Annotated in this window: 47 protein-coding genes and 1 pseudogene; 17 read left to right on the top strand and 31 right to left on the bottom strand. The window is 62.8% G+C overall.

Going from position 1 to position 56,692, the window contains the following annotated elements:
• The first annotated feature begins 153 nt into the window (after positions 1-153).
• From IEW02_RS24555 to IEW02_RS24545, 3 genes are all read left to right on the top strand, one after another.
• A complete protein-coding gene (locus tag IEW02_RS24555) occupies positions 154-504 on the top strand; it encodes a hemophore-related protein (protein WP_188548011.1) in 351 nt (116 codons plus the stop codon).
• A 38-nt stretch (positions 505-542) separates the two neighbouring features.
• Positions 543-1,667, top strand: coding sequence for a GGDEF domain-containing protein (locus IEW02_RS24550; RefSeq protein WP_188548009.1), 1,125 nt, complete (start codon positions 543-545; stop codon positions 1,665-1,667).
• Between the two features lie 489 nt (positions 1,668-2,156).
• Complete coding sequence (locus IEW02_RS24545; protein ID WP_188548007.1) at positions 2,157-3,095, top strand: hypothetical protein; 939 nt, start codon at positions 2,157-2,159, stop codon at positions 3,093-3,095.
• Positions 3,096-3,103: 8 nt separating this feature from the next.
• Here the strand turns inward: IEW02_RS24545 and IEW02_RS24540 are convergent, their stop codons facing one another.
• Complete coding sequence (locus IEW02_RS24540; protein WP_188548006.1) at positions 3,104-4,174, bottom strand: cellulase family glycosylhydrolase; 1,071 nt, start codon at positions 4,172-4,174, stop codon at positions 3,104-3,106.
• A gap of 152 nt (positions 4,175-4,326) precedes the next feature.
• Here IEW02_RS24540 and IEW02_RS24535 point away from each other — a divergent pair, with 152 nt between their 5' ends.
• The 3 genes from IEW02_RS24535 (at position 4,327) to IEW02_RS24525 (ending at position 6,621) form a co-directional block, all read left to right on the top strand.
• Positions 4,327-5,280 carry a hypothetical protein gene (locus IEW02_RS24535; RefSeq protein ID WP_188548004.1) on the top strand — a complete coding sequence of 318 codons (954 nt, stop codon included), beginning with the start codon at positions 4,327-4,329 and terminating at the stop codon, positions 5,278-5,280.
• Positions 5,281-5,284: 4 nt separating this feature from the next.
• Positions 5,285-5,896, top strand: a complete 612-nt coding sequence (locus IEW02_RS24530) for a hypothetical protein (protein ID WP_188548002.1) — start codon at positions 5,285-5,287, stop codon at positions 5,894-5,896.
• A gap of 167 nt (positions 5,897-6,063) precedes the next feature.
• Positions 6,064-6,621: a DUF732 domain-containing protein gene (locus IEW02_RS24525; RefSeq protein ID WP_188548000.1), complete on the top strand. Its 558-nt coding sequence runs from the start codon at positions 6,064-6,066 to the stop codon at positions 6,619-6,621.
• A gap of 10 nt (positions 6,622-6,631) precedes the next feature.
• On the opposite strand, the gene IEW02_RS24520 is transcribed toward IEW02_RS24525, so the two are convergent.
• Complete coding sequence (locus IEW02_RS24520) at positions 6,632-6,907, bottom strand: hypothetical protein (RefSeq protein ID WP_188547998.1); 276 nt, start codon at positions 6,905-6,907, stop codon at positions 6,632-6,634.
• A 178-nt stretch (positions 6,908-7,085) separates the two neighbouring features.
• On the opposite strand from IEW02_RS24520, the gene IEW02_RS25390 reads away from it, so the two are divergent.
• Positions 7,086-7,220: a hypothetical protein gene (locus IEW02_RS25390; protein WP_268236785.1), complete on the top strand. Its 135-nt coding sequence runs from the start codon at positions 7,086-7,088 to the stop codon at positions 7,218-7,220.
• Here the strand turns inward: IEW02_RS25390 and IEW02_RS24515 are convergent.
• The 3 genes from IEW02_RS24515 to IEW02_RS24505 are packed head-to-tail and all read right to left on the bottom strand — an operon-like array spanning position 7,195 to position 11,089.
• Entirely contained in the window at positions 7,195-7,959 is a 765-nt protein-coding gene (locus IEW02_RS24515) for a polyprenol monophosphomannose synthase (RefSeq protein WP_188547996.1), read from the bottom strand. The genes IEW02_RS25390 and IEW02_RS24515 overlap by 26 nt on opposite strands.
• On the bottom strand, positions 7,956-9,467 hold the full coding sequence (locus IEW02_RS24510; protein WP_188547994.1) for an ArnT family glycosyltransferase: 1,512 nt from the start codon (positions 9,465-9,467) through the stop codon (positions 7,956-7,958). Before IEW02_RS24510 ends, IEW02_RS24515 begins: the two co-directional genes overlap by 4 nt.
• Positions 9,464-11,089: a glycosyltransferase family 2 protein gene (locus IEW02_RS24505; protein ID WP_188547992.1), complete on the bottom strand. Its 1,626-nt coding sequence runs from the start codon at positions 11,087-11,089 to the stop codon at positions 9,464-9,466. The genes IEW02_RS24510 and IEW02_RS24505 overlap by 4 nt, the downstream gene beginning before the upstream one ends.
• Before the next feature lie 230 nt (positions 11,090-11,319).
• On the opposite strand from IEW02_RS24505, the gene IEW02_RS24500 reads away from it, so the two are divergent.
• Positions 11,320-12,270 (top strand): glycoside hydrolase family 26 protein, encoded by a 951-nt coding sequence (locus IEW02_RS24500; RefSeq protein ID WP_188547990.1) that lies wholly within the window; start codon positions 11,320-11,322, stop codon positions 12,268-12,270.
• A gap of 17 nt (positions 12,271-12,287) precedes the next feature.
• Here IEW02_RS24500 and IEW02_RS24495 read toward each other — a convergent pair whose 3' ends face one another.
• The 12 genes from IEW02_RS24495 to IEW02_RS24440 all read right to left on the bottom strand — a co-directional run bounded on the left by IEW02_RS24495 (position 12,288) and on the right by IEW02_RS24440 (position 23,908).
• Complete coding sequence (locus tag IEW02_RS24495) at positions 12,288-14,528, bottom strand: hypothetical protein (RefSeq protein ID WP_188547988.1); 2,241 nt, start codon at positions 14,526-14,528, stop codon at positions 12,288-12,290.
• 94 nt (positions 14,529-14,622) lie between these two features.
• Positions 14,623-14,892, bottom strand: coding sequence for a DUF7218 family protein (locus IEW02_RS24490; RefSeq protein WP_188547986.1), 270 nt, complete (start codon positions 14,890-14,892; stop codon positions 14,623-14,625).
• Positions 14,893-15,019: 127 nt separating this feature from the next.
• Entirely contained in the window at positions 15,020-15,601 is a 582-nt protein-coding gene (locus IEW02_RS24485) for a TIGR03086 family metal-binding protein (RefSeq protein ID WP_188547985.1), read from the bottom strand.
• 13 nt (positions 15,602-15,614) lie between these two features.
• The gene (locus IEW02_RS24480; RefSeq protein ID WP_188547983.1) at positions 15,615-16,088 is read right to left on the bottom strand and encodes an SRPBCC family protein; all 474 of its coding nucleotides are present in this window, start codon (positions 16,086-16,088) and stop codon (positions 15,615-15,617) included.
• Complete coding sequence (locus IEW02_RS24475) at positions 16,085-16,429, bottom strand: ArsR/SmtB family transcription factor (protein WP_188547982.1); 345 nt, start codon at positions 16,427-16,429, stop codon at positions 16,085-16,087. Before IEW02_RS24475 ends, IEW02_RS24480 begins: the two co-directional genes overlap by 4 nt.
• 79 nt (positions 16,430-16,508) lie before the next feature.
• Positions 16,509-17,309 (bottom strand): polysaccharide pyruvyl transferase family protein, encoded by an 801-nt coding sequence (locus IEW02_RS24470; RefSeq protein WP_188547981.1) that lies wholly within the window; start codon positions 17,307-17,309, stop codon positions 16,509-16,511.
• Complete coding sequence (locus IEW02_RS24465) at positions 17,302-18,186, bottom strand: glycosyltransferase family 2 protein (protein WP_188547980.1); 885 nt, start codon at positions 18,184-18,186, stop codon at positions 17,302-17,304. Before IEW02_RS24465 ends, IEW02_RS24470 begins: the two co-directional genes overlap by 8 nt.
• The gene (locus tag IEW02_RS24460; RefSeq protein WP_188547979.1) at positions 18,183-18,953 is read right to left on the bottom strand and encodes a WecB/TagA/CpsF family glycosyltransferase; all 771 of its coding nucleotides are present in this window, start codon (positions 18,951-18,953) and stop codon (positions 18,183-18,185) included. The genes IEW02_RS24465 and IEW02_RS24460 overlap by 4 nt, the downstream gene beginning before the upstream one ends.
• Positions 18,950-20,293 (bottom strand): O-antigen ligase family protein, encoded by a 1,344-nt coding sequence (locus tag IEW02_RS24455; RefSeq protein ID WP_188547978.1) that lies wholly within the window; start codon positions 20,291-20,293, stop codon positions 18,950-18,952. The genes IEW02_RS24460 and IEW02_RS24455 overlap by 4 nt, the downstream gene beginning before the upstream one ends.
• Complete coding sequence (locus IEW02_RS24450) at positions 20,290-21,375, bottom strand: hypothetical protein (protein ID WP_188547976.1); 1,086 nt, start codon at positions 21,373-21,375, stop codon at positions 20,290-20,292. Before IEW02_RS24450 ends, IEW02_RS24455 begins: the two co-directional genes overlap by 4 nt.
• Positions 21,372-22,853: a lipopolysaccharide biosynthesis protein gene (locus IEW02_RS24445; RefSeq protein WP_188547975.1), complete on the bottom strand. Its 1,482-nt coding sequence runs from the start codon at positions 22,851-22,853 to the stop codon at positions 21,372-21,374. The genes IEW02_RS24450 and IEW02_RS24445 overlap by 4 nt, the downstream gene beginning before the upstream one ends.
• Positions 22,850-23,908, bottom strand: coding sequence for a glycosyltransferase family protein (locus IEW02_RS24440; RefSeq protein ID WP_188547973.1), 1,059 nt, complete (start codon positions 23,906-23,908; stop codon positions 22,850-22,852). Before IEW02_RS24440 ends, IEW02_RS24445 begins: the two co-directional genes overlap by 4 nt.
• A 1,820-nt stretch (positions 23,909-25,728) precedes the next feature.
• On the opposite strand from IEW02_RS24440, the gene IEW02_RS24435 reads away from it, so the two are divergent.
• Positions 25,729-26,772, top strand: coding sequence for a hypothetical protein (locus tag IEW02_RS24435; protein WP_188547971.1), 1,044 nt, complete (start codon positions 25,729-25,731; stop codon positions 26,770-26,772).
• 142 nt (positions 26,773-26,914) lie between these two features.
• On the opposite strand, the gene IEW02_RS24430 is transcribed toward IEW02_RS24435, so the two are convergent.
• The 7 genes from IEW02_RS24430 to IEW02_RS24400 all read right to left on the bottom strand — a co-directional run bounded on the left by IEW02_RS24430 (position 26,915) and on the right by IEW02_RS24400 (position 38,504).
• Positions 26,915-28,951 carry a hypothetical protein gene (locus IEW02_RS24430; protein WP_188547969.1) on the bottom strand — a complete coding sequence of 679 codons (2,037 nt, stop codon included), beginning with the start codon at positions 28,949-28,951 and terminating at the stop codon, positions 26,915-26,917.
• A 246-nt stretch (positions 28,952-29,197) separates the two neighbouring features.
• Positions 29,198-31,354 carry a beta strand repeat-containing protein gene (locus tag IEW02_RS24425; protein WP_188547967.1) on the bottom strand — a complete coding sequence of 719 codons (2,157 nt, stop codon included), beginning with the start codon at positions 31,352-31,354 and terminating at the stop codon, positions 29,198-29,200.
• A 233-nt stretch (positions 31,355-31,587) separates the two neighbouring features.
• Positions 31,588-33,927, bottom strand: a complete 2,340-nt coding sequence (locus tag IEW02_RS24420; protein ID WP_188547965.1) for a zinc metalloprotease — start codon at positions 33,925-33,927, stop codon at positions 31,588-31,590.
• A gap of 148 nt (positions 33,928-34,075) precedes the next feature.
• Complete coding sequence (locus IEW02_RS24415; RefSeq protein ID WP_188547963.1) at positions 34,076-34,783, bottom strand: SGNH/GDSL hydrolase family protein; 708 nt, start codon at positions 34,781-34,783, stop codon at positions 34,076-34,078.
• 47 nt (positions 34,784-34,830) lie between these two features.
• On the bottom strand, positions 34,831-35,886 hold the full coding sequence (locus IEW02_RS24410) for an acyltransferase family protein (protein ID WP_268236784.1): 1,056 nt from the start codon (positions 35,884-35,886) through the stop codon (positions 34,831-34,833).
• Between the two features lie 177 nt (positions 35,887-36,063).
• Positions 36,064-36,819, bottom strand: coding sequence for an SGNH/GDSL hydrolase family protein (locus tag IEW02_RS24405; protein ID WP_188547959.1), 756 nt, complete (start codon positions 36,817-36,819; stop codon positions 36,064-36,066).
• Between the two features lie 197 nt (positions 36,820-37,016).
• Positions 37,017-38,504: a sugar transferase gene (locus tag IEW02_RS24400; protein ID WP_188547957.1), complete on the bottom strand. Its 1,488-nt coding sequence runs from the start codon at positions 38,502-38,504 to the stop codon at positions 37,017-37,019.
• 318 nt (positions 38,505-38,822) lie between these two features.
• Between IEW02_RS24400 and gmd the strand changes: the two genes are divergently transcribed.
• Both gmd and IEW02_RS24390 read left to right on the top strand, forming a co-directional pair.
• Positions 38,823-39,845 (top strand): GDP-mannose 4,6-dehydratase, encoded by a 1,023-nt coding sequence (gmd, locus tag IEW02_RS24395; RefSeq protein ID WP_188547955.1) that lies wholly within the window; start codon positions 38,823-38,825, stop codon positions 39,843-39,845.
• Positions 39,842-40,810: a GDP-L-fucose synthase family protein gene (locus tag IEW02_RS24390; RefSeq protein ID WP_188547954.1), complete on the top strand. Its 969-nt coding sequence runs from the start codon at positions 39,842-39,844 to the stop codon at positions 40,808-40,810. Before gmd ends, IEW02_RS24390 begins: the two co-directional genes overlap by 4 nt.
• Before the next feature lie 236 nt (positions 40,811-41,046).
• Here the strand turns inward: IEW02_RS24390 and IEW02_RS24385 are convergent, their stop codons facing one another.
• Positions 41,047-42,990, bottom strand: a complete 1,944-nt coding sequence (locus IEW02_RS24385; RefSeq protein ID WP_188547952.1) for a ribonuclease E domain-containing protein — start codon at positions 42,988-42,990, stop codon at positions 41,047-41,049.
• A 383-nt stretch (positions 42,991-43,373) separates the two neighbouring features.
• On the opposite strand from IEW02_RS24385, the gene IEW02_RS24380 reads away from it, so the two are divergent.
• Positions 43,374-43,934 carry an acyltransferase gene (locus IEW02_RS24380; RefSeq protein ID WP_229746303.1) on the top strand — a complete coding sequence of 187 codons (561 nt, stop codon included), beginning with the start codon at positions 43,374-43,376 and terminating at the stop codon, positions 43,932-43,934.
• Here the strand turns inward: IEW02_RS24380 and IEW02_RS24375 are convergent.
• From IEW02_RS24375 to IEW02_RS24360, 4 genes are read right to left on the bottom strand one after another with little or no spacing between them, the layout of a single operon-like run.
• Positions 43,928-45,067 carry a glycosyltransferase family 4 protein gene (locus IEW02_RS24375; RefSeq protein WP_188547950.1) on the bottom strand — a complete coding sequence of 380 codons (1,140 nt, stop codon included), beginning with the start codon at positions 45,065-45,067 and terminating at the stop codon, positions 43,928-43,930. The two genes, IEW02_RS24380 and IEW02_RS24375, sit on opposite strands and share 7 nt — an antisense overlap.
• Entirely contained in the window at positions 45,064-45,771 is a 708-nt protein-coding gene (locus tag IEW02_RS24370; protein WP_188547948.1) for an acyltransferase, read from the bottom strand. Before IEW02_RS24370 ends, IEW02_RS24375 begins: the two co-directional genes overlap by 4 nt.
• Positions 45,768-46,670, bottom strand: a complete 903-nt coding sequence (locus IEW02_RS24365; protein WP_188547946.1) for a glycosyltransferase family 2 protein — start codon at positions 46,668-46,670, stop codon at positions 45,768-45,770. The genes IEW02_RS24370 and IEW02_RS24365 overlap by 4 nt, the downstream gene beginning before the upstream one ends.
• Positions 46,667-48,010: a hypothetical protein gene (locus IEW02_RS24360; protein ID WP_188547944.1), complete on the bottom strand. Its 1,344-nt coding sequence runs from the start codon at positions 48,008-48,010 to the stop codon at positions 46,667-46,669. The genes IEW02_RS24365 and IEW02_RS24360 overlap by 4 nt, the downstream gene beginning before the upstream one ends.
• A 300-nt stretch (positions 48,011-48,310) precedes the next feature.
• Here IEW02_RS24360 and IEW02_RS24355 point away from each other — a divergent pair, with 300 nt between their 5' ends.
• Positions 48,311-49,408 (top strand): glycosyltransferase, encoded by a 1,098-nt coding sequence (locus IEW02_RS24355; RefSeq protein ID WP_188547942.1) that lies wholly within the window; start codon positions 48,311-48,313, stop codon positions 49,406-49,408.
• A 216-nt stretch (positions 49,409-49,624) separates the two neighbouring features.
• Positions 49,625-50,782, top strand: a complete 1,158-nt coding sequence (locus IEW02_RS24350) for a glycosyltransferase (RefSeq protein WP_188547940.1) — start codon at positions 49,625-49,627, stop codon at positions 50,780-50,782.
• 6 nt (positions 50,783-50,788) lie between these two features.
• Here IEW02_RS24350 and IEW02_RS24345 read toward each other — a convergent pair whose 3' ends face one another.
• Positions 50,789-52,966, bottom strand: coding sequence for an acyltransferase family protein (locus IEW02_RS24345; protein ID WP_188547938.1), 2,178 nt, complete (start codon positions 52,964-52,966; stop codon positions 50,789-50,791).
• A 913-nt stretch (positions 52,967-53,879) separates the two neighbouring features.
• On the opposite strand from IEW02_RS24345, the gene IEW02_RS24340 reads away from it, so the two are divergent.
• The 3 genes from IEW02_RS24340 to IEW02_RS24330 are packed head-to-tail and all read left to right on the top strand — an operon-like array spanning position 53,880 to position 56,352.
• A complete protein-coding gene (locus tag IEW02_RS24340) occupies positions 53,880-54,662 on the top strand; it encodes a WecB/TagA/CpsF family glycosyltransferase (RefSeq protein ID WP_188547936.1) in 783 nt (260 codons plus the stop codon).
• Between the two features lie 23 nt (positions 54,663-54,685).
• Positions 54,686-55,222, top strand: a complete 537-nt coding sequence (locus tag IEW02_RS24335) for an acyltransferase (RefSeq protein ID WP_188547935.1) — start codon at positions 54,686-54,688, stop codon at positions 55,220-55,222.
• Positions 55,223-55,239: 17 nt separating this feature from the next.
• Entirely contained in the window at positions 55,240-56,352 is a 1,113-nt protein-coding gene (locus tag IEW02_RS24330; protein ID WP_188547933.1) for a glycosyltransferase, read from the top strand.
• 190 nt (positions 56,353-56,542) lie between these two features.
• On the opposite strand, the pseudogene IEW02_RS25545 reads toward IEW02_RS24330, so the two are convergent.
• Positions 56,543-56,692 (bottom strand): annotated as a pseudogene (locus IEW02_RS25545) (glucose-1-phosphate thymidylyltransferase); the annotation flags it as partial.

The raw sequence follows: 56,692 nt of genomic DNA, 5'->3' as shown, positions 1-56,692 counted from the left end.
ACGTCCCCAACGTGATCGGATGCAACCGCGTCCCCGAACCACCGGCCAAAACGATTCCTCGCATGCGCCGAGGGTAGCCCGCTCGCCTCCTTCTTCGCCCGCCGCGAATTTCGGCCGTCGGCGGGACACGGCTTCGTGAATTAGGATCACCGCATGGGAATTCGACTCACCGCACGCATGTCCATCGTCGGAGCCTGTGCTGCTGCGGCTGTCGTCGCCGGTTCCGGTAGCGCGTCTGCGCTGCCTCTCGACACACTCGTCAACTCGACGTGCTCCTTCAATCAGGTCGTGGCCGCCACGTACGAGGTGTCCCCGGAAGAGGGGGTCGCCCTGGCGAATTCGCCCATCGCCGGGCAATTCGCGTCGTTCCTGGCGTCTCCGCCGTTCCAGCGTCAACTCCTCTTCACCACGCAGCCGTGGATCGCCGACTCCATCGCCTCGTTCATCAACGGTCCCGGCGCCGGCCTGGCGGCAAACGCGTTCGCAACCTGCAATCAGTTCTGACGTCACGCCCCTGTCTCAATTGGTAGCGTGCGGTCACTGTGGCCACGCGTAAGTACCGTTCCGGAGACGCCGACAAAAGGCGTGCCCCGGTCGACCCGTACGTCTCGTCGGTCACCACTCCCATGCAGACGCGAGTACGTCTGAGTATTGCCGTCCTCGTCCCCATGTTCGGGCTGGCCGGGTTGTTCTCGCTGTTGTCCGAGGACGGTCCCGCATCCGGCGCTCCGACGGTCATCGCCGTTCTCGTCATCCTGTCGACCATTCCGGTCGCGTTCGCAGTCTCGTTGTCCAACAAGGGCTTTTCCTGGTGGGACCGACCCGCGGGACAGGAACGCGTCGTCGGGTGGTTCACCGTCTACGCGGACGCCGGCGTCACCATCGTCCTGTGCACGTTCTCCAGCCGCAGCGCCGCTCTGACCGGAGCGGTCCTGTTCGCTCTGGTCAGTACGTACGTGGCGCACTTCGCGGACCGCCGCATCCTGGTGGGCCACGTCGCCTTCACCACGTCGATCATCGTGCTGTTCGCCGTGCTGAGTGTGCAGCAGGGCGAGCACGACGTGGTCAGTGCCATTCCACGAGCCATTGTCATCTTCCTCGCGGTCAACGGCACGGTTGCCCTGACGAACGGATCGTCGCAGGCTCTCGACAAATCGCTGCGCAATCAGATCGTCAAAGCGCACACCGATCCACTGACCGGGGTGCAGAACATTCGCGGACTGCAGTACGAAGCTGCTCACCTCATCGACAAATCCGCATCCCCTATCGGCTTCATGCTCGTGGACCTGGACCATTTCAAGAAGGTCAACGACGAGCACGGTCACCGCACCGGGGACCGCGTTCTGATCCGGACCGCCCGGCGACTCGGTGCGTTCTTCGACGAGCCGGCGGTGGTGGCGCGTCGCGGCGGCGAAGAGTTCGTCGTCGTTCTGCCCGTCGACCCCGGCAAGTTTCACGCCATGGCCGACACGGTGCGCATGATGCTGTGCGACGAAGGGGACGACGTGCCCGTCACCGCCAGCATCGGCATCGCGGTGTTGACCGACATCGACCGCCGCACCCTCACGAGCTACGACTTGGTGACGGTGGGAATGCACACGGCAGACATCGCGATGTACCGGGCGAAGAGCAACGGTAGGAACCGCGTGGAGGAGTTCACGTCGTAGGTGCGGGCACGGTGCGGGCGTTGCCGCGCGCCCGTTCGCCTGACCGCGCACACCATTGCGCGCGCGAACAGGCCAAACCGCGCGCGGTCACGAGGCTGGGGTAGCCAACGAGAGCCCGGCGACCAACCGCGCGCCCGTCCGCCCAACCGCGCACACCATTGCGCGCGCGAACAGACAAAACCGAGCGCGGTCACGAGGTTCGGGTAGCCAGCAAGAGCCCGGCGACCAACCGCGCGCCCGTTCGCCCAACCGCGGACACCATTGCGCGCGCGAACAGACAAAACCGCGCGCGGTCACGAGGCAGAGGCCCGCCAGCGGTGAGCCCGGCGACCAACCGCGCGCCAGTTCGCCCAACCGCGCACACCATTGCGCGCGCGAACAGACAAAACCGCGCGCGGTCACGAGGCTGGGTAGGCAAAACCGCCCCTATCCACACCCCTGTGGATAACGGTCAGCGGGGAAACCTCGAACCCCTGCACGATCATCGGCATGACTCACGACGATCCGCTACTTCGCCGACCGGAACTGCTCGCACGCGGTGTCGGCGACGCCGAGATCAGGCGAGCGAGGCGAAATCGCAGCATCGTGACGGTGCAGCCCGGCCTGTATGTTCCGCCGAGCGTGTACGACGGGTTGGACACGACAGCACGGCATTTGCTCGCCGTTCGAGCTGCGGCGGACAAGACTACGTCGGCTGCGGTGGTCAGCCATCAGTCCGCTGCGGTCGTTCACGGTTTCGATATGTGGAAGCCAAATTTGGAGCGAGTTCACTTCAGCACGAACAATCGATCCGGCGGACGGCGCACCGCGCGTCGCCACCTGCACCCGTCCGTTCTCACGGATGCAGACGTCACAATCGTCGACGGTATAGCCGTCACCACCGCGGCGAGGACCGTCGCCGACCTCGCGAGAGCAGAATCGTTCGAGTTCGCGGTCTGCGTGGGCGATTCCGCACTGCGACTCGGTGCAACGGATCGCGACAGTATCTACGACTCGTTGCGCGGTCGCGGATCCGTACGCGCGTCACGCGCCATAGCTTTCATCGACGCCCGCAGCGAAACGGTCGGCGAATCGCGGAGTCGAGTTTATCTACAGCGCAACGGTTTCCCCGCGCCAAGCCTTCAACTGACACTGTTCGACGAGTTCGGCCTCTTCTTGGCGAGGACCGACTTCGCGTACGAAGAAGAGGGAGTCATCGGCGAATTCGACGGGTTGGTGAAGTACATGGCCGCGGACAACGGAACGAGAACGCCCTCGGACGTGGTGATCGACGAGAAGGCGCGCGAGGATCGTCTGCGCGAACACGGTTGGGTTGTGGTGCGCTGGAACTGGAACGACCTCGAGGCGGACCGTCTGGCCGGTCGCCTGCGCGCCGGATTCGCGACGGCACGTTCGCTCCCCCGTCCCAGGACTACGTCGGCAGAATGACCGCAATATCAAGTGTTCAGTGACCGAGCAACCGCGTACACGGGCTTTTGCGAATAGTCCGAACGCAACAACCCGAAGTTTTCGTCCCTGACGCCGTTTCCGGTTGCCGTGTCGCGGAAATCGAACAAGAACATGGGCCCGGAATACGGCAGGCTGCGCAAGTAGACGATCGCATCCCTCGTCCAGTTTGCTTGATCCGTTTCGGTGAAACTGTACGAGCCGCTCTTGAACGACGGCAGGCCGAATTCTGTGGACCACAACCGCTTTGCGGTATCGCCGTTGGCCACCATGGAGCTGCGAATGTTCTGTATGTGAATCTTGGAGTCGTAGGGTTGCGTGCCCTGCGAGAGATAGCCCTGAGCGTTGTAGGGGTGAAAAGCGGTTGCGTCGAAGAAACCCTTACCTCCGGCAGAGTAGATGCCCTTCATGAAGTCGCCGGGACTGTACTGCCCGCCCCCCGTCAGGGTGGGGCTGGTCCCCGCGGTGATCACGAAGTTCGAGGCACTGACACTCTTCAGTGCGCTGTGGGAAGCCTTCAGAAGTGCAGTGTATGCAGACACGGAGGGAGTCGGGGCCCAGGAAGCGATGATGTTGGGCTCGTTCCATATCTCCCAGAACTTGACGCTGGGCAAGGTCCTCGTCGCCTCGGTGCAGAACGACGCCCAGTCGCCGAGTCGCGCGGCGGCCGGAGCACCCTGCCCTTTCGTGACGCCGGGATTCTGCGCCCAGTACGGCACGTAGGTGAGACAGCCGAGGACGGTGAGCCCTCTGGCATTGGCGGCGTTGACCAGGTTCTTGGGAATGGCCCAATTGCGTGACCCCCGGTAGGGCTCGACGCTGGTCCACTGGATGGGTATGCGCACGTACCTGATCCCCGAGGCCGCAATGGCGGCGAAGTCCCTGTCGATCGTGGCCTGAGTGGGTGGACTGGTATTGACCGTCACGGCCGTGACGCCGAGCGGGTTGGTGTAATTGGGTGCGGCGTGGGCGATTGTCGGTTCCAGTGCTGCTCCGCCTGCGACAACTCCCGCTATGGCGGAATATCTGATGAAGGCTCGGCGATCGAAGTTCTGTTTCATGGGCAGATCGTGCGGTCCGATTGCGGCCGGTTCGGGGAGGCACACAAGTCTTTGGTGTTCGTCACGGAAATACCGCCGCAAAGACCGGCGTCAGCACAAGAAATTCGACGTAGGACATCGCCTTTGTTGCCGACATCAGGCACCCTGTACCTGTGACTGTGGAGAAGTGGACATTGGTCGTTGCGGCAATCGCAGCCGTAGCCGCGGTGTGGGCCGCGTTCACGTTGCTGTCCGCAGTGCGTAACCGCAACGATCGCCCACCGACCTCCCGCGTCGGCCAATTCACGCGCAATGGCGACCGCACCGCCCCGGACCCGACGTGGGCGCGCGACCACGTCACCGAGCGGTACCAGGAATTGCTGGTGACCCTTCATCAGTTCCATCAGACCTATACCGAATACGTCGAACCGAACCTGGGCAGTTCCGCGCCGGAGATCGGCGGTGCGTGGACGCGCATTTCCGCGGCGCAGGTGAACCTCGTCAATACCGCGCTGAAAACGCAATTGGTGGCACGCCACCGAACTCGACCCGTGATCGCCGCGCTGTTCTCCGTCGACCCGTCGGTGATGGTTCCTCGTGCCGGGCGGGCCGAAATTCCCATCATCGCCGTCGAACGGGCCCGCCGCGAGCGCCAGTTCTCCCTCGACCTGCTGGAAATGCTGAAGCGTTCCACACGAGCCGATCTCGGTCTTCTCGACCCGGCCGAAGAGGGTCTGCTCATCATGGAGATGAAGCGCACCGGCGTCTTCGCCGAGCCCGGTATCGACCGGTCGCTCGCGGCGGGCAAGGACACCGACGAGTTGCGCGACGTTCTGGCCTCCTACGACGTGCATCCCATCGCCGGCGCGGACACCGAGTTCTACATGGAGCCGGGCGCCATGCGTCCCTTCCAGGCGCACCATCCCGGACTGTCGGGTGATCTGCACGCCTTGCTGATTCATGACCGCACCTGGGTGGGTCTCGCACTTCGCGCCGATCTGGCCGACGACGCCGTTCGGTCGGTCCTCGGACGCGTCGTCCGCAACCTCGAGAGCGGTCTGCGCCGGGATCCGTACTGGGACCTCGCAGACGGAGCCAACGCCTTCGCGTATCGCGTCGAGGAGTGAGCTTGTGCCGCTGCGTAATCGGGTGACACCGTTCGGCGATATCGTCGAATCCGATTGTCGCGGAACGATCATGGGCAACCGCGGTGTGCTGCATGATTCGGACCGAAACATTGTGCGCTACAGCCGAAACCAAGCGTGGATCACCTGTTCGCTCGAGTTCAAAGAGCGGCGGCGGCCGATCATGGCGCCGAACCGCTGGACCGAACTCTTCTTTCTCGACGAAGCCACGGCGCTCGCCGCAGGCCATCGTCCCTGTGCCGAGTGTCGCCGTCCCGCGTTCCGCACGTTCCAACGCCTCTTCGACCGAATTTCTGAGACGCAAGCCCCCCGTGCCCCGGTTATGGACGCAAAGCTGGCCACCGAACGTCGAATCCGCGACTCCCTGCCACCACTCACCTTCCGTGCCGCGGCGGCAAATCTCCCGTCGGGCACGTTCGTCGTCGTCGACGGTCTCGCCCATCTCGTTCTGGGCGAGGAATTGCTGGAATGGTCGCCGGCCGGGTACACGGCACGTTGCGCCCGTCCCGCGGGAACGGTCGATGTGCTGACGCCGAAGTCCACTGTTCGGGTGCTCGAGCGCGGTTACCGCGCCGCGGTCCATCCGAGCGCCACGTAACGGCGCATTGGCGTTCGGCTATATAGAAACCATTCACACCTTGTGAGTGTTCTTCGTACCATCGGGGGTACATTTTCGCGCACAGGGGCGCAGCCCGCACCGAAACGAGAACCCACATGTCGTACCCCCGCGCCAACCGAATCGGTAGAAGACGGCACTCCAAAACAATGGTCCTGCGAGTTGTGGGGTCGGTGGTGGTCCTCGTGCTCGTGGGCGTCGGAACCTATCTGTTCGTGGAACGCCGCCAGGACATTGCGGCCACTCAGGCGTCCTACCGCTATTCCGCTCCTGCGGAGCCGTCGAGTTCGTCGGCTCGGGCCACCACGACGCGCCCGGTCGAGGCGCCCGCCGCGGCCCCAGTTGCAGCACCTGCCGTGACGCCCACCGAGGCTCCGGCACCGGAACCCACACCGGCGCCTGCTCCTGCACCTGCTCCTGCTCCTGCACCGTCCGCCGAGCCCGCCGCAGCGAGCGGTGCGGACCAGACGTATCTCGACCTGCTGACTGCGTCCGGCTACCCCGTGGACACCGACAACTCTCCGGTCTACATCGAGCAGGCGACCGCCGCGTGCCAGGAATTGCGGGACGGTCGCGCCGGGCAGGACGTGGTGAACACGATCTCTGCCGCCGCACAGGGCGCCGGTTTGACGGCCGACCAAGGTGAGGGTGTCGTCTACATCGGGGTGGCGGCGTACTGCGACGAAGTATCCGACCAACTCCCCTGAGCCGGACCGGCTACGGCGAGCGGTACGGCTTGAGCACCGCACTCTGCACCCAGTGCGTCACCGATTCGCTGCGCTCTTTCGACGCCAGGTCGTAGCGCACGCACCCGAGCCAGACGCCGTCCGTCGTCATGCTCCATTCCAGCAGGTCACCAAGGACGACCGTTCCCACCTCGAAGCCACCGGCCGTGAACACGTCGACGTGATGCGGCGGGTCGGGGAACAGTGCCGAGAGGTCGATCCACACCTTGACCGGTGGGCGCAGCAGACGGAAGGGCGCTGGATCCACCGTTCGATCATACGTTCGAACACGTGGTGGATCCAGACGTCCTCCAGATGAACGGCACAAACCAAACTTGCGCCCTGGTTTGTGACCATTCATACTTGCGCGTAACTTGTTTTCACGGACACCCAGGATAAGATCAGACTGGTTGTTGCACAACGTCTTTCACCTGGGAGGGTACTGAATGGCTCGGCAGCGCTCCAACTACAAGGTTCGGCATCCCAACAGTCCGACCGGCCTGCAATGGGCGATTCTTACCATTGGTCTGATTGCCCTCGTGGTGCTGCTTGCCATCACCGTGCTGGACGGTCGGCTCTGACCTCGGCCGCCGCCGGCGCGCTCACCCGCCCGGTCCGGTAGTCCACGCCCCACTTCGTCGTGCGCCACAGTGCCTCGCGCACCACGGACGAACTCATCTTGCTCGCTCCGGCCACGCGCTCACGGAACGTGATGGGCACCTCGGCGATCTCCCAGCCGGCACGGTGGATGCGCCAGGCCATCTCGATCTGGAACGAGTACCCGCGTGAGGCCACCGTGTCGAGGTCGATCGAGCGCAGCGCCTCGGCGGTGAACACCCGGTACCCGGCGGTCGCGTCGCGCACCTTCAGTCCCAGCGCCATCCGCACGTACGTGTTGCCGCACCACGACAGCACCTTGCGGCGCAGCGGCCATCCCTCCGTGCGGCCACCGGGGACGTAACGCGACCCGATCACCAATCCCACGTTGTCGACGCTCGCCGCCACCATCGACGGCAGATCCTCGGGCGCGTGCGAGCCGTCGGCGTCCATCTCGACCATCCGCTCGTAGCCGGTATCGAGACCGATGCGGAACGCCTCGAGGTATGCCGTCGCCAAGCCGGACTTCGCAGGCCGATGCATCACGGTGACCCGCGGATCGGCCTGTGCCAGCCGGTCGGCGATCTCACCGGTGCCGTCCGGGCTCTCGTCGTCGATGATCATGATCGACGCGTCCGGAACGGCGCTGCGTACCCGCTCCACCATCGAGCCGATGTTCAGCGCTTCGTTGTAGGTCGGGATGCAGACCAGAAGTTCACTCATCGTGTTTCCAACACCTTCGGGGTCCATACCAGGTAGTAGCCCGCGAACTCGTCGTAACGAGTGAACGGCACCTTGGCCGAGAGCCGATACGGCGTCTCGTTGTCGGTCAGATACTGGTTGATCAACTTGCCGTTCGACGTGTTCGTCGTCAGATAGATTGTGCCGAAATGCGATTGGTCGATCGCCGTCTGGTACGCCGGAATGCCCGATTCGCCTCCGTAGAGGAAGCCGAAGGTGTCGGACCACAGAATCGGGTCGATTTCACCGCGCAGCGCGTACCGCTGCGCCGACGGTTCCTCGCCCAGAACGGCTTTGCCGGGTGAGCGATCGATCTCGGTTCTCAACTGCTCGACGATCGCGCGGTCGTCCACCCAGGTGGTGAGGAACCGCTGCGAATGCGAGAGCCCCGATACCAAAAGTGCCGACCCCACCACCGCGACGAACGGCACGGCGATCCAGGCCGACTTGGAGAACAGCCACGCACCGAGTGCGCCGATCAGCGGAGCGGCGAAGATGATGCCGAACCCGACGTGCTTCGCCAGCGACGTCGACTCCCCGATTCTGATCTGCTGCAGCGGCACAATGATGCTGAGCAGCAACAGAACTGCGACGAGCGGCCACCGCCTGAGCATGGTCAGACCGCCGAGCACGGCCAGCAGCAGCCAGGGGCCCACCCACGCAACCGAGTTCGACACCAGATCCGAGGCGGACGCCGGCGAGATGGGCGTGCGATCGGTCGTCGTCACTTCGATGCCGCCCATGAGGTCGCCGGCCCAGAAGGTGATGACGAAGAACGCGGTGGCCGCCGCCGTGATGCAGAGCATGATGCCGCGTCGCACACTGCCCCATCGCAACATGTTCCACGACAACACGATTCCGACGAGCGCGAGACCCGGCACGTACACCGCGGTGCCGTACTTGGTGAAGAACGCCACCGCCATGATCACGCCGACGATCGGGGCGAAGAGGAACTTCGAATGCTGCGCGCTGTAGACGGTGACCCAGAAGCCCAACGCGATCAGCGCCATGGCCATCGCGTCGAAGGTGGCGAGGTGCGAGACGAAGATGACCGACCCGCAGACGGACAGTGCGCCGGCGCCGAGAAGGCCTGCGGTGCGGCCGAACAGCTGCGATCCGGCCCCGTAGGTACCGATGACGGCCACCATCATGAACACCAGCGACAGGATGCGTGCGGCTTCGAGTCCGCCGATCGAGTCGGCCAGGGCGCCGAGCACCGGGTACAGGCCGGGAGCGCCGGAAAAGTAGCCACCGGGATATTCCGAGACGTGCACACCGTCGACGACATGGTCGATCATGCGGTGTCCCATGAAGAGGTACAGACCCTCGTCCTGGAACGCGTTCGTGTTGGACCCCGGCCGCAGCGAGGTCACCGCCAGGCCGGCGCAGATCGCGGCCAGCCAGGCGACGGTGGACCACCGTCGGGGACGACGCTCTTCTACTGCGGGGACGACGGGTTCTGCCGACGGGCGTAGCTCGAGAACGGTCATGAGAGCAGTCCCTTCAGCACGCGGCGCGGGGTCATGGGATCGAACAGCGCGGGAAAGGTGGTGCGCCACGCAATCATCGGGTACGCCACGATCAGGTTGAGAAGCGCGAACGCCATCATGGGTGCGAAGTCGAGCCACCCGTGCTCGGGTGCGCGGAACAGCGCGCTCCCCAACATCAGCGTCTGCACGACGACGAGCCAGTAGAACATCACGGTGTTGACCCGGCGTGCGGTCGGCGAACGGCCTTTGACGCCGGTGGCCTGCCATGCATCGGTACGTCCGCGGAGTACGTCGAACAGGGCGAGCGAATGCGCGAACGAGTACGTCGACTGGATCCGCGTCAGACCGGGCATCGATTCGGTTCCCATGGTGATGACGGGAACGATCGACAAGCGCACGATCAGCGCCAGGAAGACGAACAGATAGTTGTTCAGCGACACCGCGTCCGGTGCGAGCAGCGCCATCAGGATCGGCGGGATCGAGATCAGGTAGATCGAGAGCGCCGTGTCGATGTAGTACATGAACCCGGACCAGAAGCACAGGCGCTGACGGCGGGTGAACGGCGCGGTGTGGAAGGTCTTGGAGAACAGCAGGCTCATCGACCCGGTGCACCAGCGGTACTGCTGATTGGCGAACTGCTCCAACGTGTCCGGGCACAGGCCCTTGGAGACGACCGTGGGGACGTAGCGCACCCGGTAGCCGACCTTCATCAGGTTGACGCCGGTGTGCACGTCTTCGCTGTGCCCGATCTGCGCGAAGCCGCCGCTCTCCTCGAGGGCCGAACGGCGGTAGATGGCGCACGTGCCCACGCAGATGGCGGCGTCGTTGACGTCGCGGGCCGGTTGAATCCACCGGTAGAACAGGATCTGCGTCGCACCGGCTGCGTGCTGCACCCAGTTCATTCGAGAGTCGACGTCGAAGGCCTGCGGGCTCTGCACGATCGCCACGTCGTCTTCGTCGGTGTACGGCATGAGCTCGCGCAGGTAGTCCGGCCGCGGCACGAAGTCGGCGTCGAAGATGGCGATGAAATCACCGTCGGACTCCTCGTAGCCGAAGCGAAGGTTGCCGGCTTTCTTGAGGTAGCCGCGATTCGGGCGGGTGCGGTACTCGAAACCGAACTGCGCCGCGATGTCCGCGACCTCGGGGCGTGCGGAATCGTCGAGCACGTAGACCCGGATCTCACCGTCCCAGTCCAGCCGACTGACGTGGAAGAACGTGTTTTCGATGACCGAAAGATCCTCTCCCGCACTGGGAAGGAACACATCCACCGACGGAACATCCTGTGGTGAGTACGATGCCACCCTATGGCGATGGCTCACCAGGGTGTCGCGCCGTTTCTGAGTGGACGTCAGAAGGGAGAGAACCATACCGATCGTGGACACCGCCAGCGGGATCAGCAGGGGTATGGCCCACGCCTGGCTGCGGACGAGGAACAGCAAACTCAGTGTGGTGAGGAATCCACCGAATGCCGATGCAAAAGGAACCCATCGGTGCGCGCTCTGGAGGTAGGTGTCACGTTCGAGATCTCCCGGCGGAGACGGCAACGTGATGTCGATCGAATCTTGGTGGGTCTCGAAGGGAAGTGCGACACGCTGTGCGGGCGCAGCGGAGACAGCAGTCATGGCGAAATCCTTGTGGGTTCGCGGACAAAACTGTCTGCGCACGCGGCTGCTGCACGCGCTACGACAGTGGAGTCTCGGGGTCTAGCGGAGGCAATGACTCCGTTGTCGGATGCCGCGAAAAGTGAAGCTGTCGAACAGTCCCCGACGACTGGTTCGAAACAACTTCCTAAACATACCCGCCGATCGGTTGAAGCGTGTACCTCCATCCAGGGATCCGGGAAATTGGCCCTGTGAGACGAGTCTCCTTGTTCTTGCTGGCACTGTCTCTGATCGTGACGTCGTGCGCCGCCAACGCAGAATCCCCCGAACTCCCGATGACCGACGGACGCACGTGGGGCATGTCGTCACAAGGCCCTGAGCAGGGAGTTGCGGCGGCCGTCGACACATCGAAGACGTTGGGGCGCAAGCTCGATGTCGTCAACTTCTTCGAAGCGTGGGTCTGGGATCGTGACCTGCCGACGGACACCTTGACGCGCATTCGCGACGCCGGGGCCATGCCCGCCATCACCTGGGAGCCGTGGGACCCCCGTAAGGACAAGACGCAGACCGACTTCCTGCCGTCCAAGATCGCTGCGGGCGACTACGACGACTACATCGGCCGGTGGGCCGTGGACGCCGACACGTTCGATCAGCCGATGCAATTACGCTTCGGGCACGAAATGAACGGAACTTGGTATCCGTGGGGAATCGGTGTAAACGGCAACACCGCACAGGATTACATCGACGCCTATCGACACATTCATCAGATATTCATGTCGGCGGGCGCAACCAAGGTGCAGTTCGTGTGGTCCTACGACACCTCCAGCAACCGACCCGCCGGCCTCCCCAATGCAGCCGACGCGTACCCCGGTGATCCGTACGTCGACGTGATCGGAATCGACGGTTACAACGGCGGGGCCGACGGGTCGTACTGGCAGACACCGGAGGAGCTCTTCGCACCCGCCATCGACGCGGCCGGCTCGATTGCTCCGGGAAAGACACTGTGGATCTACGAGACCGGCTCCGGTGACACGCTCGGCGACAAGGCGCACTGGATCTCCAGCCTGTTCGCGTACCTGAAGACCACCCGAGTATCCGGCGTGCTGTGGTTCGACTACGCGAAACCGGGCGAGGCGGACTGGACGCTCGACAGTTCCGAGTCGGTCACGTCGGCGACGCGGCAGGCGCTGTCGCAGTGGTGAAGGGCCGGTCCGCTCGGTCAGAGCCGCGACGCCCGCAACCGCACATCCTTGGGCCGCGTCACCGAGAACAGGTGCAGCGCCGAACCCGACTGCGCCACTGCGAAATTGCCGTCGACGATCATGCCCACCGTCGGACCACCCCACTCCCCGGTGACACCCTGGTCGGACACGACGAGAGTGCGGCCGTCCCGAGTAGTCACCAGCGCGACACTGTCGTCGATCCCCGGAAGGAACTGCGCACCCATCGCGTCCCGCACACCGGCAGCTTCGGCCATCCGTAGTGCCGCGGGTACGTCGATCGGCGGGAGAGGCTGCGGATTCAGCTCGACTCGCTCGTCACCGACACGCTCGAACGCCACCTCGCCCAACGGATCGAATGCCTCCGTCAGCTTCTCTCCGTTGGTGATTCGATTCAGGTAGGCCGAGCCGTCCACGTCGCGCACGGCCGCCATCTCGGCCGGTCCAACCTCCGCGAGCCAGGTGAACTCCACCGTCCGCACCCGTACCGTTCCTTCGAACGCCCGCCTGCCTGCGCGCTCGACGACCACCTCGCGCATCGTCTCGGCGGACGCCACGACGGCGGGTACCACGGCAAACCCGTTGTCGTTCGCCTCCACCTCGACTCGAAAGCCGTGGCCGCGCACCGTGATCAGCTCGCGCGGGTCCAGCCGGTCGATCGATGCCAGGTGACTGGCGAGGCCCCGACCGGCGCCGAGAGCGGGGATCCACCCGTCGACTTCGAGTGGCACCGGTTCGAAGTCCTCCTTCGTCAGCGTCTCGCCGATCGCCAGTTTGAGGTGCACGCCCGACAGGTACAGGCAGTTGTCCACGTAGTACACCGCAACGTCGACGCCGCCGTCCGCTGCACGTCGAATGACGGGCCGCCCCAGATCGACCAGCCGTACCCCGCGCGCGGTTCGTACGATCACGCGCACGTCGGAGGTGATGGCGCCGGCTTGTCCGATGGTGAGATCGAAGCCGACCCCGTCGGTGGTGATGCTCTTGATCGGCAACCCGGCGTTGGGGGCGAGTACTTCTGCGCCGCAGATCGCTCCGGCGTCGATGAGGGTGACCCCACCCCGGACCCTGACCTTGGGGTCCGACGCGTCGAAGTGCGTCGGCGCCGAGCCGTTTCCGGACTCCGCACGGGCGCGGCAGTTGAACCAGGCGGATGGCTTACCGAACGCGCTCACCCTCGCGTCGAGGACGTCTCGCGGCGCCTCGGCGCCCGGCTGCACCGGACCTCCGAGTGTCATCCCGGCAGGGCTCGAGGTGATGTTGGCCCACCGCGGGCGGGCGTCCAGGAACATGGGTATGGCGGGGAGTTCGAAGTCGTAGGAGAACGACTTGTCGCCGGTGTGGTCGACGTTCGGCAACATACGCCGCACGAGTCCGCGCACGATTCCTTCTGCGGTGTCCTCCAGGAAGTCGACCAGCCCGGTCAGATCGACGTCCCACTCCGCAGACATGCGTAGCGTCCGTGGGAGTACCAATTCGATTCCAGCAGTGATGTTCACGTCGATACCAGCAACGTCGACGCCGAGGACCTCGAAGTCGTACGACGTGTCCGCCTCGATCGCCGGGGTGGCGCCGTTCGGCTTCCAGTGCGCGTTGACCTTCGTCGGAAATTCGGAAGGAACCTGCCGAAGCAACAGCCCGACGGCGTCGTCCGCGTCGAGGAAGATTCCCCACTCCTGGCCGGCGCCGAGCTGGGACACCGTGCCGCCGGCGGTCCCGAACCGCAGCGCCACTAGCCCGTCGCCCAATCCCAGGGTGGGGTCCGCGGGCAGGAACGCCTCGAGGGCGGAGGCGATGGGTGCGCAGTCGAACAGCACCGTGCCCGCGATCGGGCTGATCGTGGCGCCGACTCGCGTCTGGATGAGCCCGGTGACCAACGGCGGAAGGCCCGGCGCCACAACGCTGTTCGACGGCGACCCGACGGTCAGCTTGGCACCGTCGATTGCCAGCGGGACGGTCACGTGCACCTCGCCCGTGGGCACCTTCGCGCCGTCGGGCACCGAATTCGAGTGCGAAAGCACATCGGCCGCATTCACTGTGTAGATGGCGGCCGTGAGCCGTATGTCGATCCCGCCCACCGCCGACGGCAGGATCACGACCGAGCCCGGCACCACGTCAAGGTGGTCCACTGTGATTGCCGGCGTGCCCGTCGGAACGCACATGGTGAAAAGCTGCTTCTGCACCCATTCGCTGACGGTGTGCGTCAGAACGGACTCGCGTACCTGTAGCTCGATTGCCATGTTCTCTCCCGAGGATTGTCAGTGGTGCGGCAATCGTGGGCTCGGAAGAGCTGCAGGTAACGAGTAGCGGACTACCCGTTCTTCGCGGGACGTGTCAGTGGTTGCGCAAGGCGTCGATCAGCTCGTCCTTCTTCATCTTCGAATAACCGGTGACGCCGAGTTCCTTCGCGCGGTCCGTGAGCTCGTCGACGGTCCACTCCTCGTACGACGGCGACTTCCCGCCCTTCTCCCCGATCTTCTCGCGGCCCTGCTTCGCCGCGGCGTTGGAGATACGGGCGGCCTTCTCCTTCGAGTTGCCCTCGTCGCGCAACTTCTCGTAGAGGTCCTGGTCCTTGAGCTGGGGCTGATCGTCGTTCTTCGGCATGGTTCAGCCGTACCCTGCGCGCATCGGCTCGAACCTCCGACGAGTACTTTTCTGCGCCCTCTGGGGTTAGCTTTACCACTTGGCATAGCTAACCCCAGAGGGGCGGCAAACATGGTGTGCCGGGTGGTCAAGACCCAGTTCGACCGGTCCACTTCGGATCCCGACCGATGAACCCGACGAGCCGCGTGACCGGATCCGAGTCTGCGGGCACCGATACGGCCGGACCGTACTGACCGGACGACCGGAGGATCTCCTCGATGCCGCTCATGCCGTCGACGACGTGGGCAGCGAAGTCGGGGTCCAGTCCACTGTCGGCACCGCGGGCGGTCGCGAGATCCCAGGTGTGCATGAAGATGTCCGTCGTATAGAAGCGGTCGATGGCGTCGCCGAGGCGGTGCGTCCCGGCGTACGGGTGCGTGAATTCGTCGTCCGCGCCGGGCCCGTCGAGCAGCCCCTGGATCTCCGCGCGGTGAGCGGCCCATGCGGCCACCGGGTCGGTTCGGATGGACGGGTCGTCCGCCAACTCCAGGTCGCCGGCGCGGAGGAACGCGCGCGACCATTCGACCAGGTGAGTCACGATGTCGCGGGCAACCCAGCCGTCCACCGGCGTGGGTGCGTCCCAATTCGTGACTGCGCCAACGTGTTCACCGAAACCGGTTGCGATCAGGCGATGACGCTCGGCGGGTGCGAGCTCGGCGATGGTCTGCATGGTGTCCATCGTGTCAGAGCTCGCCGAGCAGATCGTCGAGTTGGGAGTACCCGTCGTTCACACCCGACTCCATGCCCGACGCCAACCATCCGTCGCGACTCTCGAAACTGTCGACGAGGGACTGCGCGTGCAACCGGGTGCGGCCGTCGCCGAGGTCCTCGAACCGCAACGTCTCCAGCGCAACGTGGTCGGGTTGTCCTTCCCACGTGAAGGTCTGGACGATGACCTCGTCGGCCACCGTGTGGAAGCAGCCACGGAAGCCGTACTCGTTACCGTCTCGCCGCGCGACGTATGCCCACGAGCCACCGCTGCGGGCGTCCCATTCCAGTATTTCGGTGTCCATTCCGCGCGGGCCCACCCAGCGGGCGAACAGATCCGGATCGGTGTGGGCACGCATCAATTGTGCTGGTGTGACGGTGAACTCGCGCCTGATGTGGATGATGGGAACGTCTGCGTCGGCCTCGATGACGGCGTCGGAAACAGTCATGATGCGGTGTCCTTTCGGTTCGGAGTGTCCATCTCGGCCAACACTGCGTCGAGTCGCCGGTAGCGCTCTTCTGCTTGTCGGCGGTATCGCTCGATCCACTTCGTCATCAGGTCGAATACCTCGGCCTCGAGGTGGACCGGCCGGGTCTGCGCGACGCGGCCGCGGGTCACCAGGCCGGAGCCCTCGAGCACCTTGAGGTGTTTCGAGATGGCCTGCATGCTCACGTCGTACTGCTCGGCGAGCTCGCTCACCGTTGCGTCGGCGTCGGACAGCCGTGCCACCATGTCGCGCCGGATGGGATCGCTCAGTGCAGCAAAGACTTTGGACAGGGAGTCGGTCATGTTCAACCTTTCGGTTGAATACGAGTGTGACCGCACGCCCCCTCGTTGTCAACCTATTGGTTGAACAAACGCCACCCTGTCACCTGACGGTAGGAAAACTGCTCCACAACTCCGACGGGAACGCGTCCGTCAGGGCCTGCGCATCCCACTCCGGCAGCTTCTCTCCGCCCAGTCGTAGCGCCTGACACACGCTGTCCGCGACCCTGAACGTCGACCGGCCAGATCCGAGGTAGTAGTCCTCATACTTGAACGGCGGTTCGGTCTCGGATCGCAGCAACCGCGCCGGAATGCCGTACGACTCCGCGATCACGATTGCGTGTAGTGACGACCCGATCACAAGGTCGCTGGCCAGGATTCGCGAACGGATGTCCGTGAACGACCGTCGGGGTGACATCGTGTTCGGGTGATCTCGATACATCGCGAGGTCGTGAATGTTCGGGATGATCGTGTAGTCCCGCGTGACGATCCGCCGTGACGTTTCGGGCCACAGCGTCGACGCAAGCAATCCGGGGTCCCCGTACACGTCGGGAACGTCGGCTCCTCGATCTCGAAGCCACCGAGCAGTCAGTGGTCCGCGCACGGCCCGGACGTCCACACCGGCGTAGTCCCCCTCGGTACCTACCGATTTGCCGTTGATGCCGGCGCCCCACACCACATCACCCGATCGAGCGAGCTTCACGATGGACCCGACAGCGAGCAGCCTCGTCGATCGAGCGGTGCGACTGGTGTCGATCCCGAGCTGCAAGGCGAGTGCTCGCACGATCTTGGGGCCGAGGAGGTCGCCGAAGTTGTCGACGTGACCGCACACCGGCGCGAGGACCTTCCCCACTTTTCCCGGGATTCTGCTCGGATTCCAGTGCAGCACTTCGACCTCAGACATTGCGACCACGGTTTCGGAGATAGTCGGCGGTGCCGGACAGCCCGACCACCATACTGGCCGCGCTCGGCCGCGTGTGCCGCGTCAGCCGCGCAGCTTCGGTGATACCGCGCCTGTCCATCGTGGCGAGCGCCGACCGCAGCACCTGCGAGCACACGAAGTCGCCGTACGCGTGTGGGTCCAACTTCGACCCGTGTTGGTCGAGCCACTGTTTGCTCGCTCGCCAGTTGCGAGTTCTCGACACCGATGCGGCCGAATCCTTCTGTACGTGCACCAATGGAGCGCCGCAGAACTGCACGTCGACTCCGTCCAGCAACCGTACGACGAAATCCCAATCCTGATGCTTGGCCATTGACGGGTCCCACCGCACCCGCTCCGCATGGTCACGGTCGACGAGAATCGTGCTCGACTGCAGGTAGCCGTGTCCGTGCCGCAGGCCCGGTCGCCGAACGAGATACGACGCCAAGCTTTCTCGATCGGGGTCGAAAGCCTCCTTCGGCAGGATCGTCGTCTGCTCACCGTCGTGAAACTTGACGGCCGTGAAGCACACCGATCCGCCGGTGACGTCGAGCAGTTCGAACTGTTGCTGGAGCTTCTCCGGCTCCCACCAGTCGTCGTCGTCCAGAAATGCCACGTAGTCGGTTGCGGCAGAGTCGATTCCGAGGTTACGGGCCACCGCCCCACCCTGCGCGCCGTCCGTCACGACGAGCCGGTCTCGGCCGTCGAGCATGGATTCGACGGCCTTCTGCTCGTCCGGGCGGTCCAACACGACGACGATCGAGATGCCCAGCACCGTCTGCGCCCGCACGCTGTCGAGCGCACGACGCAGGTCCGGTCTTCCGATGGTCGGGATCACCACGGTGACGGTCGGGGTGGTCATGAGTGGTGCACCTTGTGTCGTAACCGGGAGCCGAGGCAGCGGCCCAGCAAGAACGGCTCGACCAGGTAGCGATGCGACAGCCTGCGGGGATCCGACGCCAATCGGTAGAGCCATTCCATCCCGCACCGGCCGAGGTAGCGAGGCGCCATGGCCTGCGTCCCGGACAGTTGGTCCAAGGCTCCGCCCACCGTCGCGATCACTGCTTCGGGAAGCAGGTCCCAGTCGTCGCGAATCAATCTTTCCTGCAACGGCATTCCGAGTCCGAGCAGGATCAGGTCGGGCCGGAAGTCGTGGAGCCCGCGGTACCCGTTGCGGCGCAACGCCTCCAACTCGCCGAACCCATCCCACATCTCGACGACGAACCGAGGATCCAGCGCCGCGATCCGGCGAGCGGCGCGGCGGTTCGAGTCGACGTCGGTGCCGATGACGGCAACCCGGCGAACGAACTTCGACTGCGTGAGGTGGTCGATCCAGTCGCAGGATCCGGTGCGGTAACGCCCGCCGAGCGGTGCCGCCAGATGTGCCACCCGGGAGACGTTCACGCCCACCAGAATGGGGAACCCGTCGACCAGCGACAGATCGGCCAGCTCGTAGGTCTGTCGGAACTCTGGTTCGGTGTTGAACAGGTACGCACTGTGCAGGTTGTGGTTCAGCATGAGCGTGCGTTGTCCGACCCGCGAGTCGATCCATTCGATGACCTCCGACGGGTGCATCGGGCTCACCGAGACATCCAGGCCCGGCACCTTGTATTCGGTTGCGACGGTCATTGTTTTCTCCTTGTCGGAGTCGAGCGAGTGGGAGTCGAGCGAGTGGGAGTGGAGATGATCTGGACGCCGGTCACGACGACCCAGAACGACAGCAGGAAGCCGCGATCGGCGAGATGGGAATGGATGCACATCGCGGCCACCATGGCCACGAGCATCACGGCGAGCGGGATCGCGTACGAACCCGGAACGCTGCGGGCGGCTCGCCACAGCAGACGGACCGCGGCGAGGACGACAGCCACTTCGAGCAGCAGAACGACGACACCGGACGACACGGCGGTCCTCAGCCATTCCGATTCGGGTGACTGCCACTGCAGCACGTATGGCACGCGACCGGTTCCGACGTACTTGTAGACACCGAGGCCGTGGCCGAGCAGCGGGCTGTCGGAGATGGCCGGAAGTGTCTCGTGCGTCCAGATATTCAACCGGAAGGCGACGCTTTCGGGCAGCAACGTGGACGCGGTGCCCGGGTCGGATGCGAGTTGCTTCGCGATGCGTTCGTCGATCGCCGACGAGAACGCCCACCAGAGCACTCCACCGACCGCCAGTGGGGCGATGATCTGACCGGGCCGCGGCTTGACCACCACCGCCACGCTGAGGAGTGTCACCGCGGTGACGGCAATGGTCGCGAAGGTGAAGGTTGTGACCTGACCGGCCACGAGCACGGCGAGCGCAACACCCAACAGGCGCAGTGGTTCTCGACGTCGATGTGCGCGCAGCAGCAGTGCGCAGCAAATGGCGATGCAGACGCAGAGATACCCGCCCAGCGCGGTCCAGTGACCGATGGTCGCCGTACCGCGGATGTCCCACCCGTTCTCGATGCGCGCCTCCAACGCGGAGCCGGACGTGATGGATGCCAGGCGACGGTTGACGCCGAACAGGCCCAGCACCTGCAGGAGAGCGAGTACCGCGACACCCACGGCGGGGATCAGGAAGCAGCGCGCGAACCGGACGACGCGATCGGCGGTGCCGAACCGTCGTTTGAGTATCACCACCACCATGGCCGCCAGCACCAGGTCCAGCAGCGGTCCCAGCTCGAGGGGTACTTGGAGGTGGCCGGCGTTGTAGTACTCGACGACGACCTTCGCAACCAGCCAGGCCCCGAGCAACGCGTCGATGGTCGAGAAGCGGGAACCGGGAGATCCGGGAGTGCGGCGCAACACCATCGTCCAGGCAAAGGCCACCGCGATCATGATCACCGACGGCGGCAGTCCGGCGACTGCGGGGCGGTTGACGCCGACGACCGCGACCGCCGACCCTACGAGCAGTGCGATGGACCTGTCCGAGAAGTCCAAGGTGTCACGGTGAGCGAGATCGACCGGGGGTGTCACGGTGCTCGTCATCGCGGACTCCGCTCTGCGAGTGCTGTGATGTCTGCTTCGATCTGCGCATCGAGCCCCTGAATGCGTTGCTGCGCAACCGCTACCGAAAGGCTGATCTCGGGGCCGCGGCGCAGGGTCGCGGTCAGGAACTCGTCGATGTCGGCTTCACGACCGTCCACCTCGTCGAGCACGATCGCATCGATACCGGCCGCGGAGAAGTGCCGCTGCACCTTTCGGTCCGGAGTGGCGCTCAGCGCGGCCGGTACGGCGCCTTCCGTGCATCCGATGATCAGAGCATGGATGCGGTCGCTGACAACCATGGCCGCTCGGGCGAATTCGGCTCGGATCACACGCTCCTGATCGATGTGGCTCCGGCTGTCCGGCCAGTCGACGTGCTCGCACCCGATCTGCTGGGCGAGCCGGCTCATGGCGTCGTTGTCCCGCCGAACCTGCACCACGGTGCGGACGGTGAGAGCGTGGGAGTCTGCGAATCGGGAGATCTCGTGCAGACCCTTGTCCGACAGGGCAGGCCGATCGCTGCGGAAGGTCAACACGAGCGTGTCACGAACAGAACTGGTCGCGCTGGAGACTGATTCGTCGAACGCCCAGTCCGGGACGATCGGGCCGGAGCCGAACGTGCGGCCCGACTCGGTGTCGCGCCAGATAGTCGTGGTCGTCGTCCGGCCGACGAGGGACACCAGCGCACCTGCGATGCGCGCGGTGATGCCAGAGCGGTCCTGGACCGCACAGCCGGCTCGAACAACGAGGCCACCCCTCATCCGAACGAGCAACTGTGGAAGCAGAAGTGCCAGCTGTGACTGCACGGTCTTGCTGTCGAGTTGGATCTCACCCGCGTTGTGCACCAGAACGGTGGATCCGCGAACGGCACTGCGGCACAACGCCTGAAGCCACCGCACGCGGCTTCGCTGCACTGTCACCGCTGCCGAGCCGACGAGCGCGTCGACGAAACCGCCGCTCCCCTTGCCGACGTAGACCACCACGCGCGCACCGGGTGCGGACAACGCGTGAAGCAGGCGACGTCGCAACACGATGTCTCCGATGTTGTCGTCCTGGCCTGTGCACCAGAGGAAGACTGTCGTCATGCAGATGCTCCGACCGGAGTCCGATTGCGTCGCTTGAGGTCGGGAATGAGTGCTGCGAGTTCCTGGAGGTCTCGCCGGTACGGCCCCACCGCGAGGTAGGACAGCCCCACCACGGCCGCGTAGACCACCGCGCCGACGACCAGAGACCACACCGACTCGGCACCGATCAGGTGGACGACGGCCAGGCCCGCCGCACACGCCGGGCCGTACACGGCCAGTCCACTCAGCACCGGAACGGCCATGGCCCGCCACGGAATCGCCGCCGCCGCACTCATCCACCGCAGTCCGATCGGCCATGACGCGGCCGACGCGATCGCGAAGCCCAGCGCAACGCCGCGCACACCCCACTGAGATCCGATCACAATGGCCGCGACCAGTATCGACTTGGTGACCAGTGTGTAGCGGAGGTTGCTGCCGGTCAGCCCCTTCGCCAGGAACACCCAGTACATGGGGTACGTCGCGGTCTGGAAGATGCCGGCCAAGGCGAGGATCTGGAACAGTGGCGCGGTCGGTTGCCACGCCGGTCCGAGTGCCAACGCAATGGCAGGCTCCGCGATGGCGACACCGAGCAGCAGTGCTGCAGCAACGGAGTTGACCAACGCCGCTTGCCCTGTCCGGAGGTAACGAACGAACCGCAGCGGGTCGTTCTGCAACCGTGCCAGCAGCGGGAAGGCGACTTTGGTTGCGGGCGCGTTGATCTGCGTGACAGGCAGCATGACCAGTTGAAATGCTCGGTTGTAGAAGCCGAGGGTGGGGGCGCTCACGATGCGTCCCAGAATGATGGTGTCGACGTTGCGGGCGGCGTAGTTGATCACCTGAGTGAGACCGAGGTTGCCGCCGTACCGCAGCAGCGGACCCATGGTGCATCGACTCGGCATCGAGGGGACCCACCGGCACGACGACACGGCGATCGTCAAGATCACGACGGCCTGAACCACTTGCTGAATGACCAGCGCCCACAGACCCAGCCCCAGCGAGGCTGCGACGATGGCAGCGACCAGACCGGTGATCACGGACAGCAGCTCCGCCAGAGCAAGATTGGTGAAGCGAAGGTCGCGCGCCAGCCGTGCCCGGTACTGACTCGCCATCCCGTTGACGACGAACACCGACGCCACCGCGTGCAGGGTGAGTACGAGCGCAGGGTCCGAGTAGAAGTCCGCAACCAGGCCGGCGGACCCGTAGACGATGCCGCACAGCACGATTCCCGCTCCGGTGTTGATCCAGAACAGGTTGCTGTGCTGCTTCTGGCTCAGGTCCTCGGCGTGAATAGCGGCGGACGACAGCCCGAGCTCGCGCAGGGTCTCACCGATACCGACCACGACGAGCACGATCGCCATCTGGCCGAACACGGCCGGATCGAGCAAGCGGGCGAGTGCCACGAGGGCGACCAGCTGCAGGACCATCCGCAGCACTTGGCTGGCCACCGTGATGGCCGCGCCCCGTGCAGCGATGGACCGCATACCCTCGACGTCGCTCACAGTGCAGAGGCTTTCGCGTCCTGGTGTGAGCCGGCACCGAGTGCGAGTGCGTACACCTCGGCGTGGCGCCGGCCCACCGTAGGCCAATCGCGGCCCTCGAAGTGCGGGAGGTCGCTGCGCTTCGAAGCGCGGAATGAGTCGACGGCGCGGTCGATGGCACCGCTGTCGATATCACCGTCGAAGAACTGAATCCACTGGGCGCCCACCTCGCGTTGCAGCGCTTCGGTGGTGTCGGCGCGAGGGACCAGAACCGGACGGCCCAGCGAGAGCGCGACGAACAGCATGCCGGAGTTGTGAATGGTGCGGTACGGCAGCACTACGCATTCCGCTTCGAGAATTTCTTCGACGAGTTGGCGGTCGGGGATGAAACCGAAGTGCATGAATACGTGTGAATTGTGCTGCGCCGCAGCTTCTACTGCGCCCTGAAAGGCCGCGTCGACAGGTTTCCCCACGATGCGCAGCGTCAGGTCATGCCTCACCCCGGCCAGCGCGCCGATCAGTTCGAGAATGCCCTTGTACGGCCGGATCAGTCCGGCGGACAACAGAACACCCTGCCGAGCGTGGGAACGGCGCTCGATCAGCGGAGCAAACCGTTCGATGTAGTCGCCGTGCAGGATCGTCTCGCACGGCCGGTCGTCCGGGGGCTCGGTCGAGGTGTTCAGCCGAACGTAGACCGAGGTCAGACGATCGAGCGCCTCGATGAAGTTGGCCTCACCCGGCGCGACACCCTCGTGCGGGGAGGGGTTGTGCAGGGTGCGAACCACCGCAGTCCGGCGGCGTCGCAGCCTGGCGATCAAGGCATTGGCGAGCGCCCGCTTGCCGCGTGTCTTTACAGGGGTGTCCGCGCGAACGAGAAACTCCGGCCAGTGCACGTGGAAGACGTCGTAGTGGCCGAACAAGGCTGCAGCCCAACTGAAGTAGATGATCTGCACGTTGCCCGGAATATGGGTGACGATCTGATCCACGTACCGTGTGGTGCCGTCCGGAGGGTCGAGTGAGAGCAGCACGCGGACCGGCTGCGAGGCATCCGCAGATGCGCGACCGTTCACCTTCATGCCGAACTCCCGACTTGCTAGCCACGCCGCTTCCCCTATCCAGCGCACACCAAAGAATGGTTCGACCAGGATGGTCTGCCATTACTTTGTGTTGATGCGGCGAATAGTTCGCGAAGCGGCATGCTTCTCCCGACACCCCGCCTGAGCAGGGTCATGGCCCGTGTCCCAGCGAGCCAATTCGTAAATGACACACCCGTTCCAAGGTTTCGTCAAGTTGACCAAAAACATTGAACCTGTTGCGCAAAGGCGTAAGTCGAAACCATTTTGCGGATTGTTTCGGTTCGACACCAACGAATTACGGACCACATTGCTCGAACGCCCGATTCCGCACGCTACGTCCGAGTACGCGCGATTTGGCCGACCGAACGAGACGGTGCGGGCGCCCGAAACGAACCTTGATACGGGTTCCTCATCGGGTTTGCGCAAATGTGCTTCTCTAAGCTGCCAGCGTCCAATCCGAGTGAACACTGCAGGCAAGACGGAGCGTTGGAAGGCACGGCCGCTTGACCGCGCGCCTGTTAGTCCGAGCTTGCGTGCGATCCGGAGTACGGGCCGCCAGCCTTACGGTGCGCCAGCCTTACGGTGCGAGCAACGCCACTAGCACGACAGCGATGCCATACGCCCGTCGAATGTAGGACGTCCAGCAGTCACGACGATTCCATCGTCCATACCTCCACCGGCAACATTCTTCAGCCGTGTCAGACGCCCCACATATCGGTGGGTGAACTGCAGAGATACCTCTACCCTCACAACGAAGAAGGGGCGACGAGGCCCGCCAACCGTGCGCAAGACCGTGGGTGGTTATTCATGTGGCGTTTTCGTGTACGCGGATGGATTCTCTGGCGGCCGCTGCGCTGATGGCACGAGTGGTGTTCGGCGACCCTGATCGCCCATAGCATCTGCCTTCATTCATTTGGCGGATGGCGCCAGGTCCTCCGGCCTGTCAACCTTGGCCAGTCAAGCCCTTGCAATGAATGGAACTCCTTGTGACAACTCGATCTCGGCGTTCCACTGCAGTTGCCTCGGCAACCGCCCTATTCACTTTGGTAGCCGCACTAATGGCGCCGATCGCCTACGCGCAACCTGATGCACCGACCGAGACCAGCAGCCCAATTGAATCTGCGACCACTTCGGCGGCTGTGCCTACTCAAGGCACGGTGACAAGCGATTCGTCGGTCGCACCCACAAGCCTGCCAGAGTCGTCAACGACCACCGCGGAGCCAACAAGTACTCCGAATAACCAAGAATCCGCCCCGGAATCCACTACCGAGCGGGCCTCACCCACGCCGCCGACGACTGAGGCGACCTCAGTGCCCGGGAGCGAAGTCGAGTCGTCGCCGATTCTTGTGACCCCGGATGCCAAGACCCCTCCTGCTCGACAAAGGACGACGGCGTCCACGAATACAGCGCCGGCCTCGGCTCTGGCAGCCCCATCCACCGTTAACCTTCCTGTAAGCGCGACCGGCGGATTTACCCGCGCTGGTGAATCGGTTCGCTATCGCAACGACACAGGGGCGGAAATCGTCGTATATGTCATGGTCGACGGCGAGGTAACCGAAACGTACACAGTTCCACCCGACCAGACCATCGATCTCGCATTATGTCGAAACGCAACGCAAGAGTGTGCGTACGGTGCCGGTGCCTCGGTCGATGGACCAGACCTGGATTCAGGCTTGGCAATCTCCCCAAACGACAATGCATGGCTCGGGTCCGTTGCTACACGGACAGATGGTCGGGCGCCAGGGTTCGCTCCAGGATTCTCTGCTACCAGCGGTTCCCTGACCTATACGAATACAAGCGCCAGCAAGGTCGTCCTGGGCGTGACGACCGTCGAAGGCAGTCGCACCGAGTCGGTCGAGGCAGGAGCAACTGTCATGCTGCCACCGTGCTCATCTGAATGTGCCTACGCAGTTCTGATCGAAAACGGCGACGCGTACGACGTGATCTCAACTTCGAATGTCGATCAGGGCCGTACTGAGCACATGTTCACTACAGGGTACGGTCCAATGCTGCAAGAAACAGCAGAAGGCCTGGCTTACACAAACTCCAGCCAAGCCACGACATACGTCCTGTACAGCTTTGAAGGCGACGTTGACGCCAAGATCGCGGTCCGCCCAGGGGCCTCGGTGGTGGTGCCACGGTGCCCAACTACGGTGAACGCTTGCCACTACTCCATAGGCGGTAGCTCTGCGGACGGCGAAAGTCTTGACGCAACCCTGATCGAAGTCCGGCAATACCGCATCGACGACCCGCCCGCGCCAAACCAGCCCACCGATCCAAGTACTTCGCCTGTTCCGTCGGCGCCTGGATCCAACAACGGATCACGTCGAGATCGAGCAACGACATCGATGACCAGTCGCCCCCAGGTGCTTCTTCCGAAAGTCGGCGGAATTCAGTCAAATACGGTAAGAACGTACCCTGGGCAGCCATCGAGGAGCGCATCTAGCGATTGGACTGTACCCATCGAGAAATTGGACGTGTGCGCCAACATCGGAGGAGTCGCCAAACTCACTCAGTCCAACCGAATTTCGGATCTCGCGTTGCTATGTCCCTCGACTCAAATCGGTAATCAATTGAGCGCCGGTAACTTTGGGGGTGCGATCAGCACGGCTTTGGGGATGGGCATGGGACAGGTATCTTCAGCTTTGAAGACGAGAGGTGGACCGGCAGGTTATCTTGCCGGGGTAGCGATCGACGTCTACAGCTACGGTTTTTCTGAGTTCAGCAAATCGGACTTCAGCCAGCAGACCCTCGGCAGCACCATCGCGTATGCGGCCGCCAATCCAGCTGTCCTCGCGCAAGAGACCGTCAAAGCCGTGGGGATCGTTGCGTCTAACATTTGGTCGGCCTTTATCCCCTGGTGAAAGGTCGACAGACGGCCGACAACTTTTGACTGTCGATCGAGCGGACGTCCGAGAAGTGCAACTGCCCTGACCGCCAGCTCCATTGCGCACGCGGTCAGTCGAAACCGCGCGCAGTTACCAATCCAGTTCCAACGGCGGCGAACTAGGAGCCCGACGCCTTCTCAGTCGACGTTTCCGTGCTCGGCGACTCGGCCTGCGACGGCTCGACCGACGTCGTCGTCTCGGCCGTCACCTCGGCAACCGCCGCAGTGGTTGTCGGCGACGGGGTTTCGACCGCCGTTGCGGAAGCCTTCGCCGTTGTGGTTGCCGCGGCCACGGCGACCGGAGCCTTCGTGGCGGGAACCGAAGCAACTGACGTCACCGGCGCCGACACGGCCGCAGCTTCGACAACCGGCTCTTCCTCGGCCGGCGCCACCGCTGCCGCAACCGGATCCCCCACCGGCGGGCAATCCCGCGTGATCACCGTGTCGCTGTCCGGCCCCAAATCGGCCGGGCACGGACGAATGAGGTCGCCGTCCCACCCGTCCAGGTCTCGGGTGATCACCGGCGCGTCGAGCTTCTCCGCGGGCGGGGCGAGGTTCTCGGGGGCCACCAGATCCTGGTAGGTAGTGCTGACACCGTTGATGTCGGTGATCACGGTGGTGTTGCCGTCGCTCGTGCACGAGCCGTACAGCGAGGTCACCGAGGTGCGTCCGCCGTAGCAACCGACCGTTCCCGTATCCGACACGTACGCCGTCCCACCGTCGACCGCATAGACGGTGATGACGGTGCCGGGTGTGCCGGCACCGTTGTCGATGTACACGTAGGCGCGGCTCCCCTGACCGGACGCGACCGCCGTAATGGCATCGCCCACAGCAGTATTGGCTGCAACGGACGCATCGCCCCCGTCCACCGCGATCACCGTCACTGCACCACCCGCGGTGCTCGCCGCCTCCACGGTCGCCGTGGAGCCGACGCCGGTGGCAGTGGAGGTGACGACGACATTTCCGTGACCCTGGGCCGAGACCACCGAAGTGCCGTTGGCGATGGCGTTCAGCGTGGCGCCGTCGGTCCCCCACGCCGTCACCTGGCTCCCGCTACCGGTCGCCGAGGTGGTCACCGATGCGCCGCTGTCGGCTCGTGCAGTGGTGTATCCGCCGTCGACCCAGGCGTCGACCGCCCCCGAGTTGGCGCTGGCGTCGAGGCGACCACCGTTCAGGGCATTGGCGTTCACAGTGGCGTTGTTCTGCGAATCGATATGCGCTACAGAGCCGTTGATGCTGTTCGCCGTCACCGAGGAGCTCTCACCGGCGTAGGAGATCAGTTCCGAGCCGTTCTCCGCGTTCACCTGTGCCGACGAGTAGTAGTACACCCGCGATCGCAGGTTCGAACCGTCGGCAGCCCGAACGGCGGAAGTCGAGGAGTTCGAGTTGTTGGAGTCGACATTCGATTCACCCGACGCCTCCAGGGAGGTGTCACCGCCCAGGTTGTAGAGCAACGCGTTCGAACCACCGGTCACGACCGCCGACGAGGTGCCGCTCGAATTCTGGGCGCTCAGTGCCGAATCGTCTAGGACGGTTGCGGTGAGTTGACCACTGTCGCCGACGAGGTTGGCAGTCGACCCACCCGCTACCCACGCGTCGATTCGGCCACCGTTCAGTCCGAAGCTGTCCACGTTCGACCCATCGAGAACCACCACATTCACCGACGACTCGTCCAGGGCCGAACCACTCGCGCTCGATCCCCCGTCCGCATACACGTCGATCGAACCGCCGTAGTTCGCGTTTTCGCGCACCGCCGACGAATTGAGGGACGTCAGACGGACGACCGACGAGTCGGCCGCTCCGCCGTTCAGCTTCGCGTTCCCGCTGGCAGTGCCGGTCGACGACGAGTCGCCCGACGCCTCGAGGTTCGCGAACCCGCCGTCCGACACGGAGAGGACCGCGGTCGAGCCGTCGTAAGCCTGGGCGCCGCCGACGAAGTTCGGATCCGACGGTAGCGAGCCGTCCCAGTAGACGGATGCGCTGGACGTCTCGTCCGACGTGCACACGTACGCGTCGTCGCCCGCGGCCGCGCCGGGCGCGCTGCAGAACAGTGGCGGCGAGGGCAGTGTTGCAGCTACCGACGACATCTGCGAAAAGAACGCTGCCGCAACGACACCGATGATCATGACGGGCATGTACCTGCGCGGACGAATCATTGGCGCAATCCCTCGGGTTCCCTGATCGACGACCCTCGACGCGTACCTGGTGGTCAACGTCCGTGATCGCAAGCTAGCAGGAAAAACCGGACGGTCGCCATGAATCGACCAATTCAATGACATGTGCAGACCGTTTCCAAGATCAAAAAGAACGGTCACAACGGATGCGATTACTGGAAACGACCACGTGTCCAGACAAAGCGATGGCCCCCGAGTCGAACTCGGGGGCCACCGTTCGTCATCGGATCATGAACCGGATGTCGCCGACACCTTCTCTGTCGTCGTCGTCGATTCCGTTGTCGCACTTGACGTCTTGACCGGCGACGACTCGGTCGTGGTCGTCTTGGCCGGAGTCTCGACCACGTGAGTCGTGGTCACCGGAACCGAGGTCTCTGGAGACTCGGTCGCCGGAGCCGAAGTCACCGGAGCGGAAGTCACCGGAGCCTGCGTCGACGGCGTGGAAGAAACCGGTGCTTCGACCACTGGACTCTCGACTACCGAACTTTCTACCGCAGTGGTCGGAGCCGACGAGGTCGGTGCCGACGGAGCCTTGGCTTCCACCTCGGGAGTCGATGTCACAGATGCCGACGGCGCATCGGCAGTCGGAGCTTCCTCGGCCGGCACCGCCGCAGTCAGCGCCGACGACCCGCAATTGGTCCGCGTGATCACGGTGTCGCTGCTCGGGTTCAAATCTTGCGGGCACGGACGGATGTTCTGCCCGACCCACCCGTCCAGATCCCTGTTGATGACCGGTGCATCGAGTCTCTGCGCCGGTGCGGTCAAGTTCTCGGGAGCCTTCAGGCCGGTGTAGGTGGTGCTGACACCGTTGACGTCGGTGATCACGGTGGTATCCCCGTCGCTCGTGCACGAGCCGTACAACGAGGTCACCGAGGTCCGTCCCCCGTAGCAACCGACCGTTCCCGTGTCGGACACGTAGGCCGTTCCACCGTCGAGTGCGTAGACAGTGATCACGGTGCCGGGTGCGCCGGACCCGTTGTCGATGTATACGTAGGCGCGGCTGCCCTGCCCTGACGCGACCGCCGTGATCGCGTCTCCGAGTGCCGTGTTGGCGGCCACCGAGGCGTCGCCGCCGTCGACGGCGAACACCGTCACCGCACCGGCGTTCGCTCCGGTCGACGAGCTAGAGGCGTTGACCGTTGCCACCGAGCCTGCACCGGTGGCGCCGGACTTGACCACGACATTGCCGTGCGCCTGCGCCGATACGGTCGAACTGCCGTTGGCGATGGCGTTCAGCGTGGCGCCGTCGGTCCCCCACGCCGTCACCGCACTGCCGCTGCCGGTCGCCGAGGTGGTCACCGACGCACCGCTGCCGGCTTGCGCAGTGGTGTAACCGCCGTTGACCCAGGCGTTGGTCGAGGCGGAATCCGCATTCGCGTTGAGGCGACCGCCGTTGACCGCGTTGGCGTTGACGCTCGCGTCGTTCTGGGAATCGACATGCACCACGGAGCCGTTCAAGCTGTTCGCGGTGATGGTGGCGTTGGTGGCGCCGTTGGAAATGATCTCGGAATCACCGTCGGCGTTCAGGGTGGCAGTCGCGTTGTCGAAGAGGTCCGAGGCGACGTTCGAGCTGTCGTTGGCCCGAACGGCGGAGGTCGAATTCGTCTGGTCATCGGTGTCGACATTCGAGCCGTTGGTTGCCTGGACAGTCGAGTTACTGTTCGAGGAGTTGTAAATCAACGCATTCGAGCCGTTCGACACCAGCGCGGCGGCAGTGCTCCCGAAGCGGGACTCCACACTGAGGCCGCCGTCGTCGACGACCACCGCGGTGACCTTGCTGGAATCTGCCACGATGTTCGTCGTGGATCCGTTTGCTAACCACGCAGCGACCTGAGACCCGTTGAATGCGAACACATCGGCGTTGGACTTGTCGAGAACAACGGCTCTGACCATCGTGTTCGGCGGGAGTGCGCCGATGCCGTCCGAGGTGTTGATTGCCGCACTCGACCCCCCGCCCGCGTACACGTCGATGGACGTCCCCTGCTCGGCATACGCCCTGACTGCCGACGACTCCGCGACGGCATTCATGGTCGACGAGTAAGTGGCCGCGCCAGTGAGCTTCCCGTCTCCGCTCACCACACCGGTAGCGGAGGAATCGACGCTCGAGGTCAGACTCCCGTACCCGCCGGTCGAGATCGCGAGTGTTGTCGTCGAATTGTTGTCGGCCCGCGCACCCCCTGCAAATTCATCGGTGGCCGGGGTTGTCCCGTCCCAGTACACACTGGCGCGGGACGTGTCGTCGAACGTTGTGCAGTTGAAGTAGTCGAATGCCGGTTCGAGGCCGGGCGAGCTGCAGTACAGCGGCGGCACGGGTGGGACGGCCAGCGTCGCCGCCTGCGACGACATCTGCGAAAAGAACGATGCTGCAACGACACCGACGATCATGACAGGCGTGTACCTGCGCATACGACTCATTGAACTAGCCCCTAGGAATCCCGGTTCGACGACCCCCGACGCGTACCGGTTGGTACAGCGCGCCGCGAACGGTGTGGTCGAAAGTTAGCACGGGAAACCGGGCGGTCGCCTGTTTCGGTCGATCACGTGCCACTTGACGATTGTTTGCAACCAGGTGTCTGCCGGAAGCGGGGCACTCGCTTAGGCACGCCCAGGATCGAGCGCTACGAACCCCAGGGAATGGCGCTGGATCCAGATCCCGGATTCGGGGCCGGGGGGGTCGACTGTCCAGCCACAACGACTTCAATAACGTCTGAACCGAACTTACCGTCGAACGCTCTGATCTCGAAACGATCTTCTTCAATTGTCGGGCCCGAAGAGGTGTAAGTCAGCGAAGAACCGTTGACCGAGACTGTCCCATGCGCTGGCTGAGTTACAACTTCGATGCTGGCTGGACCGCTCCCACCCTGCATCAAATCGTACTGAGCAGTCGCCGACCCCTGCGGCCCGACCGATAACGCAAGCGGCCCCTTGATGCCGGGAAACTGCAAGGTGGGTTCGAAACCGAATTCCCCAGCGAAATCTGCGTAGTAGGTGGGCTCGAGCGCCGCAGTCATTTCGCTGTCAGTGTGCACGTCGCCTTTGTCCTCGCCGTCGACAAGGAAGGCCTCGTTGAAACTCCTGCTATAGAAGTCCGGCACCTCGCCATACTGACCTTGCATCAACGTGAGCTTGCCTTCAGCCTGACCGAGTTGCCAGTCGTAGTTCACATCGGCATAACGTGAATAGTCGATTCGCCCATAGGTACGACTCGAATTTGGTTGCGCGAATCGTACGCCATAGATGCTGTAAGGATACGACATAATGCTTCTGTAGCGGCGGTCGTTATCTGGTGCCGTGGCCATACCATGATGATTGAGACCGAGCTGATGCCCGAACTCATGCATGAGATTCACCGCCTGACTGAACTTCGTTGCTGCCGCGTTGATATCGGGATGGGCACCCCTGAACGCGTTCTCGATACTTGTCCACCCGAAGCCTGCTTTGACGTAAGAATTACCGGTGATAAGGGTGCCGCCATCCCGAGCGAACGAATCCCAATTCAGCATCCATTTGAAAAGCTGCGGTACTCCGTTGCCTCCTGCGAGCTCGCTCTTCGCGAATCCGCTGTAACTGCAGATTCGCTGAAGGTTCTCCCGCCCGAGATCTGAGAAGTCACCGATCACCGAGGCGGGAATGCCTTCGTTGCCACGCTTGACAACGAGGTCGATGCCATCCGTCGACGCCGGGTTTCCTACCGGCGCCTCCGCGAACGCCTTCTTGACGTAGTCAATCGTCTGGTCCGAATACGCGAACCCCGCCTGGGCCTCTACCATCAGTAAGACGGTCTTTCTGCCCGGTAGGGCACCCATCCCCGGTAGATCAACGAACTTGTTCTTCACCCAAACTCCGGCCTGCTCCCACAAATCGGGCAAGCCATCACCGTCGGCGTCAGGCCATTCCCACCAGTTCGAGGCGACGGACTGACCGGTGGGAACGTTGCGTGGGTCATTCTTCGGGTAGATGGTGTAGAAGCGCGAGGATCTTCCCGACTCGGACGTTTCCGCGGTGACCGTAAACCGAGCGCCCGTAACGGGGGCATTCTCTAAGTCGCATAGTAACGCCGCTGACGTCGGTGCGACGTCGAAGTATTGGCACTTCGGGTCGATGTCGGGCGATGAGAAGGTCAGTGAGATCGTCCCTTGCGATACCGATGCCCGAAAGTCCACCTGTTGAGGCGTAGTGATAACCGAGCAATTCGCCGGTAAAGTGGATGTCCACGTGACAAGCGAATTTCCTGAGTTGGGCGAGCACTGTATACCGTTGGTTAGAAAATTTTGAATATTCGCAAGTACCGGAGTCCTGTTCTCGTCTTTCAAGTAATCGATGTCCATCAGTATTGCCAATCGGCCCTTGCCCTGCGACATATCCGACTCGTCCCACACGGCTCCGACCGCAATGGAGCCGTTCGACGCAAAAACGTTCGCTGAATCAATGTTTCCGATGCCAGACAGCCCCCCAGGCGATTGAGGCGTAAAATCGACGAGGGTGTAGGGAGATGTAGTTGCACCACCCTTGGCTTTGGGATTGAAGGTGAACGGTCCGTTGATATCCCCTAGGCCGCCGATGGTCACGTCCTGATCTTTGAGGACCCGCCTGCTGAGACTCTGAGCGCCGCTATTCAGAGGTTCGCAGCATGGCCTTTCGCCGGTGACATAGACGCTACCGCCTGCAGCGATGTAAGCCGCAAGAGCCGAGACCGACCGTGAGTCAAGCTGGTCGTAGGCCGAAATGTGCCACACGGAGCTGTACGCGGACAGATCGTCAGGCAACGATGACTCTTCCTGCACATTGGAACCCAGCGTTCGAAGGGTGTCAGCAGTGTTGGTCCGCTCGTAGCCGTTGTCCGCGGCACCGAAGACCAGCACCTTCTGATCGTCCGATGCTACCGGGGCAGCTTGTCCCTGAGGTGCGGTCGGTAAGGCCGACATCGTGACAGGAAGCAGCACGAACAGGGCTAACACCAATGCAGACCGTCTCAGCATGCGGGCTCCAGAACCTAGTCACATACGTATCGTGCGTAACATTAGCCACAAGCTATCGATGTGTCTGTCGGTCGAATAGTGGACAGGAATGGTTGCCCGAACAGGATGAAGAACGGCCATTGCGCCCTCAACCCCTCGGCACCGCCGCCAACACCGTCCCCGCGATAATCCGGTGCCCCAGGTCGTTCGGGTGAAAATCGTCGGACGGACCAGTGAACCCCGGCACGCCCACCGGCCCACGGTACTGCTCCGGAACATAGACGGCAGCAAGCGAATTAAACACTCCGCCTTCTCGTTCGCAGGACGATTTGATCGAAAGGTCGTAATCGCCGCCGGCAGCACCCCACACGCCGAGGCACACCAATGCTGCATCGGGAGAGGACTCTCGGATCCGGCTCACCAACGACACGTAGGCGGAGCGGAAGTCGGCCACTGGAGTCTTGCCGAAATCGTTGGTGCCGAGTTCGATGACAGCCAGGTCCAACCTGGCCGGAATCTCGGACGATTCGCTGACGGTGATCAGGGTCTGACCCGGAGCTGCATCCTGCTCCGAATCCACCGTCCCGCCCAGGCCGCTCGCGACCAGCACCGGGAATGCATTCTCCGGCGTCGTCGCATTGAACCCTGCGGCCAGGGAGTCGCCGGCAAAGAACACTCGCGGAGGCGTCCCGTCCGTTGGGGGCGTGTACGGCACAACGGCAGCGGCGGCCGGCGAGGTCTGCGGTACCGCCAACGGTGGCGGTTCGCTTTCCGCGCAACCCACTACCAGGACCGCCACCAGGCTGAGCCACGCGAAGCGCGGCGCTCTTCTGCACGAATCTCGTCTGTCGACCATCGAGCGCAATTGTCCCGCGAAACCGGTCGAGACGCGCACCTCCGGCGTCAGCGAGTGGCGAATTTCGTGTCCTTGATTCGATTGAACCGCTGCTCGACGTAGCGAAAGGACAGTGCAGCAAGAACAACGGACAGAACGCCCCCCACAATCAACGCAACCCAGTCGTCGACGTACCTGATCAGGACGTACAGAAGTGGGTAGTGCCAGAGGTAGATGCCGTACGAGCGCTCACCGATCCATGTCATCGTCCTTCTGCCCAGAGCTTTGGTCACGTAGGAGTCCGGCCGCAGAATGCAATGAGCGACCACTGCGGCGGTCACCAGTCCTGCCGCAGTGAACCCGCCGTAGTACTGCCAAGCCCACTCCTGATCCGCGCCGAGCGAAGCCGCGGTCAACAGGCCGACTGCGACGACGGGCACCGCATAACTTCTCGTCCATCGGATCATTGAGGTTCGATCGCTGGCCACGATCAGCGCCAGGAGCACTCCGGCGCCGAGCTCCCCTAGATGTGCAAACGGGCTGTAGTACGCCATCTGATACGAGCCTGCTCGGACGACCAACAGTGTGGGCACGATCGCAGCTACGACGAGGAAACTCGTCACCCAGATCATCGGCCAACGCAGGCGGATCCCGAGGATGAGCAGAGCAGGCCAGACCAGGTAGAACTGCTCCTCGACGGCGAGTGACCAGGTATGGGCGAGCGATCCGCCGAAGTGCGACGTCAGGGAGAGGTAGAAGTCCATCAAGTACGTCGCGGCAGCCGCCGCCTGAAACGGGTTGGCACCCCATCCGACCGCAACGTGCACGATGAGCGCGAACACGACGACGATCATCAAAGCCGGTGTCAGTCTCAGGAAACGTCGTATGTAAAACCCTGTAAGCCAGATCGAACCCCGTCGCACATGCTCCTGCACCAACTGCGCAGTGATCAGGTACCCGGACAGCGCGAAGAAGATGTCGACGCCGAAGTAGCCACCAGGAAAAGTGTCCGGCAATGCGTGATGGAGAAATATCACGATCACTGCCACCGCCCGGAGACCGTCCAGCGCCGAAACCCTGTGCCTCTTGACAGGTTCCGTGGACGGCGTCGCCTCAGTGACCAACGCATCTCCCAATCTGACTGCGCGCAGGAGCAGCTCGACTCACAGGCTTGATAGAAGAATACGGGGCTGAGTAAAACTGTGCACCATTTACGCCATTCAGCTAAACCGCCGGATGGGGGCTTTTCACGGTTCTTTTGGCGTCTGACGAGCGTAGATCACGGCGAAACATATCGCCGGTCAGGCAATGCCGATCTCAGAGAGAATCGCATCCGCTATCCGGCGATGGCCGAGACCATTCGGGTGGAAAAGGTCGCTCACTCCGGCTTCGGTGGTGACACCTGCGGGTCCCCGGTTCGTGTCGTCGACGAACATGGCCGACAAGCGGACGAACGACCCACCCTGATCTCGGCATTGACGATCGATGATGGCGTCGTATCCGTCGACGTCCGTCGGACTGCCCCAGGCGCCGGCGCACACTATCGCCGCGTTAGGCGAAACAGTTCTAATTCGCTGCGTCAGATCCGCATATTGCGATTCGAATTCTGCGAGTGGCGTTTTGAGGCCGACATCGTTGGTACCCAATTCGATCACCGCGAGATCCAGGTCTGCCGGCACCTCCGTGATGCCGGCGACGGTCGTCAAACTTGCGCCGCTGCGTGATGCGCTGAGATTCTCGACGGGGCCGAGAGCGGCGGCCACCAGCGGGGAAAAGCCGTCGGCGACTCTCGGCGCATAGAAGCCGCCGGTGAGCGAGTCTCCGGTGAACAGGGTCCGGGTCGATCGGTCGACGGGTTTGACGAAACGGACGGTCGCCGGATCGGTCGACGAGGGATCGAGTTGCGCGGTGGCACTCGGCTGACTCTGCACGCTGGTGACATCCGATTCCGCGCTGACCGCTGGCCGGGTGCGCGAATAGACGAGAGCCCCGATCAGTGCAACTACAGCGACCGCAACGATTACGGCCATGATCAGTCTTTCTTTCTTCCCGGTCATGCGGTCACCGCCTCGTGCTCGTAATGTGCGCCGGCATAATTGATTCGGGTGACCATGATCAAATAATAACGGTGAGTTGATCTTGACGAAGATTATCGATGCAAAGTTTCCTCCGAGAAATCAGGCTTTGATTCCTGTTTCGCGCTCGATACGCATCCAATCGTTGGCTTGTTACTCGAATTCGGTACGAAACCAAGTCAGTACGCTCCATCGGACTTGATGACCGCGGCGATTGTTCGCCACACGATTACCAAATCCTGCACCGGCGACCAGTTGTCGATGTACAGGTGGTCGAGCCGGATTCGCTCTTCCTCGGTCACGTCGGACCGCCCGGAGACCTGCCACAGACCGGTGACACCCGGCTTGACGAGTGATCGTCGCTGAATGAAGTGGGCGATGTTGCTGCCCTCGCCTTCGACGAGGGGCCGAGGACCGACAATGCTCATGTCCCCGGCGATCACGTTGAACAGCTGCGGCAGTTCGTCGATGCTCGTCCGACGCAGGAAGCGGCCGATCTTGGTGATGCGGGCGTCGTTCGCAGATTTGTAGAACACCGACTCGTTCTGGCCGGCCGCGTCCCGTGCGTCGGAGACGATCGAGTCCGCGTTCACGACCATCGTGCGCAGCTTCCAGATCCGAAAGACTTTGCCGCCGCGCCCGACTCGACGCTGCCGGAAGAACACCGGTCCTCCGTCTTCGAGCTTGATCGCGATGGCCGCGGCCAGCAAGACCGGTGCGGTGACGACCAGGCCGAACGACGCGAGAAAGAAACCGAACACGGACTTCGCGGCTACGTGCGCGCCTTCGAACGACGGTTGTCCGATCTGCAGAATCGGGAGTCCGTCGATCGGCTCGATCCGCATACGAGGCACCGACAGATCTGCAACCCCCGGCGAGACGATGAGGTCGATGTCGTGGTTGTCGAGCTTCCACGCCAGGTTCTTCATTCCCTCGTACCCGAGTTGTTCGGTCGAGGCGACGGCAACTGCGGTGGCCGTGGTGGTGGTGATCGCAAAATCGAGAGACGACAGATCCCCGAAGACTGGAACGATGCGGTCGCCGACGACGAGCGTGTCACCGTCGTAGTTCGGAACGCACGCGCCGATGACTCGATACCCAGCGGACGCGGTCGAGTCGAAGCGGTGGCTGAGTGACCGGACGGACTCCACTGTGCCCACTACGATCATGTCGTTGACGTTCTCGCCGCGGCCACGGCTCTGCGCGAGGCGGCGGCGGAGGAAATGTCGTCCGAGCACCAATCCGATGAGTCCAGTCGGAAAGGACAGCACGAGATACTCGCGAGCGATACCCGCCTGAAGGAACAGCGCCACGATCGCAATCACGCCGACGAGTGCGGCTGTTGCGGTGATGACCCGGCGGTACTCTTCGTAACCGTTTCCTACGATGGCGGTGTCGCGAGTTCGTAGGACGGCCAGGAACAGCGTCCACAGCACGGCCATCGAGATGGACTGACCAGGACCGACCGACGTCTTGCCCCCCATGTCGACCAAGAAGGCGAAACCCGCCGCGGCTGCGACAATCGAGATGTCGAGGATCAAGGCCTGTTTGACGTACGAACGCTGCCACGTCTGACGGGGCGACCTGACCGAACTGCCGACTGCAGGGCTGACGAAGAACCGGTCTGCCTCGGAATCGTCCGGGTCGACGGGATTCGGGCTCGTCATAAGAAGGTCTCCAGGTAATCGGTAATCGGCCAGCGTGTGCCATGGCGTATTCGTGGGACACGCGCGCAAAGATTGCCTCCCGAAAAGAACCCTCACGTCTGACAAGGACGTCGGCCCCGATCGGTGACTCGTTACACCTGCGACGAACCGAGCAGACTGTGCACCCGGAACCGACGGCAGGTATGTTTTCGGCGGCCGGGGCAGACGTCGGATTCGTCACGATCGACGCCGAATGCGGGAGAATCGGTAACATCCCGGTCAGCACCGACCGATCACGATGAGTCGAACCATTACCCAGAATTGAGTGCGGAGCCCCATATGAAGCGTGCGTTGATCACCGGAATCACGGGCCAGGACGGCTCCTACCTCGCGGAGTTGTTGCTGTCCAAGGGCTACGAAGTCCACGGATTGATTCGACGTTCGTCGACGTTCAACACTGCACGGATCGATCACCTGTACGAGGACCCGCACGACGAGGGCGCACGCCTGTTCCTCCATTACGGAGACCTCAGCGACGGCGCCCGCCTGGTGACCTTGATGTCGCAGATTGCACCGGACGAGGTGTACAACCTCGCCGCACAGTCGCATGTGCGCGTGAGCTTCGACGAACCCGAGCACACCGGTGACACCACCGGCGTCGGCTCGATGCGACTGCTCGAGGCCGTGCGTCTCGCAGGACTGCAATGCCGTTTCTACCAGGCATCGAGCTCCGAGATGTTCGGCGCCACCCCGCCGCCCCAGGACGAGAACACCCCGTTCTACCCGCGCTCCCCCTACGGCGCGGCAAAGGTCTACTCCTACTGGGTCACCAAGAACTACCGTGAGGCGTACGGCATCTTCGCCGTCAACGGGATCCTCTTCAACCACGAATCACCCCGTCGCGGTGAGACATTCGTGACCCGCAAGATCACCCGCGCGGTCGCACGCATCCAGGCCGGCCTCGAGAAGAACGTCTACATGGGCAACCTGGACTCCATTCGCGACTGGGGCTATGCACCCGAGTACGTCGAGGGAATGTGGCGCATGCTGCAGGCGGACGAGCCGGACGACTTCGTTCTCGCCACCGGCGGCAACTTCACGGTCAAGGACTTCCTCACCGTCGCCTTCGAGCACGCCGGCCTGAACTGGGAAGAGCACGTCAAGTTCGACGAGCGCTACCTCCGACCCACCGAGGTCGACGCCCTCGTCGGCGACGCGAGCAAGGCAGAACGTGTGCTCGGATGGAAGCCGACCGTGCACACCCCCGAGCTCGCGCGCATCATGGTCGACGCCGATATCGAGGCGCTCAAGCACGAGGGTCGCCACTGGATCGACAAGGTGTCGCTGGCGGGCTGGGAATGACGGAGACGTTCACACCAGCTCCGCTCGACCGCGACGCGGTCACCTATGTCGCCGGGCACCGCGGGCTCGTCGGATCCGCAATCTGGCGTCTGCTGGGTGAGCAGGGCTTCGGCCGACTCGTCGGCAAATCGTCGAAGGAACTCGACCTCAAGGACCGCGACGCCACGTTCGAGTTCTTCGCCGAGACCAAGCCCAAGTACGTGGTCCTGGCCGCAGCAAAGGTCGGCGGCATTCTGGCGAACAACACCTACCCGGTCGACTTCCTGTCCGACAACATGCGCATGCAGGTCAACGCGCTGGACGCGGCTCTGGCGAACGACGTCGAACGCGTGCTGTTCCTCGGATCCTCGTGCATCTACCCGAAGCTGGCCCCGCAACCCATCAAGGAGGAATACCTCCTGACCGGGCATCTCGAGGAAACGAACGACGCCTACGCCATCGCCAAGATCGCCGGCATTCTGCAGATCCAGGCCGTGCGGCGCCAATACGGTCTTCCGTGGATCTCGGCCATGCCCACCAATCTGTACGGACCGGGAGACAACTTCTCACCCGAGGGCTCGCACGTGCTGCCCGCGCTGATACGCCGCTACGACGAAGCTCGCCGCGACGGCCACGACACCGTCACCAACTGGGGCACCGGTTCACCGCGCCGCGAGTTCCTCCACGTGAACGACATGGCCGAGGCGTGCCTGCATCTCCTCGAGCACTACGACGGTCCCGATCAGGTCAACGTCGGCACCGGCGAGGACTCGACGATCAAGGAAATCGCGAACGTGGTTGCCGATGTGGTCGGCTACACGGGCCAGATCGAGTGGGACACAACCAAACCCGATGGCACTCCACAAAAGCTGCTCGATGTCAGCAAGTTGGCCGAGTCGGGGTGGACGGCAGGTATCGGACTGCGTGAGGGCATCACCTCGACGGTCGAGTGGTACCGCGAACACGTCGACTCCATTCGGACCTAGCCCTTACCGGACACGACGAAGCCCGGACGACACCGTGATGTCGTCCGGGCTTCGTCGTTGCGGTCAGCGGGTGTAGCGGCAGGCTGCGCAAGTGCACGGCGCAGCAGTGACCGTGCGGCGATCCACCACGAGGGCCGTCATGACCATCCGAATCAGACTCATCGTCCGATTGTCGCCCGTTATGGACCCCGAAGCAAACCCAACGGCTCTTTAATGCTTCGAAACCATTCTTCGGTTCACTTTCCTGTTGGCGACGGCGTCGCACCCGTCTTGGTGGCCGACGCCACCTTGGTGACCGAGTCGGACTTCGTAGTAGAAGAGTCGGTGACAGCCTTGGTCGACGCTGCGTCCTTGGTCGACGCTGCGTCCTTCGTCGCCGCGGCATCCTTGGTCGACACCGCGTCCTTTGTCGTGGCCATGTCCTTGGTCTTCGACGGGGCCGACACCGATGAGGTGGGAGCAGCCGGCTTCTCCGTCTTGTCGACCGCCGTTGTGTCGGCGGCAGCGGGTGTCTCGACCGCCGGAGCCGACGCGACCTCCGAGACGACCGGCGCTGTCGGACGCGCGGGGACGGGTTCGACGACCGGCTTTTCTGCCTCGGGCTTCGTGACCTTCGCTGTGGTGGACTCGGCCGCCTTCGACTCGTGCTTGGTGGACGGCTCGGACTTCGTCGCGACAGCCGATGTGTCACTGTCCGCCGCCACGGTCGTGGACTGAGCAGCAAGCGTGCGCGCAGCCGACGAACCAGTCGGTGCGGCCGCCCCGGTGATCGGCGGCACGTAGTAGTCGTTCGACACGGGAGCCTGCAAATTCGTCGGAACCTGCGGGTTGTTGAGTGTCTGCTTGGTTCCGTTCGCGTACGTGATGGTCGTGACGGACCCGTTGCTGTCGCAATTGCCGTACGCCGACCGAACCGAGGTGGTGCCGCCGTAGCAACCGAACGTCCCGGTTTCGGTCGATACATAAGCGGTGCCGCCGTTGGTTGCCGTGACCGTCACGACCACCGTTGTGTTGAACGTGTTGTCAACGTAGACATAGGCTTTGCTGTTCGCCCCGCCGGAGATCGCAGTGATGGAATCGCCCGGACGGAGGTTGCCGAACACGGAGGTGGTGCCTCCCAGGTTCGAACCGGCGAACACATTGGCGCGCGGCGCATTCGGGTTGGACGAGACTGCGTAGACCTCCGCGGCGCTGCTGGAGTTGGCGCCGTAGGCAACCGATTGAAGCTGCGCCTGACCGAGAACGAGCCCGTAGGTACGGGTGGGAACAGATGCTCCATCGGAGGACGTGGTGGTCGAGAGCCACGCCCCATCGAAGGCGTATCCGACGGACTGCGCAGTGCGGCCGTTCACCGTCGACGACGCGACCGAATTGTTGTAAGCGTTCGTGACCGCATACCCACCGTTGACGCTGGTGGTCACGTTACCGCCGACAGTCTCGGCCCCCGCGCGCCCACCGCTCTCCGCGCGCGCCTGCACCATACCGCCGGCGTCCGCGGACAGATCGAGAACCGATCCCCCATTCGCGCTGGCCTGCACACGGCCACCACGCTCGGCATCGACCGTCACCTTCGATCCGCCTGTCGCGGAGGCATTCACGTTGCCGAACTGAGTCGCTGTCACGTCGACTTGGGAACCGTTGGAAGCGTCTACGGATACTGTCGAACCCAGTTCGGCTGCAATGTTCACGATGGCTGCGTTCAGGGATTTCGCGTCGACGACGGACCCGGAATTGACAGTCGCCGAGATGCGCGCGGACAAGTCGGCCGCCATCTGCAACTGCGCACCGAACGCAAGGCCGGACACGATCGAACCTCTGTCGGCCGTCACGGTCGACGTCGCACCTGCGAGCGAGGCGAGAGACACGAACGAACGATCGGACGCAGTCACGGTCGCCTTGGCGTTCGTGTTGGAGGTGACCGTTCCCGTGGATCCACCGGACAGCGTCAGGGCGGCCGTGGAGTTGTTGACGGCAGTGACCACTGCGCTGGGGAATTGCGACGCCGGATTGGTTCGGTCCCACGTACCCGTGGCCGTCGACGTCGCATCGCTTCGGCACGCGAAAACAGAGTTGCCGGTCGAGGTTGCGCCCGACCGGGCCGAACACCACGCAGTCGGGGTCGCACCGTTGGACGTGGCCGCCTGCGAGAAGAAGGCAGCCGCGATGATTCCGATGATCATGACAGGTTGATAGCGCCGGGGGCGGTGCATGAATTCTCCCGTTCTGGACCGAGAACCGGCGACAGCACACCCCGACAGTTGCTACCGAATCTCCAATTGCGTTGTGCGAATGCAACAACGAGAAGAAGCTAACACGCACAGGTCGATGAAACGGTCGGGAATTCCACTATTTCGAGCCGATGCGCGGTCGGAGCACTCGGATATCGCACGAGATCGAGTAATTGTCCGGTTCCGCACGTCGAAGCTACCGTCCGGACATCGAACCGGACAGTTTCGAGACCGAACGCGAAACAGGTTAAGCGGTTCGTCGACGGTCGATGCGCAAACATATCTGCGAGCCGGAGACATCACGAAACCGGTTGTTGCTCCACTAAGCTCGGGTGATGCCACATCCAGCGCCCGTCAAGTTCCGAGTCAGCGAATTCCTGCGCGGCGCTGTGCTGTTCGCGGCCTTTCTCGTGGGCAGGGTTCCCGTGCATCAGTTCCGGTTGTTCTGTTATCGCCATGTGTTCCGAGTGGAGATCGGCAAGCACTCCACCGTTCATTGGCGAACTGTCTGGCAGGCACCGGAGAAGATCCGAATCGGACGCAACACGATCGTGGGGAACGACGCTCTTCTCGACGGTAGATCAGGTATCACCATCGGGGACAACGTCAATTTCGGTGGACACGTTCAGATCATCGCCGGTCATCACGACCATCAAAGCTCGGACTTCGGCAGCGTGCTGATTCCCATCACGATCGGCAACCGGGTCGTCATCGGCACGCGCGCCACGATCCTGACCGGTGTCACGATAGGCGAAGGCGCCATCATCGCAGCGGCCGCGCTGGTGAACAAGGACGTCCCGCCGTACTCGATCGTCGGTGGCGTGCCGGCAAAGGTGATCGGAGAACGCACCCGCGACCTCGACTACGAATTGCGTTATCACCTGCCGTTTCAGTGAAGAGTCGGTCGTCGTTCGAGGCGCAGCGACCTCACGATGTCTCGGCGGTAGCGCTCCACCGAGAACCGCGTACCTGCCGTCGATGCGGCAGCCTCCACTACATGCTCCGCTAAGCCCTCGTCGTTGTGCACCCTGGTCAACTGACGCGCCAGATCATCGGGGTCGCCAGCCCGAAACAGGAGGCCTGTTCTCCCGTCGTCGATGATTTCCAGCAGGCCCTGCACGTCGGCCGCAATTACCAGTCGGGACGCGAGCATCGCTTCGACGGCCACGTTGCCGAAGGGTTCTTGCCGCGACGGTACGATCGCAATGTTGGACTGCCGCAGCACAACTCCCGTGTCGGAGACGTACCCGAGGAAATCGACGAAGTCGCCGACGCCCGACTTCTCTGCCCGTTCACGCACGTCCTGCTCGTACCACTCGTAACCTGGAAAAACGTCTCCACACAGAGTGAGGCGCGCATCGACGCCCTGCTGCCGGACGAGCGCGAGCGCGTCGACCGCGAGGTCGGTTCCCTTACGAGGCGCTATCCGTCCCACCAGCACGATCCGGAGTTCCCCGTCGTACCGTGCCGGCTCGACCACCGCATCCCGCGATCGGACCCCGTTGTAGACGACGTCGATCTCTCGCGGTGCAAGCGGTCGCGTCTCGCATACCGATCGCCGCGACGCCTCGCTGTTGCACACGATTCGACTCGCCAGGCGCAGTGGAGCCGCGAGTCCCATACGGACCATTCGTCTGGGGTGATCGATCACCTCGTGGACATGACACACCGTGTACCGGCGCGACAGGCGCCCCGCCAGGATCCATGCCGGAATGGTGATCGTGTTGACGTACAACGCGATCGGGTCGATACGGGCGATAGCCGAGCGCATCCGCAACAGGGACCGTATCGAATCGACGAGGTACTTGGCGATGCCTACAGGAGTCATCACTGCTTTTCGCAGCACAGGAAAATGCATGACTTCGACCGTCGCACCGACGGCCTCGAGCCGGTCGACGAGTGGACCCGCCGAAGGCAACACGACCGTTGCTCGATACCCCTGTTCTATTACCGCACAGACACTTTCGAGAAGCTGAAGATCTGATCCGTACAGATCGGGCGACGGGTGGACGAACAGGACGGTCGTCACTGCTCGCGCTTCTTGATCAATCGCGCCGGAACACCGGCGTAGACGGAGCCCGCCTCGTACCTGCCCGCGGTGAGGACCGACCCGGCCGCGACGATGACATGATCCTCGACAACCACTCCGTCGAGCACGGTCGCCTTGGCACCGATCCAGCAGTCCGCGCCGATAGAGATGCCGACGTGCGTGACGCCTTGCGTCCGGATGGGCACGTCGATGCGCTCGCTCACGTGGTTCTCCGAATGCATGGAGACGTAATTCCCCACGATCGTGTCCGTACCGACGGTGATGCCTCCTGCCGCACCGTAGAAACAATCCGATCCGAGACCCACGTTGTCACCGGCGACGAACCCCTTCCCCAGAGTTGCTGCATTGCCAGTGCATTCGATGCGGGTGTACTTGCCGAGGCTCGTGTTCGAACCCAGGACCACGCCGTCTCGGCTCGTGGCGTCCACGAACGACCTCTCGGCAAAGGTCACCCCGGCTCCGAGACCGATCAGGCCGCGCGATTTGATGCGTGCGCCTCTTCCTACGAAGGGTGCGCCGCCGATGCGATGGAACCGGGCTATCCCCCGCAGCTTCATCACGACCCGCGACCCCACCATGTCCAGCAGGGCAGCCGGCGGCATGGCGTCATCGATCGCATAGGACTCGCCCTTGTACTTGCGCGCGACGCGCAGCACAGTACGTCTGATCGTGGACTCGATCATGGAGTCACCCGCTCGTCTCGATAACGAAGACCGTCGAAGATTCCTCGCAGGCTGCGAAACAACTTGCGTCGCTTACCTCTCTGCTCTCGGAGCGCAGAAGCCAACAGCCGCAAGGTGAAACGCCACCCATGCCCCAGGAGGACGTCGAGTCGTCGTCCGCCCGCTCCGCACAGAATCAACCGGTTCCGATTCATGAAGTAGTAGTAGTTCTCCGACTTGCCCCCGTGCTCACCGGACGCCCCGACCCGATGCCAGACGGTCACGGCCGAGACCACCGCGGCCGTGTACCCGAGGCCCGCAGCGCGCAGCACCAGGTCCGCATCCTCCCAATAGAGGAAGAACTCGTCGCGAAAACCGCCGAGATCCCGCCACGCCGACATGCTCACGCACAGAGCCGCGCCGGTCAGGAACGTCGCCGGTTGGGTGGCTGATGCCGGGGGTGTCAGAATATGTTCCGAAAGGCCCTGCGCTACATGGAGATTACCGCCCGCGAACCACACTTCCGACATGCCCGGCTCACCCGTCTCGATCACCGGTGAAGCCAGGTCGAAACCCCCTTCGCGCATGTTCGACACCAAGACCTTGGCCGAGTGCGGGGTCACCACGACGTCCGGGTTCACGATCCACAGGTAGTCGACGTCACCGACCCCGTCCGCGAGCCGGTTGATTCCACCCCCGAAGCCCAAGTTGACGTCGGAGAAGTGCGCCCGGAAGTCGACGCCGGGCACCCGTGTCATCGTGCGCAGCGTGTCGACCGCTGCCAGGTCCGTCGAACAGTTGTCCAAGACGTCTATCGACTGGACACCGGAGTCTGCGAGTGCCGTCACGCACGCCCGCAAGTCGTCGGTGGTGTTGTAGTTGACCACCACTGCGGCGATCGACGGCGGCGCAGTGCTCACGGGTGCATCGCTGCGTGATCGGCCTTGCGTCTCGCTCGTACGCCCATGTCGGTCGAGATGCAGAGCGCGACGGTGAGGCAGACCAACGGCAGATTCGAGGTCAACGGCCCGAACATGAGGTACCACGTGGATGCCACCATCAGGAACACCGTGATGGGCCGAGCAGTCTGCGAGGTCAGTTCGAAGACGGTGCTGCGCAGGATGTACAGCAGAATCACCACACCCACAATCAATCCGCAGATGCCGAAGCTCAGCCACAGGTCGGCGATGATGGAATGCAGCTCGTATCGTCCACCGAACATGTAGACGGTGACGTAGTCGCCTCCGCCGAGGAAACCTCCCGAATCGAGTCCGTCGCGGGCCACACTCAGATCGTGAGCGTCGGGTACCGCGCCGGGCCCTCGGCCCCACGGATCGTCTTTCATCAGATTGAAGGTGGCGAACCATTCCGGTCGAGCGCTGGCGATCAAACTTCCGGTTTCGTTGAGCTGACGAACGGTTCGAAGCCTGTTGTATTCGCCCAGCGCTCCGCTCAGCAACAGCGATGTGCCGATGGTGTACAGCGCGTACCCCACTCCGCCGCACACGAAGGTCAGGATGACGCGACGACCCACGCCTCGTCGACGCGAAGACGAGACGAAGAACTTACCGATGATCACCAGCAGAGGCGCAGCGATGGCAAACGCGGCAAAGCTTCTGGCACCGTTGGCCATACCGATTGCGCCGACCGCGAAGAACGCCAGCGGTGCATACCATTTGCTTCCGGCCAGGGCGCCGACCAAGAGAATCAGCGGCGTGGACAGGGTGTACTTGAAGTCTCCGAACGACAGCCCCGCGACGAGCACCGCATTGAGCAACAGGCCGATCGCGTAGACGACGAGGATGAGGGTGACGTCCACGTAACGCTTCACCCACACGATGAAGCCGATACACAGGATTTGCACCACGGTGAACTCGGTAACGAATCCGGCGGTGGCGATGCTGGTGACATCGACGTCGGACAGATGCAGAACGAGACCGTTCACGACCATCGCAGCAACGCCGACGTACACGAACGCAACGAACTTGCTGTTGCCCACCTCGCGGACGTACCTCGGCAGGAACATCACGGCCGGGAAGACTGCGCTCGTCAAACCGAACCCGAGCGGGAAACCGAACGCGATGAGGAAGATGGACAGCAACAGCAGTGGCTGACCAGGACGCGACGGGGCGTCTTTCGGCTCTTCGCGCGGCGCAGCGGGCCGCTGCAGCGCAGCGGCATGCCGGCCCGGGCGTCGGGTGATGGTGGCGGGAACAAGCTTCCATACCGACGTGGCCGGCCTCTCGCTGGTCGTCGTCATCGGCAAACCGGGAAAAAGGCGATTTCGGCGCTCATGTTCGCCTGCTCGACGCAGCCGCCCATGCATTTCTGTGCGCCGGTCATGTTATGTGTCTCCTTTTCGGTGAAAAACAAACCTACGGAATTCACGAAAGCCCCCGCGGTGACGACTGATACTAACCTTGAATTACTCGACATTCGTGGTCGAACCGGCACCCGATAAAGATGGTTTCATCGGCTCGAAACAATTCGATCTGCGTGGCGCACGTCCAGTAGGTTTGGATCGACCTGGACGGATTCGCTTCGACGGTTGGACAAAGTGATGAAACAGGCAGCACTGCTGTCGCTGACCGATCCCTACATCAAACGGGACGGCGGCACGCTACGGACTCGGGCAATGATCGGCGCACTGGAGAAGTGCGGATTCGACGTCGAGTGCGTGTATCCGACCGGTGACGCAAGCCGTCGGAACGAAGGCAGGCCGGCGATGGGCCGCCTGGCGTCGTCCCGACAAGCCGCAAGCGCGGCCAAACGGCACTTCCTCCCGCTCCCCACCGAGCTCGGGCAGCGATCGACCGCGTTGGGCACCGAAGTGCGACGGCTCGAACCATCACTGACGGTCACCAGCGTCCTGTCTCAGGCTCAGTTCGTCGATCCGCGGAATTCGGTGTTCTGGCTCGACTTCATGGACATCTGGAGCGAGTTCGGTCGTAGGGAAGCCGACCGTCGAACGGGGCTGAGCAAAATGGCCTCTCGAACACAGTCTCGATGGCTTCGAGCTCGGGAGAACAAGTACTGCAACGCAGCCCACGTCGTGACCGCGGCGGGGTGGTCGGACTGGAAGACACTGGTCGCACATGGCCACAGAGATGCAGTCTGGCTGCCAAATCCGATCGCCGACGACTCGTTCGAGACCGTTCCCCGCGCCAGCGGCGAACCCAACGTCGCCGGCCTCATCGGCAACTTCGAATACTGGCCCAACCGTGAGGCGTACCGAACTGTCATCGATTCCTGGCTACCTCGGCTTGTGGACTCGGGTTGGCGTGTGGTGGTGGCGGGCTCGGGTTCGGACGCCCTGGAACAGAGGCCGGGGGTTATCGCACTCGGTCACGTGGACAACCTGAACGATTACTACGGACAGATCGACGTCACGCTGGCTCCGATCGACCTCGGCGGGGGGATGAAGGTCAAGGTTCTGGAATCGTTCTCGCGGGGCGTCCCCGTAGTCGGTACGGCCTTCGCGTTCGACGGATTCCCCGAGGAAGTTCGCGCGCTCGGAATCACGGTAGATCTCGCCGAGCCCGACCTGACGGGATTGCAGGATCTCATCCGGGTCGACCCCACGTCTCCCGTGCTTCAGCAGTTCACCACGTCCGCGTTCAACGCAAAAGTCCACCGAATTTTGGCCGACGTCACCTGACCAGCAGCCCGGTAAATCCGATATTGCAGACCATTCACCCGTCGACAGCGCTCAATTCGGAACACGTATTTTCTTTCAGAAGACTGCGGGTGTCGGATGCCATACAACCCGGCAGTTTGATCCGAATCAGCTGCACTCTCGATTAACCTCGAGTGGTATCCGTTCCACCGTTTTGCTTCGAATCGATGCACGTCGGGTCCAGCCTAAGGAAAAGTAATGACACGGTCCGTGAGCATCATCGGCACTCGCGGCTACCCGAGTTACTACGGCGGCTTCGAAACCTTGGTACGCGTTCTGGCCCCCTACTTGGCCCAGCACGGTTGGGATGTCACTGTCTATGGACGGCCCGAGGGTGTGGCTTCCGAAGATCCGGCGATCGACTCGCGCGTCCGGTCGGTGATCACTCGTGGGGTCGAGACCAAATCGCTGAGCACGCTGTCCTATGGGCTCACGTCGTCGGTGCATTCGGCTATCGAGCGACCGGACGTCGCGCTCGTGATGAACGTGGCCAACGGATTCTGGCTTCCGCTACTGAAAGCACGAGGGGTTCCCACTCTGGTGAACGTCGACGGTATCGAGTGGGAGCGCGAGAAGTGGGGCCGCGCAGCGAAATCGGTATTCAAAGTCGGAGGATCGTTGACCGCCCGCTTCGCCACTGATCTGGTCTACGACTCGGTCGAACTCGGCAAGCGGTGGGAAGCGCGCTGCGGTCGTAGCGGAGTCTTCATCCCCTACGGCGGCGCAGTGCGTCAGCGCGGCGACGTCGTCGAAGGCTTGAGCCGTCGCACGTACGCGCTGATGGTCGCTCGGTTCGTTCCGGAGAACACGATCGACCAATTCCTCGATGCCGCACGCATTCTCAGCCGGAAATGGCAGGTGGTGATCGTCGGTTCCTCCGGGTATGGAGGTGAAATCGACGACCGCGTGGCACAACTCGAACGCGAGTGCCCGAAGGTCACCTGGTTCGGCCACGTGAGCAACGACGACATGCTGTTCTCGCTGTGGGAGAACGCCGGGGCGTACTTCCATGGTCACAGCGTCGGCGGTACCAACCCCGCCCTCGTACAGGCGATGGCGTGCGGCGCACCGGTCGTTGCACGGGACACCGTGTACAACCGTGAGGTCCTCGGCGACCACGCTGTTTTCGTTCAACCCAACGCCCCCGCCATCGCCGACGCGATCGAAGAGTTGATGACCGACGCGGAACGGCAGGAGATGCTGAGCGGCGGCGCCGCAGACCGCGCGCAGGACATCTACACCTGGGACCGTGTCTGCGCCGCATACGACACCGCGCTCTCGCAGTACGTCGACAAAGTTGTTCCAGCTGCACCTTTGCACTGCGCCCGCAACGGTCGCAGCCTCAATTCTGCGTGAGTGCCGTCATCCCAGGATGGCCCGCTCGAGGTAGGGGGCGAGAAGACGCGAGTACGTCGCGGTCAGGTGCTGTTCGTCCCACCTGATCGGTGCGCCGGCTGCGAAGATCGGGCAGACGCCGGCGTCGCAGAACCAACTGCTGGTGTCGACGAAGGTCGCCCCGGACGACGCGGCCGCCGCTTTCTCGGCGAGGACCTTGAGCTGCCAGTCCTTTGGAATGTCCATGACGCAGTCCGACGGGGCCGACACACGGGTGATGCATCCCGTCGGGGACGGACCGGGTGGGTTCGGAGCAAGGAACACCACGCGCGCACCGCTCGGCGCAATCTCGGCAAGCGCTCGTTCGTTGCCCGCTTGCCATTCGGCCTGAGCCTGCTCGTCCTTGTTACCGCTCGCGAGGCTCTGGAACGCGATGACGGTACCCGACACGATGACCAGCGACGGCTTGGTCTCGTTGATCTGCCGGTAGATCCGAGCTCGGCCCTCGTTACACCGCGCCGAATTCTCGGGATTGTCCGGCAGAGCAATGTCCACGTCCGCGAACGGGCATCCCGAACCACCGACGCCGTGCAGGCGATAGCCTCTGGGCTCCAACGAAGCCCGTAGACCCGGCATCCAGCTGATGGATATCGAATCGGCCACCACCATGGCCGTGTTCGGTGCGTCTGCGGGGCCGTAGACGCATTGGTTGGGGTCACTGAAATCGACCGGGTTGAGGCAGCCTGCGGCGGGATCCATCTCGGGCGCCCGGTCGGCGGTGATGTTCTCGAACGACGGGTTCAAGGGCGGGTACGTCTTGGACTTCAGCGCATCCGCCACCGCTGCAGCCAGCGGGTCCTTCTGGTTGGCCGTGGGCGCAGCCAGTGTGGCGACGGGCGCGGTCGAGTCGACCTTCGGGTTCAACGCCACAATGGCAAGGCACACGAACAACACCGAGACTGCCGCCAGAACGACGAACTGCGTGTCGCGCCCCGGTAGGAACGTGCCGCGATGAAACCGCGGGCGCCGCAACCGGAACATGCGACGCCGACGCCGGCGCCGTCCTTCACGCGGCCTATGTTCTGCCGGAGTAAGAAAAGTCGACTGCAGAACAGCCTGTTCGACGAAGTGGTAGCTCGCTACCGACAGGACGGCCATGAGCACTATTGCCACAACGTAGAACTCGACCCCTCGCGCCATCACCGCGTCCATCAGCACGATGACCGGCCAGTGCCACAGGTACAGGGAGAAGGAAATGGATCCGATGTAGACGACGGGGGTGAGTGTGAGCGGCCACGACGCGGCAACGGACCCGCTCCCCACACCCGACGCCAGCAGCAGCGCAGCCGCAACCACCGGAGCTGCGCCGACAGGAGCGGGGAACGCCATGTCGGATGAAATCATCACCGCCGAGACGACGATGCCGGCCAGTCCGAGAACGGCCAGCGCGTTGCGCACCGTGGTTCCCATCCGCAGCAACAGCGGCGCAGCAGCCGCGACAACCGCTCCGACGGCTAGCTCCCACGCTCGCGAGAACGTCGAGAAGTACGCGTTGGTCGGCGACGAATGTGTTTGGAACACTGCCCACGCGAACGAGACGACGATGACCGCGGTTCCAAGGCCGAAGATCAACGCATTCAAGCTCATTCGTGAGCGCAGCTTGGCCAGAACGAGAAGGGTCACAGCGATGACGAGTGGCCACACCACGTAGAACTGTTCCTCGACGGCGAGGGACCAGTAGTGCTGCAGCGGGCTCGGCGGCTGGGACGATTCGAAGTAGTTGGTGCCGACCGCCGCGAGATGCCAATTGACCAGGAAGGCCAGTGACCACCACGTGTCGGTCAGCACCCCCTGAGCACGATCCGTGAGGAGAAGCAGATACGACGCCGTGGCGGTAATGGCGAGCACCAGCAGCGACGCCGGCAGGATCCGGCGCGCGCGCCGACGGTAGAAGTTGGCGATCGACACCGACCCGGTGCCACTCCCCTCCTTGAGCAGCAGTCCCGTGATCAGGAACCCGGAGATCACGAAGAAGACGTCGACGCCGATGAACCCGCCTGCCGGCCATTGCCACAAATGGTCGAGTACGACGAGGATGACCGCAACGGCGCGCAAACCCTGAATGTCGGGGCGAAACCTGCCGTTTCGGGCACGGTTGTTCGCCTTCGCATGCACTCGGCGCTGATCTTCGAGAACATCGAGCATGTGGTTTACCCCATACGGCTAGGCGCTGTTGTGTGGAGCATAGCGATCCACAGGCCGGTTCAAGAGAACTACAAGCTCCGAATGTCCCTGCGGTAGAACAAGAACCCGCTTTGGGTCGATAAACACGCAGCCGCTTCAGGAATGAATCGCTCGGCTTGCCTCGACATCAATCAATACGTCAGATTTGGGCGATTGGCCCGAAGCAGGTCTTCTGCCTGCCGGTGTCCTGCTGTGCGGATCTTATAAATCCTGGTATGCGTCGTGCCGGTGCCGCGTCGGCACACGACCGAACCATCGTTTCGCCGCTGAACGGCGAGCCCATTGGCGCGGGGCAGAAGTAGTCACTTCAGAAAATGGCCTTAATGGATAGAAATCTTATAAATCAACATCCCCCGACAGATTAAGGCGCCTGATCCAGTGACTTCCTCGGCGATCGCCCTCTTCAACCCCGCCCCATCTCGCGGGGTCCGACGGAATTCCTGCCTGGCTTAAGGGCTATCACCTGAGAACTTGATTTGTTGCTATTCCAGTCGCGCTACAGACCATCTACGGAAGTGCACTGTTCTAAACTAGACGGACATGGTTGTCATGCGATACCTAGGTACCCGAGGTAGCGTAACTCGACTTCGGAAGCCCAGTTGGCCAAACGGTAATTGCGTTGTCTCGCCTCAGCGTGCGGGACTTGCGCGATTGTGGTAAAGCCCCCCGTGACAACTTATGAATCTGACAGTGCAGCAAGCCGCAAATCCGACCCAGGACCAAAACTGACCGCGGTTCCGGAAGTTGAGGTGGCACCGATCGGTTCGAAAGCCTACTATCACCCATGCTGGCTGCGGGATCACCTTGGGTCAACTGTGCTATATCTGCGACACGGTCTTTGCTCATTAGCATAGTCGAGTAACGAGGAGTCGGGATGCAATATGGTGTCGGAACAGATCGGCACGCGCGGATAACGGTAGGAACAGTTCCGTTTGAAGTGACGACATTGGGTTCGGCTGTCGGCACCGTGGTCAATCTGTCCGTGAACCAGGAGGCCGTCCCAGTACGGCTCGCCAACGCGTACTGCGTCGCGCACGCATCCAAGAGTGAGGAGTACAACCGGCTCCTTCGTGGACGCGGTATCAACTTCCCAGATGGATCTCCGGTCGTTTGGGCGATGCGGCTACGCCGGACCGCAACGACCCGCCCAGGTCGCGTCCGAGGGCCGTCGCTCTTCCTGAAGGTTCTAGATAAAGGTCGGGTGAAAGAAGTCAGTCACTTTTTTCTGGGGACAACCGATGAAACTTTGACGCGGCTGGTAGAGCAAGTCAAGATTCTGTACCCCGGTATCCAGGTCGCCGGGACTCTTGCTCCGAACTTCGGACCCTTGGATCAAGACTTCTACGTAGACTCCGCTACTGCCATTGACGCCGCCAACCCGGATCTAGTTTGGGTTGCGCTTGGGTCTCCCAAGCAGGATTTCGCCGCCGCACGGCTAGCCGAGCTGTCGTCAAGACCTTGTGTCGGCATTGGAGCCGCGTTCGATTTTGTCGCGGGGACAGCCAAGGAAGCGCCCAAATGGATGCAGAACGGCGGGCTTGAGTGGCTTTATCGGCTTGGCTCTGAACCGAAACGTCTTTGGAGACGATACGTGTTCGGAAACATCCGCTTTTTGATTGCTGTTCTGTCAAATGCGATGAGAAGAACGAAATCGTGATTAGCCCGATTAAGATAGCGCTTATGAGACGGCTTTCGATTCGCGCTAACGTTAAATTTAATCGAACTCTTCACGTCGGACCAGGTTCGATCGTATGGGCGCCGAGTCATCTGGCGATAGGAAACAATGTTTATATTGGTAAACATGTCACTGTTCAGGTAGACGGCGAGATTGGCGACGAAACGTTGATCGCCAACGGTGCGGGAATCGTAGGCAAGCGTGATCACGACTACCAAGAGGTCGGCATACCGGTCCGTTCCGCCAGTTGGGTTGGGGATAATCCGAGCCTCTCCCGTAAGACTATTGTTGGGTCCGACGTGTGGATCGGGTTCAATTCCGTTGTCTATTCAGGCGTGACAGTCGGAAATTCGGCGATAATCGCGGCTGGTTCTGTCGTGACAAAGGACGTACCGGAAAACGAGATTGTTGCAGGGGTTCCTGCCCGCCGAGTTAAGTATCGCTTCACTGAAGACGAGTTTCGGGCACATTGGGCAGCACTCGCTCGTAGGGGGATAAGACGCTTGGCGGTACCCGACGTTTTAAGGTTTGGGGACGCATGAGGGGTTCCCGCGCTTCAGTGGCCATCATTCACCCTTGGCTGCCTCAATACCGAGTTCCGTTCTTTGACCTGCTAGGCCAAGTACTTCGTGACCGAGATGTCGATCTGAAGGTTTTTGTTGGAGACACGCCACCGGAGTGGAAAGCTCGGAACGATTCCTCGACTAGTCAACACGCCAAACTCTTACCTACACGATTCATCAAGGTTGGAGATCGTGTGCTGACCTACAAGTCGCTCGCGACACTCCGCCAAAGTAAGCCTTACGACTTGCTCGTACTTGAACAAGCAATTCGCAACCTGGAAACCTACCAATTGATCGCACCTCCGCGTCTCTTTACCCGCATCGCGTACTGGGGGCACGGGAGGACTTACACAGCAGCGCCACACAAGATCGAAGAGGCAATAAAAATGCGGATGACGCTTTCCGCAGATTGGTTCTTTGGTTACACCGACCAAGGTGTCGAACACGTAGTGAACCAGGGTTTTCCGCGACAGAGAACTACTACGGTACAGAATTCAATTGACACAAAGCGAATGCAGTCGGACCTTGACTCTGTCACTGAACCTGAGTTGAAGGAATTTAAACTACAACACGATCTGACGTCAGCGACCGCACTTTATATCGGTGGCGTGGATGAGTCGAAAAGAATTGACTTCTTACTGGAGTCTGGGCGGAGAATCTTCGATCAAAACCCTAACTTTCGACTGATAATCGCAGGGTCGGGTAGCGATAGCCACAAGGTGGCAGCACGTGCGAAAATAGACACGTGGATCAAACCTGTTGGACCAGTGTTTGGCCTACAGAAGGCACTTGCGTTCAGGTCCAGCAAGGTGCTAATGATACCGGGGCGAGTCGGGTTGGTTGCTGTAGACAGCTTGACAGCTGGGCTGCCTATTATTACGACGGATTGGCCTTTTCATGCTCCAGAGTTCGAGTACCTGGAGAAGGATTCCACCTGCGTCGTAAGCCCCGACGATATGGCTCTGTATTCAGTCATCGTCGCTCAGACGATGGCGAACAGTCGCGCTCTCAACGAAATGGCCGACAAATGTCGAATCGAAGCGCGGAAATACACCGTTGAGGCGATGGTTACTCGTTTTGCTGATGGCATCCACTCAGCCCTTTCGTAACGTTCGCGAGTCGCGGGATTCTGGAGGAAACACGACGTGAAGTGCGCGAAATTCTTTGAGCAGCATTTTGGTTGTTAGACAAGGCTCAGCAAGATTCGAGGAATGCGGTCACTTGGAAACGATCACTCAAGACCGGCCGAGTGGAGGGCCCTGCAGCACTCACGGAAGCGAGTGACGGCGGCTTCAGACGTCAGTTCCCGTAGGGGAACCCAGCTTGGTCGAGCAGACCCAGCAGGTAGTACCCGTACCCGGACTTCACGAGCCGCTCCCCGGCTCCGCGCAACGCCTCGTCGTCGATGAACCCCACCCGCCACGCCGCCTCTTCCGGGCACCCCACCTT

The sequence above is a fragment of the Rhodococcoides trifolii genome (assembly GCF_014635345.1).
Taxonomy (GTDB): Bacteria; Actinomycetota; Actinomycetes; order Mycobacteriales; family Mycobacteriaceae; genus Rhodococcoides; species Rhodococcoides trifolii.
The sequence above is the reverse complement of the archived record's forward strand: the minus strand, read 5'-3'. Positions and strand labels throughout refer to the sequence as shown.

Coding starts and splice junctions, on each gene's coding strand:
- IEW02_RS24555 (WP_188548011.1), top strand. CDS start 154: ATGGGAATTCGACTCACCGCACGCATGTCCATCGTCGGAGCCTGTGCT.
- IEW02_RS24545 (WP_188548007.1), top strand. CDS start 2,157: ATGACTCACGACGATCCGCTACTTCGCCGACCGGAACTGCTCGCACGC.
- IEW02_RS24540 (WP_188548006.1), bottom strand. CDS start 4,174: ATGAAACAGAACTTCGATCGCCGAGCCTTCATCAGATATTCCGCCATA.
- IEW02_RS24525 (WP_188548000.1), top strand. CDS start 6,064: ATGGTCCTGCGAGTTGTGGGGTCGGTGGTGGTCCTCGTGCTCGTGGGC.
- IEW02_RS25390 (WP_268236785.1), top strand. CDS start 7,086: ATGGCTCGGCAGCGCTCCAACTACAAGGTTCGGCATCCCAACAGTCCG.
- IEW02_RS24515 (WP_188547996.1), bottom strand. CDS start 7,959: ATGAGTGAACTTCTGGTCTGCATCCCGACCTACAACGAAGCGCTGAAC.
- IEW02_RS24510 (WP_188547994.1), bottom strand. CDS start 9,467: ATGACCGTTCTCGAGCTACGCCCGTCGGCAGAACCCGTCGTCCCCGCA.
- IEW02_RS24505 (WP_188547992.1), bottom strand. CDS start 11,089: ATGACTGCTGTCTCCGCTGCGCCCGCACAGCGTGTCGCACTTCCCTTC.
- IEW02_RS24495 (WP_188547988.1), bottom strand. CDS start 14,528: ATGGCAATCGAGCTACAGGTACGCGAGTCCGTTCTGACGCACACCGTC.
- IEW02_RS24490 (WP_188547986.1), bottom strand. CDS start 14,892: ATGCCGAAGAACGACGATCAGCCCCAGCTCAAGGACCAGGACCTCTAC.
- IEW02_RS24485 (WP_188547985.1), bottom strand. CDS start 15,601: ATGCAGACCATCGCCGAGCTCGCACCCGCCGAGCGTCATCGCCTGATC.
- IEW02_RS24480 (WP_188547983.1), bottom strand. CDS start 16,088: ATGACTGTTTCCGACGCCGTCATCGAGGCCGACGCAGACGTTCCCATC.
- IEW02_RS24475 (WP_188547982.1), bottom strand. CDS start 16,429: ATGACCGACTCCCTGTCCAAAGTCTTTGCTGCACTGAGCGATCCCATC.
- IEW02_RS24470 (WP_188547981.1), bottom strand. CDS start 17,309: ATGTCTGAGGTCGAAGTGCTGCACTGGAATCCGAGCAGAATCCCGGGA.
- IEW02_RS24465 (WP_188547980.1), bottom strand. CDS start 18,186: ATGACCACCCCGACCGTCACCGTGGTGATCCCGACCATCGGAAGACCG.
- IEW02_RS24460 (WP_188547979.1), bottom strand. CDS start 18,953: ATGACCGTCGCAACCGAATACAAGGTGCCGGGCCTGGATGTCTCGGTG.
- IEW02_RS24455 (WP_188547978.1), bottom strand. CDS start 20,293: ATGACGAGCACCGTGACACCCCCGGTCGATCTCGCTCACCGTGACACC.
- IEW02_RS24450 (WP_188547976.1), bottom strand. CDS start 21,375: ATGACGACAGTCTTCCTCTGGTGCACAGGCCAGGACGACAACATCGGA.
- IEW02_RS24440 (WP_188547973.1), bottom strand. CDS start 23,908: ATGAAGGTGAACGGTCGCGCATCTGCGGATGCCTCGCAGCCGGTCCGC.
- IEW02_RS24430 (WP_188547969.1), bottom strand. CDS start 28,951: ATGATTCGTCCGCGCAGGTACATGCCCGTCATGATCATCGGTGTCGTT.
- IEW02_RS24425 (WP_188547967.1), bottom strand. CDS start 31,354: ATGATCGTCGGTGTCGTTGCAGCATCGTTCTTTTCGCAGATGTCGTCG.
- IEW02_RS24415 (WP_188547963.1), bottom strand. CDS start 34,783: ATGGTCGACAGACGAGATTCGTGCAGAAGAGCGCCGCGCTTCGCGTGG.
- IEW02_RS24405 (WP_188547959.1), bottom strand. CDS start 36,819: ATGACCGGGAAGAAAGAAAGACTGATCATGGCCGTAATCGTTGCGGTC.
- IEW02_RS24400 (WP_188547957.1), bottom strand. CDS start 38,504: ATGACGAGCCCGAATCCCGTCGACCCGGACGATTCCGAGGCAGACCGG.
- gmd (WP_188547955.1), top strand. CDS start 38,823: ATGAAGCGTGCGTTGATCACCGGAATCACGGGCCAGGACGGCTCCTAC.
- IEW02_RS24390 (WP_188547954.1), top strand. CDS start 39,842: ATGACGGAGACGTTCACACCAGCTCCGCTCGACCGCGACGCGGTCACC.
- IEW02_RS24385 (WP_188547952.1), bottom strand. CDS start 42,990: ATGATCATCGGAATCATCGCGGCTGCCTTCTTCTCGCAGGCGGCCACG.
- IEW02_RS24380 (WP_229746303.1), top strand. CDS start 43,374: ATGCCACATCCAGCGCCCGTCAAGTTCCGAGTCAGCGAATTCCTGCGC.
- IEW02_RS24370 (WP_188547948.1), bottom strand. CDS start 45,771: ATGATCGAGTCCACGATCAGACGTACTGTGCTGCGCGTCGCGCGCAAG.
- IEW02_RS24360 (WP_188547944.1), bottom strand. CDS start 48,010: ATGACGACGACCAGCGAGAGGCCGGCCACGTCGGTATGGAAGCTTGTT.
- IEW02_RS24355 (WP_188547942.1), top strand. CDS start 48,311: ATGAAACAGGCAGCACTGCTGTCGCTGACCGATCCCTACATCAAACGG.
- IEW02_RS24350 (WP_188547940.1), top strand. CDS start 49,625: ATGACACGGTCCGTGAGCATCATCGGCACTCGCGGCTACCCGAGTTAC.
- IEW02_RS24345 (WP_188547938.1), bottom strand. CDS start 52,966: ATGCTCGATGTTCTCGAAGATCAGCGCCGAGTGCATGCGAAGGCGAAC.
- IEW02_RS24340 (WP_188547936.1), top strand. CDS start 53,880: ATGCAATATGGTGTCGGAACAGATCGGCACGCGCGGATAACGGTAGGA.
- IEW02_RS24335 (WP_188547935.1), top strand. CDS start 54,686: ATGAGACGGCTTTCGATTCGCGCTAACGTTAAATTTAATCGAACTCTT.